This is a genomic window from Marinobacter sp. C2H3 (assembly GCF_037080155.1).
Classification (GTDB): Bacteria; Pseudomonadota; Gammaproteobacteria; order Pseudomonadales; family Oleiphilaceae; genus Marinobacter.
Genome location: NZ_JBBBNZ010000005.1, coordinates 56,780 through 114,450 on the forward strand (window position 1 = coordinate 56,780; position 57,671 = coordinate 114,450).

The 57,671-nt window shown below is 62.2% G+C and carries 49 protein-coding genes and 2 tRNA genes (2 of these 51 running past the window's edge); 34 read left to right on the plus strand and 17 right to left on the minus strand.

Annotated elements, in window-relative coordinates:
* On the minus strand, positions 1 to 329 hold the 5' portion of the coding sequence (locus V3388_RS13965) for a sirohydrochlorin chelatase (RefSeq protein WP_336368190.1). Its footprint begins 43 nt before the window's first position; the window shows 329 of its 372 coding nt (coding positions 1–329); its start codon is at positions 327 to 329; its stop codon lies off the left edge, out of view.
* Positions 330 to 467: 138 nt separating this feature from the next.
* On the opposite strand from V3388_RS13965, the gene V3388_RS13970 reads away from it, so the two are divergent.
* The 6 genes from V3388_RS13970 (at position 468) to V3388_RS13995 (ending at position 5,652) form a co-directional block, all read left to right on the plus strand.
* Positions 468 to 1,073 (plus strand): DUF924 family protein, encoded by a 606-nt coding sequence (locus V3388_RS13970; protein WP_336368191.1) that lies wholly within the window; start codon positions 468 to 470, stop codon positions 1,071 to 1,073.
* Between the two features lie 170 nt (positions 1,074 to 1,243).
* Positions 1,244 to 1,966, plus strand: a complete 723-nt coding sequence (locus tag V3388_RS13975; RefSeq protein WP_336368192.1) for a murein L,D-transpeptidase catalytic domain family protein — start codon at positions 1,244 to 1,246, stop codon at positions 1,964 to 1,966.
* 130 nt (positions 1,967 to 2,096) lie between these two features.
* Positions 2,097 to 2,172 (plus strand) — tRNA-Gly (locus V3388_RS13980).
* Positions 2,173 to 2,231: 59 nt separating this feature from the next.
* Positions 2,232 to 3,032 (plus strand): MOSC domain-containing protein, encoded by an 801-nt coding sequence (locus V3388_RS13985; RefSeq protein WP_336368193.1) that lies wholly within the window; start codon positions 2,232 to 2,234, stop codon positions 3,030 to 3,032.
* A 2-nt stretch (positions 3,033 to 3,034) separates the two neighbouring features.
* Positions 3,035 to 4,993, plus strand: coding sequence for an ATP-binding cassette domain-containing protein (locus V3388_RS13990; protein ID WP_336368194.1), 1,959 nt, complete (start codon positions 3,035 to 3,037; stop codon positions 4,991 to 4,993).
* Positions 4,990 to 5,652: a DUF6901 family protein gene (locus tag V3388_RS13995; RefSeq protein ID WP_336368195.1), complete on the plus strand. Its 663-nt coding sequence runs from the start codon at positions 4,990 to 4,992 to the stop codon at positions 5,650 to 5,652. Before V3388_RS13990 ends, V3388_RS13995 begins: the two co-directional genes overlap by 4 nt.
* A gap of 62 nt (positions 5,653 to 5,714) precedes the next feature.
* Here the strand turns inward: V3388_RS13995 and V3388_RS14000 are convergent, their stop codons facing one another.
* On the minus strand, positions 5,715 to 6,146 hold the full coding sequence (locus tag V3388_RS14000; protein WP_336368196.1) for a universal stress protein: 432 nt from the start codon (positions 6,144 to 6,146) through the stop codon (positions 5,715 to 5,717).
* 134 nt (positions 6,147 to 6,280) lie between these two features.
* Positions 6,281 to 7,105, minus strand: coding sequence for a hypothetical protein (locus tag V3388_RS14005; RefSeq protein WP_336368197.1), 825 nt, complete (start codon positions 7,103 to 7,105; stop codon positions 6,281 to 6,283).
* 461 nt (positions 7,106 to 7,566) lie between these two features.
* On the opposite strand from V3388_RS14005, the gene fadB reads away from it, so the two are divergent.
* From fadB to topA, 3 genes are all read left to right on the plus strand, one after another.
* The gene (fadB, locus tag V3388_RS14010) at positions 7,567 to 9,714 is read left to right on the plus strand and encodes a fatty acid oxidation complex subunit alpha FadB (protein WP_336368198.1); all 2,148 of its coding nucleotides are present in this window, start codon (positions 7,567 to 7,569) and stop codon (positions 9,712 to 9,714) included.
* Between the two features lie 33 nt (positions 9,715 to 9,747).
* Positions 9,748 to 10,923: an acetyl-CoA C-acyltransferase FadA gene (gene fadA / locus V3388_RS14015; protein WP_336368199.1), complete on the plus strand. Its 1,176-nt coding sequence runs from the start codon at positions 9,748 to 9,750 to the stop codon at positions 10,921 to 10,923.
* Between the two features lie 246 nt (positions 10,924 to 11,169).
* A complete protein-coding gene (gene topA / locus V3388_RS14020) occupies positions 11,170 to 13,803 on the plus strand; it encodes a type I DNA topoisomerase (RefSeq protein ID WP_336368200.1) in 2,634 nt (877 codons plus the stop codon).
* An 82-nt stretch (positions 13,804 to 13,885) separates the two neighbouring features.
* Here the strand turns inward: topA and V3388_RS14025 are convergent, their stop codons facing one another.
* Entirely contained in the window at positions 13,886 to 14,761 is an 876-nt protein-coding gene (locus V3388_RS14025) for an NAD(P)-dependent oxidoreductase (protein ID WP_336368201.1), read from the minus strand.
* A gap of 448 nt (positions 14,762 to 15,209) precedes the next feature.
* Here V3388_RS14025 and V3388_RS14030 point away from each other — a divergent pair, with 448 nt between their 5' ends.
* Complete coding sequence (locus V3388_RS14030) at positions 15,210 to 16,421, plus strand: pilin (RefSeq protein WP_336368202.1); 1,212 nt, start codon at positions 15,210 to 15,212, stop codon at positions 16,419 to 16,421.
* Positions 16,422 to 16,482: 61 nt separating this feature from the next.
* On the opposite strand, the gene gltA is transcribed toward V3388_RS14030, so the two are convergent.
* On the minus strand, positions 16,483 to 17,757 hold the full coding sequence (gltA, locus tag V3388_RS14035) for a citrate synthase (protein WP_336368203.1): 1,275 nt from the start codon (positions 17,755 to 17,757) through the stop codon (positions 16,483 to 16,485).
* A gap of 464 nt (positions 17,758 to 18,221) precedes the next feature.
* On the opposite strand from gltA, the gene sdhC reads away from it, so the two are divergent.
* The 13 genes from sdhC to rluB all read left to right on the plus strand — a co-directional run bounded on the left by sdhC (position 18,222) and on the right by rluB (position 33,382).
* Positions 18,222 to 18,596, plus strand: a complete 375-nt coding sequence (gene sdhC / locus V3388_RS14040) for a succinate dehydrogenase, cytochrome b556 subunit (RefSeq protein WP_336368204.1) — start codon at positions 18,222 to 18,224, stop codon at positions 18,594 to 18,596.
* On the plus strand, positions 18,590 to 18,934 hold the full coding sequence (gene sdhD / locus V3388_RS14045; RefSeq protein WP_336368205.1) for a succinate dehydrogenase, hydrophobic membrane anchor protein: 345 nt from the start codon (positions 18,590 to 18,592) through the stop codon (positions 18,932 to 18,934). Before sdhC ends, sdhD begins: the two co-directional genes overlap by 7 nt.
* Positions 18,935 to 18,937: 3 nt before the next feature.
* Positions 18,938 to 20,710 (plus strand): succinate dehydrogenase flavoprotein subunit, encoded by a 1,773-nt coding sequence (sdhA, locus tag V3388_RS14050; RefSeq protein WP_336368206.1) that lies wholly within the window; start codon positions 18,938 to 18,940, stop codon positions 20,708 to 20,710.
* 14 nt (positions 20,711 to 20,724) lie between these two features.
* Entirely contained in the window at positions 20,725 to 21,429 is a 705-nt protein-coding gene (locus tag V3388_RS14055) for a succinate dehydrogenase iron-sulfur subunit (protein ID WP_336368207.1), read from the plus strand.
* Positions 21,430 to 21,741: 312 nt separating this feature from the next.
* Positions 21,742 to 24,579: a 2-oxoglutarate dehydrogenase E1 component gene (locus tag V3388_RS14060; protein WP_336368208.1), complete on the plus strand. Its 2,838-nt coding sequence runs from the start codon at positions 21,742 to 21,744 to the stop codon at positions 24,577 to 24,579.
* A gap of 25 nt (positions 24,580 to 24,604) precedes the next feature.
* Positions 24,605 to 25,846: a 2-oxoglutarate dehydrogenase complex dihydrolipoyllysine-residue succinyltransferase gene (odhB, locus tag V3388_RS14065; protein ID WP_336368209.1), complete on the plus strand. Its 1,242-nt coding sequence runs from the start codon at positions 24,605 to 24,607 to the stop codon at positions 25,844 to 25,846.
* Positions 25,847 to 25,881: 35 nt separating this feature from the next.
* On the plus strand, positions 25,882 to 27,324 hold the full coding sequence (lpdA, locus tag V3388_RS14070; protein WP_336368210.1) for a dihydrolipoyl dehydrogenase: 1,443 nt from the start codon (positions 25,882 to 25,884) through the stop codon (positions 27,322 to 27,324).
* A 36-nt stretch (positions 27,325 to 27,360) separates the two neighbouring features.
* The gene (gene sucC, locus V3388_RS14075; RefSeq protein ID WP_336368211.1) at positions 27,361 to 28,527 is read left to right on the plus strand and encodes an ADP-forming succinate--CoA ligase subunit beta; all 1,167 of its coding nucleotides are present in this window, start codon (positions 27,361 to 27,363) and stop codon (positions 28,525 to 28,527) included.
* On the plus strand, positions 28,527 to 29,399 hold the full coding sequence (gene sucD, locus V3388_RS14080) for a succinate--CoA ligase subunit alpha (protein ID WP_336368212.1): 873 nt from the start codon (positions 28,527 to 28,529) through the stop codon (positions 29,397 to 29,399). Before sucC ends, sucD begins: the two co-directional genes overlap by 1 nt.
* 160 nt (positions 29,400 to 29,559) lie before the next feature.
* Entirely contained in the window at positions 29,560 to 30,774 is a 1,215-nt protein-coding gene (locus V3388_RS14085) for a tryptophan--tRNA ligase (RefSeq protein WP_336368213.1), read from the plus strand.
* A gap of 43 nt (positions 30,775 to 30,817) precedes the next feature.
* Complete coding sequence (locus tag V3388_RS14090; RefSeq protein WP_336368214.1) at positions 30,818 to 31,648, plus strand: segregation and condensation protein A; 831 nt, start codon at positions 30,818 to 30,820, stop codon at positions 31,646 to 31,648.
* A 22-nt stretch (positions 31,649 to 31,670) separates the two neighbouring features.
* On the plus strand, positions 31,671 to 32,306 hold the full coding sequence (scpB, locus tag V3388_RS14095; protein WP_336368215.1) for an SMC-Scp complex subunit ScpB: 636 nt from the start codon (positions 31,671 to 31,673) through the stop codon (positions 32,304 to 32,306).
* 35 nt (positions 32,307 to 32,341) lie between these two features.
* Positions 32,342 to 33,382 carry a 23S rRNA pseudouridine(2605) synthase RluB gene (gene rluB, locus V3388_RS14100; RefSeq protein WP_336368216.1) on the plus strand — a complete coding sequence of 347 codons (1,041 nt, stop codon included), beginning with the start codon at positions 32,342 to 32,344 and terminating at the stop codon, positions 33,380 to 33,382.
* Here rluB and V3388_RS14105 read toward each other — a convergent pair.
* Positions 33,356 to 34,291 (minus strand): GGDEF domain-containing protein, encoded by a 936-nt coding sequence (locus tag V3388_RS14105; protein WP_336368217.1) that lies wholly within the window; start codon positions 34,289 to 34,291, stop codon positions 33,356 to 33,358. The two genes, rluB and V3388_RS14105, sit on opposite strands and share 27 nt — an antisense overlap.
* A gap of 294 nt (positions 34,292 to 34,585) precedes the next feature.
* Between V3388_RS14105 and V3388_RS14110 the strand changes: the two genes are divergently transcribed.
* The 5 genes from V3388_RS14110 (at position 34,586) to V3388_RS14130 (ending at position 45,019) form a co-directional block, all read left to right on the plus strand.
* Positions 34,586 to 35,248 (plus strand): GntR family transcriptional regulator, encoded by a 663-nt coding sequence (locus V3388_RS14110; protein WP_336368218.1) that lies wholly within the window; start codon positions 34,586 to 34,588, stop codon positions 35,246 to 35,248.
* Positions 35,245 to 38,751: a chromosome segregation protein SMC gene (smc, locus tag V3388_RS14115; protein WP_336368219.1), complete on the plus strand. Its 3,507-nt coding sequence runs from the start codon at positions 35,245 to 35,247 to the stop codon at positions 38,749 to 38,751. The genes V3388_RS14110 and smc overlap by 4 nt, the downstream gene beginning before the upstream one ends.
* 121 nt (positions 38,752 to 38,872) lie before the next feature.
* A complete protein-coding gene (gene zipA / locus V3388_RS14120) occupies positions 38,873 to 39,922 on the plus strand; it encodes a cell division protein ZipA (protein WP_336368220.1) in 1,050 nt (349 codons plus the stop codon).
* 39 nt (positions 39,923 to 39,961) lie between these two features.
* Positions 39,962 to 41,998: an NAD-dependent DNA ligase LigA gene (ligA, locus tag V3388_RS14125; protein ID WP_336368221.1), complete on the plus strand. Its 2,037-nt coding sequence runs from the start codon at positions 39,962 to 39,964 to the stop codon at positions 41,996 to 41,998.
* Positions 41,999 to 42,184: 186 nt separating this feature from the next.
* Entirely contained in the window at positions 42,185 to 45,019 is a 2,835-nt protein-coding gene (locus tag V3388_RS14130; protein ID WP_336368222.1) for a hypothetical protein, read from the plus strand.
* Positions 45,020 to 45,056: 37 nt separating this feature from the next.
* Here V3388_RS14130 and V3388_RS14135 read toward each other — a convergent pair whose 3' ends face one another.
* The 3 genes from V3388_RS14135 to V3388_RS14145 are packed head-to-tail and all read right to left on the minus strand — an operon-like array spanning position 45,057 to position 48,302.
* On the minus strand, positions 45,057 to 45,716 hold the full coding sequence (locus V3388_RS14135) for a CBS domain-containing protein (RefSeq protein ID WP_336368223.1): 660 nt from the start codon (positions 45,714 to 45,716) through the stop codon (positions 45,057 to 45,059).
* 33 nt (positions 45,717 to 45,749) lie between these two features.
* On the minus strand, positions 45,750 to 47,681 hold the full coding sequence (gene mnmC / locus V3388_RS14140; RefSeq protein WP_336368224.1) for a bifunctional tRNA (5-methylaminomethyl-2-thiouridine)(34)-methyltransferase MnmD/FAD-dependent 5-carboxymethylaminomethyl-2-thiouridine(34) oxidoreductase MnmC: 1,932 nt from the start codon (positions 47,679 to 47,681) through the stop codon (positions 45,750 to 45,752).
* 3 nt (positions 47,682 to 47,684) lie between these two features.
* The gene (locus V3388_RS14145; RefSeq protein ID WP_336368225.1) at positions 47,685 to 48,302 is read right to left on the minus strand and encodes a peptidylprolyl isomerase; all 618 of its coding nucleotides are present in this window, start codon (positions 48,300 to 48,302) and stop codon (positions 47,685 to 47,687) included.
* Between the two features lie 310 nt (positions 48,303 to 48,612).
* Here V3388_RS14145 and V3388_RS14150 point away from each other — a divergent pair, with 310 nt between their 5' ends.
* Positions 48,613 to 49,368, plus strand: coding sequence for a pilus assembly protein PilB (locus V3388_RS14150; protein WP_336368226.1), 756 nt, complete (start codon positions 48,613 to 48,615; stop codon positions 49,366 to 49,368).
* A gap of 77 nt (positions 49,369 to 49,445) precedes the next feature.
* On the opposite strand, the gene V3388_RS14155 is transcribed toward V3388_RS14150, so the two are convergent.
* From V3388_RS14155 to flgA, 3 genes are all read right to left on the minus strand, one after another.
* Positions 49,446 to 49,916 (minus strand): flagella synthesis protein FlgN, encoded by a 471-nt coding sequence (locus V3388_RS14155; RefSeq protein WP_336368227.1) that lies wholly within the window; start codon positions 49,914 to 49,916, stop codon positions 49,446 to 49,448.
* A 7-nt stretch (positions 49,917 to 49,923) separates the two neighbouring features.
* Positions 49,924 to 50,250 carry a flagellar biosynthesis anti-sigma factor FlgM gene (gene flgM / locus V3388_RS14160; RefSeq protein ID WP_336368228.1) on the minus strand — a complete coding sequence of 109 codons (327 nt, stop codon included), beginning with the start codon at positions 50,248 to 50,250 and terminating at the stop codon, positions 49,924 to 49,926.
* Positions 50,251 to 50,427: 177 nt separating this feature from the next.
* Positions 50,428 to 51,141: a flagellar basal body P-ring formation chaperone FlgA gene (gene flgA / locus V3388_RS14165; RefSeq protein WP_336368229.1), complete on the minus strand. Its 714-nt coding sequence runs from the start codon at positions 51,139 to 51,141 to the stop codon at positions 50,428 to 50,430.
* Positions 51,142 to 51,337: 196 nt separating this feature from the next.
* Here flgA and V3388_RS14170 point away from each other — a divergent pair, with 196 nt between their 5' ends.
* The 3 genes from V3388_RS14170 to V3388_RS14180 are packed head-to-tail and all read left to right on the plus strand — an operon-like array spanning position 51,338 to position 53,786.
* Positions 51,338 to 52,285 (plus strand): chemotaxis protein CheV, encoded by a 948-nt coding sequence (locus tag V3388_RS14170; RefSeq protein ID WP_336368230.1) that lies wholly within the window; start codon positions 51,338 to 51,340, stop codon positions 52,283 to 52,285.
* The gene (locus V3388_RS14175; protein ID WP_336368231.1) at positions 52,282 to 53,109 is read left to right on the plus strand and encodes a CheR family methyltransferase; all 828 of its coding nucleotides are present in this window, start codon (positions 52,282 to 52,284) and stop codon (positions 53,107 to 53,109) included. The genes V3388_RS14170 and V3388_RS14175 overlap by 4 nt, the downstream gene beginning before the upstream one ends.
* Positions 53,110 to 53,168: 59 nt before the next feature.
* Positions 53,169 to 53,786 (plus strand): flavin reductase family protein, encoded by a 618-nt coding sequence (locus V3388_RS14180; RefSeq protein WP_336368232.1) that lies wholly within the window; start codon positions 53,169 to 53,171, stop codon positions 53,784 to 53,786.
* 15 nt (positions 53,787 to 53,801) lie between these two features.
* On the opposite strand, the gene V3388_RS14185 is transcribed toward V3388_RS14180, so the two are convergent.
* Entirely contained in the window at positions 53,802 to 54,482 is a 681-nt protein-coding gene (locus V3388_RS14185; protein ID WP_336368233.1) for a cupin domain-containing protein, read from the minus strand.
* Positions 54,483 to 54,554: 72 nt separating this feature from the next.
* Positions 54,555 to 55,085, minus strand: coding sequence for an isochorismatase family protein (locus tag V3388_RS14190; protein WP_336368234.1), 531 nt, complete (start codon positions 55,083 to 55,085; stop codon positions 54,555 to 54,557).
* A gap of 173 nt (positions 55,086 to 55,258) precedes the next feature.
* Here V3388_RS14190 and V3388_RS14195 point away from each other — a divergent pair.
* Positions 55,259 to 55,349, plus strand: a tRNA-Ser gene (locus V3388_RS14195).
* Between the two features lie 60 nt (positions 55,350 to 55,409).
* Here V3388_RS14195 and V3388_RS14200 read toward each other — a convergent pair.
* The 3 genes from V3388_RS14200 to V3388_RS14210 are packed head-to-tail and all read right to left on the minus strand — an operon-like array spanning position 55,410 to position 57,416.
* Positions 55,410 to 56,357 (minus strand): AEC family transporter, encoded by a 948-nt coding sequence (locus V3388_RS14200; RefSeq protein WP_336368235.1) that lies wholly within the window; start codon positions 56,355 to 56,357, stop codon positions 55,410 to 55,412.
* Positions 56,358 to 56,383: 26 nt separating this feature from the next.
* Positions 56,384 to 56,710: a branched-chain amino acid transporter permease gene (locus V3388_RS14205; protein WP_336368236.1), complete on the minus strand. Its 327-nt coding sequence runs from the start codon at positions 56,708 to 56,710 to the stop codon at positions 56,384 to 56,386.
* A gap of 1 nt (position 56,711) precedes the next feature.
* A complete protein-coding gene (locus tag V3388_RS14210; protein ID WP_336368237.1) occupies positions 56,712 to 57,416 on the minus strand; it encodes an AzlC family ABC transporter permease in 705 nt (234 codons plus the stop codon).
* Positions 57,417 to 57,532: 116 nt separating this feature from the next.
* Here V3388_RS14210 and V3388_RS14215 point away from each other — a divergent pair, with 116 nt between their 5' ends.
* Positions 57,533 to 57,671: the 5' portion of a hypothetical protein gene (locus V3388_RS14215; protein WP_336368238.1), read on the plus strand. It continues 113 nt past the right edge of the window; only the first 139 of its 252 coding nucleotides appear in the window; it begins with the start codon at positions 57,533 to 57,535; the stop codon falls past the right edge of the window.

Genomic DNA, 57,671 nt, shown 5'->3' on the forward strand with positions numbered 1-57,671 from the left:
TTCCCGAGCGCCGGGCTGTCGCCCACCGGCGGTGCCAGGGCGATATCGACCTGGTGCGCGGTTCGCAGCGCCTCGAGCATGGCAGGTACGTCCTTGCGAAGATGACGGCCCGCGGCGAGGAACAGGGGAATCACTTCGAACTGGCGGAGGCCCTGGGCCATGCCGTCCCGGACCACATCTTCGATGCTGGGGGAGGCCAGTTCCATGTAGGCGATCCGGGCTCCGGGCACCGCGTTCACGGTGGGTGCCGCCAGCCGTTCGAAAGTCTCGCACCAGCGCGGATCGCTGCTACCGTGGGCCAGAAGGATGATGCCGGTGGCGATGGTCATGACAGGTTTCTATCCTCACTCAGGGTCGTCGATCAGTGGACAGGGCGCGGCGGGTTGAGGAATCATGCCCGGGTCGTATCGACATCATGCCCGACCCGGGTTTCCGCCGACAACCGTCTGCCGCAGGAGTACTGGGGAATGTTCGATTGGAATGAGATTCTGGATTTCTGGTTTGGCCCGCTCGACGACGACGGACTGCCGGAGACCGCCTATCGGCGCCGGTGGTTTCGTTCGGACCGGCGGTTCGATCAGGAGTTGCGCCGCCGGTTTCTGTCCATGGTGCTGTTTGCGTCGGAACATGGCCTGGAGCACTGGCGCCGGCACGCCGGCGGAGCGCTCGCGGAAATCCTTCTGCTGGATCAGTTCTCCCGCAACATCTTCCGGGGCGTCGCGCTGGCCTTTGATCAGGACCGCCAGGCCCGTCAGCTTTGTCAGCAGGCCATGCGCAAGGGCTTCGACATGGCGCTGCCACCGGTGCAGAGAGCGTTCCTTTATATGCCGCTCCAGCACTCGGAGCGGGAGGACGACCAGGCACTGGCGGTGGAGTGCTATACCCAGCTCGTCGCGTCAACCGAAGGCCCTTTGGCCGAACTCATGAAAGATTTCCAGGCGTCGGCCGAGGCTCACCAGGACCTTATTCGCCGGTTTCGCCGCTTCCCCCACCGAAACAAGGCCTTGGGCCGCCGTTCAACGCCGGAAGAAGAGGCCTATATGGCGTCTGGTGGTGCCCGGTTCGGCCAGTAGCGCCCGTGGCGTTTTGTGAAGCGCGCGTAGCGTTCGTTAAAGTTTTGTATAAAAACTGCACAATATGAACAGGTTGGCGTTTGGCGCTGGTAAACTGGTGCACAGTTTTGTTGTCCGGAAAGATTCCGGAGCCGGTACAACCCAAACCTTCTACCTCCAGGTGATCCTGAATGCGAAGCTTCAGTCCGTGTGCGTGTGCTGGTCTGATTCTCTCTCTGTTCCTTTGTCTCCCGACGAGCGCCACCGCGCAACCGTTCGACCGGGACCTGTTTCAGCGGCTGGCGTCGGCGGCGCCGCAGCTCAACCGGGATGTCCTGAACAAGGCGCTTGAAGCCTCCCGGTGCGCCGTTTCCAGCGGTATTGCCATGCCCAAGCGGCTGGCGGTGATCGACTTTTCCCTGCCGTCTAACCGCAAGCGGATGTGGATTTTTGACCTGTCCTCCGCGTCCCTGCTGATCAAGGATCTGGTGGCCCACGGCCGGGCTTCCGGTTCCACCCGTTCCACCGAGTTCTCCAATCGGGAGGGTAGCCACAAATCGAGCATTGGGCTGTTCCGTGCTTCCGAGACCTACTACGGCAAGCACGGCTATTCCCTGCGGCTGGACGGTCTGGAGCCCGGTATCAACGACCAGGCCCGGGAGCGGGCCATCGTGATCCATGGCGCCGATTACGTCAGCCCGAAATGGGTCAACCGGTATGGGCGCATTGGCCGCAGTCTGGGCTGTCCGGCGGTGGACAACCGGATCATCGAAGAGGTGGTAGACGACCTGAAGGGCGGCCAGTTGGTGTTCAAGTACTACCCGGACCAAAAATGGTTGCAGAGCAGCAGCTTCCTGCACTGCGATGATTCCAGAATGGCTGCTTCCGGCGGTGGGCAGGGTGGTAACAGCTAGACGCTGCCCGGCGTGATCAGGGGACCGTCGCGGCGCCGGTCACCTCACTGAAATTTTTTGAGAAAAGGTGTTGACGGAGACCGCGGTATCCGTAGAATACGCCTCCGTTGACGCAGCAAGGCGTTGATGTGCGGGAATAGCTCAGTTGGTAGAGCACAACCTTGCCAAGGTTGGGGTCGCGAGTTCGAATCTCGTTTCCCGCTCCAGATTCCGAAACCCGGCTTTGCAAAAGGCCGGGTTTTTTTCTTTGGGGAGTTCGCCCGACATGCACGTTCAAGCGCTCTACCTCTACCCGGTCAAGTCCCTGGCCGGTCTTCCCGCTGACCAGATGACCCTCGATGAATTCGGCCCCGCCGGGGACCGCCGGTGGATGATCGTGGATGCCAGCAACCGGTTTGTGACCCAGCGGGAGCGGCCGGAGCTGGCCCTGGTGACCGCCGGACTTGAGGACGGCAGGGTGACCATCACCGTGCCGGACGCTGGCGTGCATTTGCTCGAACCGATTGGCAACGCCGTCACCGTCGAGGTGTGGCGCGATACGGTGATGGCCATTCCCGGCCCGGCGAGCGCCAACCAGGCCCTAAGCGACTACTTGAAGCACCCGGTCCGGCTGGTGTACATGCCCGACAGCAGCTTCCGACAGATTGACCCCAGCCGGGTGCCGGAAAGGCGGCGAGTGGGGTTTGCCGACGGCTTCCCGTTTCTCGTAACCAATCAGGCCTCACTGGAGGACCTCAACCAGCGTCTGGAACAGATCGTGTCCATGCGTCGCTTTCGCCCGAACATTGTGGTCGCAGGGGCTGAGCCGTGGGAGGAAGACCACTGGCGAGCGCTGGCCATTGGCGACCATGAGCTGTCGTTGGTCAAGCCCTGCTCACGCTGTGTGATGACAACGGTGGACCCGTACACCGGGATCAAGCATGCTGGCGCTCAACCTTTGCGCACGCTTGCCGGCTACCGGAAGACCGAGGATGGCGTCATCTTCGGCATGAACGCCGTGCATGACCGTCCCGGTACCCTGCGAATCGGCGATGCGGTGCGCGTGATCACTTCGGAGACCCGCTGACTGTGCCTTTGCTCACCCTGGATGCTGTAACCCTCTCCTACGGAATGCACGCGCTGCTGGACGGCGCCAACCTCTCGGTGGATGCCGGAGAGCGCGTGTGTCTTCTGGGCCGGAACGGGGAAGGGAAATCGACCCTGCTGAAAATCGTCAGCGGTGAAGTCACCCCCGATGGCGGTCTGGTTCGCCTGGACGACGGTGCGGTGCTGGCAGTGCTGCCCCAGAACCTGCCCTCGGACGACGTTCGCACCGCCTATGAAGTGGTGGCCGGTGCGTTTCCGGAGACCGGCGCCCTGTTGGCGGAATTCCACCGCCTGACGCAGCAGGCCGATGACGACAGCCTGGCCCGGATGACCCGGGTACAGGAGCGCCTGGAGGCCCTCGATGGCTGGCGACTGGATCAGAAAGTGACGTCCATTCTTGCCCAGTATGGGGTGGATCCGGACCGCACCCTGAACACCCTGTCCGGTGGCTGGCAGCGCCGAGTGCTGCTGGCTCGGGCACTGGTGGCGGAGCCGGATATCCTGCTGCTGGATGAGCCCACCAACCACCTGGATGTTCCGGCCATTGCCTGGTTGGAGGACGCGCTGTCCCAGTTCCGGGGCGCCATGCTGTTTGTCAGCCACGACCGGGCCTTCATTCGCCGGATGGCGACACGAATTGTGGAACTCGATCGCGGCCAGTTGATCAGTTTTGCTGCCACCTACGACCGTTACCTGGAACTCAAGGAAAAGGCGTTGGAAGAAGAGGAGCGACACAACGCCCTGTTCGACAAACGGCTGAAGCAGGAAGAAGCCTGGATTCGCCAGGGTATCAAGGCGCGGCGCACCCGCAACATGGGGCGGGTGCGGGCCCTCAAGAGCATGCGGGAGGAGCACCGGCAGCGCCGCAATCGGGGCGGCACCGCCAGCTTCGCCGTGGAAGAGGCGGACCGCTCCGGCAAACTCGTGGTGGAGGCCCGGGGCGCCGGCTTCCATTACCCGGGCGCCTCGGACGTGGTGCGCGGCCTTGATTTGACGATCCTTCGGGGCGACAAAATCGGCCTGGTGGGGGAAAACGGCACCGGCAAGACCACCCTGGTTCGGCTGCTGCTGGGTGATCTGGCACCCACCGAGGGCACCATCAAGCTCGGCACCAAGCTGCAGGTGGCGTACTTTGATCAACTTCGGGGCGAGCTGGATCTGGAGCGCAACGCCCTGGACAACCTGGCCGAGGGCCGGGAGTTCATCGATATCAATGGCCAGAGCAAACACGTGCTCGGGTACCTCCAGGACTTCCTGTTCACGCCCGAGCGAGCCCGCTCGCCGGTGAGGGTGTTTTCCGGCGGTGAACGGGCGCGGCTGCTGCTGGCCAAACTGTTCAGCAAGCCGGCCAACGTGCTGGTACTGGACGAGCCCACCAACGACCTGGACGTGGAAACCCTGGAACTGCTGGAAGAGCAGCTCTCGGAATTCCAGGGGACGGTGATGGTGATCAGTCACGACCGGGAATTCCTGGACAACGTGGTCACCGACACCCTGTTCCTGGACGGCACCGGCGCGGTCCGCACGTATGTGGGCGGCTACGCGGACTGGCGTCGGCAGGGCGGGCGCTTCCCCTCCGAGCAATCCGGCCGGCGGCCGGACCAGCAGGCGAGGGCGGATCGCGCCGGGGCAGGTAACGCCGCAGAAGGCGGTCGGGCCGGCGGTGATGCCGGGCAGAAAGCCGCCCCCGCGCCAGCGTCCGGTAACCGCCCGGTCAAGCTCAGCTACAAATTGAAACGGGAGTTGGAGCAACTGCCTCACAAAATTGAGACACTGGAGCAGGAAGTTGCCGACCTGCAGGCTACAATCTCCAAACCGGATTTTTATTCAGGCCCACCGGACGATGTCGCGGCTGTTCTGGAATCGCTGGCGAGCACGGAGGCCCGCCTGGAACAGGTGATGGAACGGTGGATGGAGTTGGAAGAACAGGCGAATCAATGAACGTCCACTACGATTTCCGCTTTGCCGATGGCCGTCACGTGGCCTTCCGCGTGTCGGGTGAGCCCGCCCCCAAACCCCAAAAGCCGCCCGCCTGGACGCGGCTCGATCACTGCAAATGCAGCAACTGCCCCCTCAAGGCCGAGGATTCACCCCACTGCCCGGCGGCACTGGCGATATTGCCGGTGGTTGAGGCGTTTGGCGGGGAGGATGCGTACGCGAAGGTGGACGTGGAGGTCACCGACGACCGCCGAACCTATCGCAAGCAGACCTCGATGGAGGAGGCGTTACGGTCCCTGCTGGGCTTGAACATGGCGGTGAGCGGTTGTCCGATCCTCGGCGAGCTGCGATCCATGGCGATTCATCATTTGCCGTTTGCCAGCAGCGATGAGTTCATCATGCGTAGCGTGTCCCATTATCTTCTGGAGCAGTACTACGCGAAACGGGCGGGAGAGACGCCCGACTGGGACCTGAAGGGGCTGGTCGCCCGAAACCAGAAGCTTCAACTGGTCAACCAGGCCCTGTGGCAGCGCATTCATGCGGTCTGCCAGGGCGACAGCAACCTGAAGGCGCTGCTCAACTTCTTCTCGATGGCATCCAGCGTGAGCGTGTCTCTGGAGAGCCAGTTGCGCAAGCTGGAAGCCCGCCTGCGGGGCGCCTGAGGCCCGCCGTCAGAGTAAGCCCCCGGGCAGGGGCCGGCCGCCGCTGAGGTTGGTGTCGCCGGTCAGTGGATGCGCACCGCCAGCACGTCGCATTCCGTGCCGTGGAGCACACCGTTGGCGGTCGACCCGAGTAACAGCTGAAAGCCCTTGCGGCCGTGACTGCCCACGACCACCAGATCCACACCAAACTCCTGGCTGACCCGGTGAATCTCCGATTCGGGCCTGCCAACCGTCACGACCTGCCGCTCGGCGGCCACGCCGTAACGTGAACCGTAGGTGTGCAACTGCTCCCTGGCGGCCTTGTCTAGCTGATCCTGAAGCTCCGACAAGTCCATCGGAATATCCCCCCCGTACGCGTAGCCCACGGGCTCCACCACATGCATCAGCATCAGTTCGGCGTGATGGGCCTCACAGACCGCCTTGGCCTTGTCCAGTACCTGGGGGGCCTCTTCGGTCAGGTCAATCGCAACGAGCACTCGTTTATAGGCGGGCATGGCCTGTCTCCTTTACCAACGGGACACACTGAAAGCGTAGTTCAAGTCTGCCGTATCGCGAGACATGGGCGAATGACCGGGGTCAATTAATCGGACGGGTGGGGCACACTCCCTGTGCCCGGGTCGTGCGGGGGTCAGCTCTTCTGAGACTGTTGCAGAAGGTCGATGGCGGTGTTCAGGGCGGACAGGATGCCCTTGGAGTAGCGATCAATAACAAAGCTGACGTTGTTCTGGTTGTAATTGATGTACGATCCGCGGATGAATTCCCACTTCGATCGGATCTCGTCAATGGTGTCCTTGAGGGCCGGGATGTCGCGGCCGCGGCCCAACTGCTCGAGGAAACCATCAAACTCCTTCGCCTGCTGGTCAAGGGCCTTCTCGTCGGCAGCGCCCTGAAAGGTCTGGGCGTTCGAGGAGTTGGTGCGAGCAGAGTACTTTGCCATCATCTGGGCCATCTTGACGGCAGCCATACGGGCAGCCTCAACCCGATCGTCGGTCTTGAGCTGGGCGCTGTCCTGGGCCTGCTTGTAAAGTTCGGTGGCCTTGTCGCTCATGGTCAGGGCCTGGTTGGCCATGTCCGACATCAGCCGCAGATCCGGGTAGCCCTGCTTGCGGTTGACGTTGATGTTGTCCCGCATCAGCGCCTTGAACTTGTCGAACTCCTGGTTCAGGTCTTCCACAGCGTCTTTTGAAAGCACGCCGTTGGTGGCTTTGGCCACGGTGTTCATGGCGTCGTTGGCGGCGTTGATCCCATTGACCACATCCTGCAGGATGGCAGGGTCCTGGGTACCGCTGTAACGGTAGAACGCATCCAGCGCGATGTAGTTGCTGATCCGGAAGGTGTGAAGATCGGACAGGAAGGTATCGGCAGCCTCCTGCGCACGGGCGTTGAGCGAGACCAGCGCGAGCGCGATCAGGGCAAAAGTAAGGGAACGAATACGCACGCGTTCATTTGTCATCGGAAGGGATCTCCGTAAGGCTGTTTTATTATTGTCGACGAAAGTCGCAAGCCGAAGGTAATGTAAGACCCCCGGCCAATCAAGGCATTATTCCGGAAACCGGCCGTCTGAATTGCAAACAAGTATGAAATCTCCGTGACTCAAGCATGAAGTTTGCGTGACGCCGATCACATTGTGCTTTTACTCACTTCGCCAGGTTGTTGAAATTTATGTGAAGTGAGCAGGCAACAGGGTGCGATAGCACGTGCCCATTGCGGTCATCGGCCCCTCCGAGAGAACGCGCCGTCAGAAACAAATTGACAAACGGCCGGTTTTTTTTCATCGTGTGCCCTCACGATTCAAACAAGTGTATGAATTCTTGAATCGAACGATCGGGCAGTGATCACATTCTCGCTGCACCGGCGGCCGGGCCCCGGAGGCCGGGCTGTCAGCAGTTCCCATCACAGACTGGAGATCAGTTGATGATTTACGAAGGTAAAGCCATCACGGTTAAAGAGATCGACGGCGGGATCGCTCAGTTGAACTTTGACTTGCAGGGCGAGTCGGTCAACAAGTTCAACCGTCTCACCATCGAAGAACTGGGCGCCGCGGCGGACACCCTCAAATCCCGCAAGGATCTGAAAGGCCTGGTGGTTACCAGTTCCAAGGACAGCTTTATTGTCGGTGCCGATATCACCGAGTTCACCGAGCTGTTCGCCGGTTCCGAAGAAGATCTGGTGGCCAACAACCTGAAGGCCAACGAGGTGTTCAGCACTATCGAAGACCTGCCGTTCCCGACCGTTACCGCCATTAACGGCATCGCGCTCGGCGGCGGTTTCGAGATGTGCCTGGCAACCGACTACCGGGTCATGGCACCGAAGGCGAAGGTGGGCCTGCCGGAAGTGAAGCTGGGCATTTTCCCGGGCTTCGGCGGTACCGTGCGCCTGTCCCGTCTTGTGGGCGTGGATAACGCCGTTGAGTGGATCTGCGGCGGCACCGAAAACCGCGCTGACGCGGCCCTGAAAGTGGGCGCTGTGGACGCTGTCGTTGAGGCCGACAAGCTGGTCGAGGCCGCCGTGGCCATCATCAACCAGTGCAACGAAGGCAAGCTCGACAACAACGCCCGTCGTGAAGAGAAGAAGGGCAAGATCAAGCTCAACGCCATGGAAAGCATGATGGCGTTCGAGATCTCCAAGGCGTTTGTCGGTGGCAAGGCCGGCCGGAACTACCCGGCGCCGGTGGAAGCCATCAAGACCATGCAGAAGCACGCCGGCATGACCCGCGACAAGGCCATTGAAGTTGAGGCCAAGGGCTTTGCCAAGATGGCCAAGACCAACGTGGCGGCCTGCCTGGTGGGCCTGTTCCTGAACGACCAGGCCCTGAAGAAGAAAGCCAGCGCGTGGGAGAAGGAAGCGTCCAAAGTGAACCTGGCGGCCGTTCTGGGTGCCGGTATCATGGGCGGCGGCGTGGCGTTCCAGTCCGCGCTGAAGGGCACGCCCATCATCATGAAGGACATCAACCAGGACGGCATCAAGCTGGGCCTGAACGAGGCCAAGAAGCTGCTGTCCAAGCGCGTGGCCAAGGGCAAGATGGACGCCGGCCAGATGGGTGACGTTCTGAACAACATCACGCCGACCCTGAACTACGGTGATTTCAAGAACGTAGACCTGGTTGTTGAAGCGGTGGTTGAAAATCCGAAAGTCAAAGATGCGGTACTGCGCGAGACCGAAGACGCGGTTCGCGAGGACGCCATCCTGACCTCCAACACCTCCACCATCTCCATCAACCTTCTGGCCAAGAACCTCAAGCGTCCGGAAAACTTCTGCGGCATGCATTTCTTTAACCCGGTACACATGATGCCGCTGGTTGAGGTTATCCGCGGCGAGAAGACCAGTGACCGCGCCATTGCGACCACCGTTGCCTACGCCAAGGCCATGGGTAAGACCCCGGTTGTTGTAAACGACTGCCCGGGCTTCCTGGTCAACCGTGTGTTGTTCCCTTACTTCGGCGGTTTTGCCGCGCTGGTGCGTGACGGCGCCGACTTCCAGCAGATCGACAAGGTCATGGAGAAGTTCGGCTGGCCCATGGGCCCGGCCTACCTGCTCGACGTGGTGGGCATGGACACCGCCAAGCACGCCAATGAGGTGATGGCAGAGGGCTTCCCCGAGCGCATGAAGGCGGACTTTACTTCCGCCATCGACGTGATGTTCGAGAACAAGCGCTACGGCCAGAAGAACGCCAAGGGCTTCTACAAGTACGAGGAAGACAAGAAGGGCAAGCCGAAGAAAGTCGTGGATGAAGAGACCTACAAGCTGATCCAGCCTGTGGTCAGCGACAAGAAGGACTTCGAGGAAGACGACATCATCGCCCGCATGATGATCCCGCTGTGTCTGGAAACCGTGCGCTGCCTGGAAGACGGCATCGTTGAGGCCCCGGCCGACGCGGACATGGGCCTGATCTACGGCATCGGCTTCCCTCCGTTCCGCGGTGGCGCCCTGCGCTACATCGACGACATGGGCGTTGCCGCCTTCGTCGAACTGGCAGACAAGTACGCAGAGCTCGGCCCGCTGTACGCGCCGACCGAGAAGCTGCGTGAGATGGCCAAGACTGGCAAGAAGTTCTTTGGCTAACCCTGAACGAGATTCCCGAACGGAGAAAGATCTATGAGCCTGAATCCGAGAGACGTTGTCGTCGTCGATTGCGTGCGGACTCCGATGGGTCGTGCCAAGAACGGATGTTTCCGTAACGTGCGCGCCGAGACCCTGTCGGCCGCGCTGATCGAGGCACTGTTTGAGCGCAACCCGAAGCTCGACCCGAAAGAAGTGGAAGACGTGGTGTGGGGCTGTGTGAACCAGACCAAGGAGCAGGGCTTCAACGTGGCCCGTCAGATCTCCCTGCTGACTCGCATTCCCCACGAATCCGCGGCCCAGACCGTCAACCGTCTGTGTGGTTCCGCCATGACCGCGATTCACACCGCGGCCCAGGCGATCCAGACTGGCAACGGCGACGTGTTCGTGATCGGTGGCGTTGAGCACATGGGCCACGTGCCCATGACCGAAGGCTTCGACCACAACCCGGCGGCGTCCAAGTACTCCGCCAAGGCCTCCAACATGATGGGCCTGACCGCGGAAATGCTGGCCAAGATGCACGGCATCACCCGCGAGCAGCAGGACGAGTTCGGTGCCCGGTCTCATCGCCTGGCCCACGAAGCGACCCTCGAAGGCCGTTTCAAGAACGAGATCGTACCCATCGAGGGCCACGACGAGAACGGCTTCGTCAAGCTGATCGAGCACGACGAGACCATTCGTCCGGAAACCACCGTGGAGTCCCTGGGCCAGCTGCGTCCGGCGTTCGATCCGAAGAACGGTACGGTCACCGCGGGTACGTCTTCACAGCTGACCGACGGCGCCTCCGCCATGGTGCTGATGTCCGCCGAGCGGGCGCAGGCCCTGGGCCTGAAGCCGATTGCCAAGGTGCGCAGCATGGCCGTGGCCGGTTGTGACCCCGCGATCATGGGCTACGGCCCGGTTCCGGCCACTAAGAAAGCGCTCAAGCGGGCTGGCCTGAAAATCGAAGACATCGATTTCTGGGAGCTCAACGAAGCGTTCGCCGGCCAGTCGCTGCCGGTCCTCAAGGACCTGAAACTGCTGGGCGTGATGGACGAGAAGGTGAACCTGAACGGCGGTGCGATTGCCCTGGGCCATCCGCTGGGCTGCTCCGGTGCCCGGATCTCCACCACCCTGCTGAACGTGATGATGGCCAAAGGCGGCACACTGGGGGTATCCACCATGTGCATCGGCCTGGGCCAGGGCATTGCGACGGTCTGGGAGCGCCTCTGAGTCGGGCAACCGATGTGAAGCGCTAACGCAGGAGGCCCGGCACACCGCCGGGCCTTCCTGTTTCCGGGAGACCCGTTTGGGCCAGCATCATCAGGAATGGGTTGTCTTGCCCGGTATGACCCTGTAAAACAGAGTGCCTATAGACATCGGCGGCGTTTATCGGTTTTATAGCCGCCTGATTTTACTGCGAGTTTACGGTTTGCTGATTATTTGACCGATCTGTCGCCAAGGATATTGATCTCCGTTATGGGTAAAAGTCTCGTTATTGTCGAGTCGCCAGCGAAAGCGAAAACCATCAACAAGTACCTGGGCTCGGACTACATCGTTAAGTCCAGCGTCGGCCACATCCGGGATCTGCCGGTCAGTGGCAGTGGTTCCCAGACCGACCCGAAAGAGCGGGCCCGTCAGGCCGCATTGACCCGCAAAATGAGCCCGGAAGAAAAGGCCGAGCACAAGAAGCGCAAGGCCCGGGAGCAACTGGTGGCCCGCATGGGCGTGGACCCGGATCACGACTGGCAGGCCCGGTATGAGATCCTGCCCGGCAAGGAAAAGGTGGTCAGCGAACTCAAACGCTTGGCGAAATCCGCCGATCACATCTATCTCGCGACGGATTTGGACCGCGAAGGGGAAGCCATCGCCTGGCACCTTCGTGAGACCATTGGCGGCGACGACGGCAAATACCGCCGCGTGGTGTTCAACGAAATTACCAAACGTGCCATCCAGGAAGCGTTCAAGGAGCCGGGCAGCCTCGACGGCAACCGTGTGAACGCCCAGCAGGCCCGCCGGTTCCTGGATCGGGTGGTGGGCTATATGGTGTCTCCGCTGCTGTGGGCCAAACTGGCCCGGGGGCTGTCCGCCGGTCGCGTGCAGTCCGTTGCCGTGCGCCTGATCGTCGAGCGCGAGCGGGAAATCCGCAAGTTCGTACCCGAGGAGTTTTGGCAGTTGCACGCGGACCTGCTGCCTGCCGGCGCCAAGGATCCGGTGCGCTTTGAGGTAACCCGCTACCAGGATCAGGCCTACCGCCCTGTGAACGAAGCCCAGAGCACGGCCCACGTGGACCGTCTGAAGGCTGGTCAGTTCCAGGTGGCCAAACGGGAAGACAAGCCCACCCGGTCCCGGCCGTCGGCGCCGTTCATTACCTCCACGCTTCAGCAGGCGGCGAGCAATCGGATGGGGTTCAGCGTCAAGAAGACCATGATGCTGGCCCAGCGCCTGTATGAGGCTGGCTACATCACCTACATGCGGACGGACTCCACCAACCTGAGCCAGGACGCCATTTCCAGCTGCCGCGAGTTTGTCAGTAAACAGTTTGGCGACCGTTACCTTCCCGAGAAGCCCCGGGTCTACGGCAGCCGTGAAGGCGCCCAGGAGGCCCACGAGGCCATTCGTCCGACCGAGGTGACCCGCAGGCCGTCCGACATCAGCGGCCTGGAGAAGGACGCTGAGAAACTCTATGACCTGATCTGGCGGCAGTTCATCGCCTGCCAGATGGCGGACGCGGAGTTCCTGAGCACCTCCATCGTGGTGGCCAATGATGCCTACGAGCTGCGCACCCGCGGCCGTATTATCCAGTTTGACGGCTTCCTGAAAGCCGCACCCCAGTCCAGTAAGAAGGAAGAGGACGTGGCGCTGCCAGATATCCAGGTGGGCGACGACCTTGGCCTGAAAGCCCTGGACCCGACGCAACACTTTACCAAGCCGGCGCCCCGTTACACGGAAGCCAGCCTGGTCAAGGAACTGGAAAAGCAGGGCATCGGGCGGCCGTCGACGTACGCCTCGATCATCTCCACCATTCAGGATCGTGGCTATGTGCGGCTCCAGAACCGGCGGTTCTACGCCGAGAAGATGGGCGAGATTGTCACTGAGCGCCTGAACGAGTCCTTCCCGAATCTGATGGACTACGATTTTACCGCGCGCATGGAAGACGAGCTGGACGAGATCGCCAGTGGTGACGTGGAGTGGAAGGCGGTTCTCAACGACTTCTACGGGCGTTTCCGGCAGCAGTTGGAGTCGGCGGAGCAGAGCGATGGCGGTATGCGCGCCAACACGCCCACCGAAACCGACATCCCGTGCCCCACCTGCGGCCGGCCCATGCAGGTCCGCGTGGCCAGTACCGGGGTGTTCCTTGGCTGTTCCGGCTACGGGCTGCCACCCAAGGAGCGCTGCAAAACCACCATCAACCTGGTGTCCGGCGACGAAGTGGTCAGCGCCGATGAGGACGTGGAAGGCGAGGGCGAAACCCGCCTGCTGCGCAAGAAGCGCCGCTGCCCGATCTGCAGCACCGCCATGGACAGCTATCTGGTGGATGAGACCCGCAAGCTTCACATCTGCGGCAACAACCCGGACTGTCCAGGCTACGAGGTGGAGAAGGGCACGTTCCGCATCAAGGGCTACGATGGCCCGACCCTGGAGTGCGACAAGTGCGGCTCGGAGATGCAGCTCAAGACCGGCCGCTTCGGCAAGTATTTCGGGTGCACGAACAGCGAATGCAAGAACACCCGTAAGTTGCTGAAAAACGGGGAGCCCGCGCCCCCCAAGATGGATCCGGTGCCCATGCCAGAGTTGAAGTGTCAGAACGTGGACGACACCTACGTGCTCCGGGACGGCGCCTCCGGCCTGTTCCTGGCCGCGAGCAAGTTCCCCAAGAACCGGGAAACCCGTCCGCCGCTGGTGAAAGAGATCAAGCCGCACCGAAAGGAAATTGACCCGAAATACGATTTTCTGATGGACGCGCCAGAGGCCGATCCGGAAGGCAACCCGACGGTCATCCGCTACAGCCGGAAAACCAAGGAGCAGTACGTCATGTCGGAGAAAGACGGCAAGGCCACCGGCTGGTCCGCGTGGTACGACAACGGCAAGTGGCGACCCCGGGAGAAGTGAAAACGGGGTCAGATGAAAAAAAGGGGTCAGATGAGCTTTTCATCTGACCCCTTTTTTTCATCTGACCCCAGGTTTACCAGGCCTACCGAAACTTCCGCAACCGCTGAATCAGCGACGACGTATCCCAGCGTTTCCCGCCCATCGCCTGTACGTCCGCGTAGAACTGGTCGACCATCGCCGTGACCGGCAGGGTCGCGTTGATCTTGCGGGCTTCTTCCAGGCAAATTCTCAGGTCCTTGCGCATCCAGTCCACCGCGAAGCCGTGGTTGAACTCGCCTTTGATCATGGTGGCAGAGCGGTTTTCCATCTGCCAGGACTGGGCCGCGCCCTTGGAGATCACGTCCACCACCCGGCTGACGTCCAGGTTGGCCTGCTCGGCAAAGTGCAGGGCTTCGGAAAGGCCCTGGACCAGGCCAGCGATGGCAATCTGATTGACCATCTTGGTCTTCTGGCCGCTGCCGGCCGGCCCCATCAGGGTCACCGCACGGCCGTATCGCTCCATGATTGGCAGCGCCTTGTTGAAATCTTCCTCCGAGCCGCCGCACATGACCGTCAACTGGCCATTTTCCGCGCCCTGCTGGCCGCCGGATACCGGCGCGTCAATAAAGCCGAGGTTGCGGCGGGAGGCGCGGGACGCCAGCTTTTCGGCCATGCGCGCGGACGCGGTGGTGTGGTCCACCAGGATAGCGCCTTCTTTGGCGTTGGCGATGATGCCGTCATCGCCCTCGTAGACTTCAACCAGGTCCTGATCGGCGCCGACGCAGGTCAGCACCACATCGGCGCCCTGGACGGCTTCAGCAACGGTGCTGCAGGCCGTACCCCGGTAGCAGCTCGCCCATTCGCCTGCGCGGGACAGGGTCCGGTTCCAGACGCGAACGTCCAGGCCGGCTTTTGCGAGGTGGCCTGCCATGGGGTAACCCATAATGCCGAGGCCAATGAATGCTACGGTGACTGTCATGATCATCTCCTGTATGGCTGAGTGCCGTTATTGGTATTTTGGTCGAAAATACAGGCTGGTGGGAAAGCCCGAGAATAGCGCAGATGGAATGACCTCGTCACCCCGATAACGCTGGTTCCGCAGATGGCGAACGGGCGGCTGTTCGAGGTGGGTTCACACCACGGCTGCCAAAGGGTGAGCGAGCAGGGCTTGGCCAACAGATGTGCCCGGCGGCAGCGAGGTTTGATACCGGGGTCACACCTCCGGGTACGGCCCCGCTGAAAGCGGCCAGGCTGACATAGACTTCATCTGACGCGGTTTCTATACTTTCGTCGATCTGCATGGATGCATCACGATGATTCCCCTCCGGCGAATGACCGCCACTCATTGTCTGTGCCTCCATTCCGATGTTGTAACCGGGCTAAGTGAGTGGCCTGTCACGTTGGTTTTATCGTCATAAGGGATTTCCATGGACTTGGTTTATAAAAATGAGAAACCGCTACTGGGTATAGCGGTCGTTTTCTCGGCTATTATCTGGCTGGCGTTGATTGTTGGTACCCTTGGAGGCCTCCTCCTGTACCTGATTCTGGGATACGTTTTTTTCCTGTTCGCGCACTCTGCGTTTATTTCCCATTTGAAAGGCTCCGGGGTTCGAATCAGCCCGGACCAGTATCCGGATTTGTACGATCGGCTGGTTCGGTGCTGTGAGAGAGTGGGCGTGAACGAGGTGCCCGAGGCCTACCTGTTGAGGACGGACTTCTTCAACGCACTGGCAACGAAATTCCTTGGCCGGCATTTCGTTGTGCTTTTCACCGATGTGGTCGATGCGCTCGATGATCAACCGGGTGCGATCGACTTTTACATCGGTCACGAGCTTGGCCACATTCACCGGAAGCATCTCTCATGGCAAACCTTTGTCATGCCGGCCTCCTTGCTTCCGGTCGTCGGGCCGGCCTTGCGGCGAGCGGAGGAATATACCTGCGACCGTTATGGGGTTGCCTGTTGCCAGTCGGAAGCGGACATCAAGGCCGCACTCGCTGCAATCGCGGCGGGGGATACCCGCTGGAGCACCATCAATGTGGACGCGTACATTGCGCAGGTGCAGGCCACGAACGGGTTCTGGATGTCGTTTAATGAGCTGACGGGCGACTACCCTTGGTTGACCAAGCGAATGGCCACGGCGGTCGCACTGGCGCAGGGCCAGGAAATCACCCATCCGAGACGGAGCTTCTGGGCCTGGACGCTGTCCTGTTTCATCCCGAGGCTTGGCGTGGGAGCCGGTGGCGCAGCCTCTCTCCTTATCACCATTGCGTTGATCGGCGTGCTTGCCGCGGTTGCGATTCCCGCCTACCAGCAGTATGTGGAAAGGGCGAGGTTTTCGACGGCCTACTCCGCGGCGCTGGAGGTGCAGGGTCGGGTTGAAGCCTACGCTCAGGAGCACCAGGCCTGGCCGGTATCGATGATTGATCTGGGTTATCCAGAGTCCACGTTAAAAAATGCGGTCGGAGATTACTCCATCGACGTGTATGAAAGCGGCCTGATTGGTGTGGAGGTGGGCACCGATAAGAGCGGCGAATCAGAATATATCGTTCTGGAGCCTTCCGTTGATCAGGGCAACATCAGCTGGACGTGCTATGGGCAAAACGTCGAGGAAAAACTCTTGCCGGCAGATTGTCGTTAGGGCCCATAAAAAAAGCCGCTGAGATCAGCGGCTTTTTTCTGGTTCTCTTGCGGGGATTTGGTTATTTCTTCGGATAGTCCCGCTTGGCAGAGCCGGTGTAAAGCTGGCGCGGACGGCCGATGCGGTAGTCTCCGCTGACCATTTCGTTCCAGTGGGAGAACCAGCCGATGGTCCGTGCCATGGCGAAAATCACCGTGAACATAGACGTGGGGATGCCGATGGCCTTCAGGATGATGCCGGAGTAGAAGTCGACGTTCGGATACAGCTTGCGCTGTACAAAGTACTCGTCTTCCAGGGCAATCTTTTCCAGGCGCTGGGCGATCTTCAGCAGCGGGTCGTTTTCCAGGCCCAGCTCTTTAAGCACTTCGTGAGCGGTTTCCCGCATGACCTTGGCGCGCGGGTCGAAGTTCTTGTAGACCCGATGGCCGAAGCCCATCAGGCGGAACGGGTCGTCCTTGTCCTTGGCTTTGGCAATAAAGGTCTCGATGTTGGCCTCGTCGCCGATCTCCGCCAGCATATCCAGGACCGCCTCGTTAGCACCGCCGTGTGCGGGGCCCCACAGAGCGGCAATGCCGGAGGCAATGCAGGCGTAGGGGTTGGCGCCGGTGGAGCCGGCCAGACGCACCGTGGAAGTAGACGCATTCTGCTCGTGATCCGCGTGCAGGATGAAGATCTTGTCCATCGCCTTGGCCAGCACGGGGTTCGGCTTGTACTCCTCGCAGGGCACACCGAACATCATCTGCAGGAAATTCTCGGAGTAGGAGAGGTCGTTGCGCGGGTACATGAACGGCTGGCCGATGCTGTATTTGTAGCACCAGGCCGCAATGGTCGGCATCTTGGCGATCAGGCGATGGGCGGTAATTTCCCGCTGGGTCTCATCGGTGACGTCCATCTGATCGTGATAGAACGCAGACAGCGCCCCAACCACGCCGCACATGATGGCCATCGGATGCGCGTCACGGCGGAAGCCGTTAAAGAAGTTGCGCATCTGATCGTGCAGCATGGTGTGGTTTTTGATGGTGTCGTGGAACCGCTGATTTTCCTTGGTGGAGGGCAGCTCACCCTTCAGCAGGAGGTAGCAGACTTCCAGGTAATCGGAGTGTTCGGCAAGCTGCTCGATCGGATAACCGCGGTGCAGGAGAACGCCGTTGGCGCCGTCGATGTAGGTGATGGCCGATTCGCAGGCGGCTGTGGATACAAATCCCGGGTCGTAGGTGAAAACGCCTTCCTGGACGAGGCCTCGTACGTCAATAACGTCAGGGCCGACGGTGCCGGAGTATACCGGTAGCTCAATGGATTTGTCCCCCACCGAGAGCGTGGCTTTCCTGTCGGTCATGGTGCTCTCCTATTTCAGCTTTTTTGCAGCTTTTGACTGCTTGTGTAAATACGCCAGAAGGCGCGTATTATCGCAAAACTGGGCGCAAAATATAGGGCGTCCGGTTTTTTTGTCAATGCGCCTGGGCCTGGTTGGACCGAAATGTGCTAACCAGGTCAATCCGGGATAACCCGAACGGTCCGTCCATCGGCCGGTGTGCGGTGCGGCCATCACCGCTGATCCGGGGGCGAAACGGTGGCGGCACCCGGTTCGCCGGTTTGTAATTGCGGGGTGCTCTCCTTATAATCCGTAGCCCGGAAACGGGGATGCACCGGTACTTGCGCGCCTGCGTAGGAAGCTATCGATGTTATCCTGCCTCCTGAACCAATCGCCAATCGGGCCCGTACCGTTTGACGATCGATACATACCAACCACCGCAGCCGATTCGTCGGTATCGCGGAACCAAGAGAGAGTGTGAGAGCGCTGTGAATAGCAAACGACCAGTAAATCTCGATCTCGGCAAGTTCCATTTCCCTCTGCCAGCCATTACGTCCATCCTGCATCGGATCAGCGGCATCATCATCTTTGTTGGTGTGGCGTTCCTGCTGTACGGACTTCAGCTTTCCCTGTCCGGGGAAGAAGGCTTCAACGAGGTGAGTGGGCTGCTGGACAGCTTCCTTGCCAAGCTGATCACCTGGGGCATCCTGTCTGCTCTGTTGTACCACCTGGTTGCCGGCATCAAGCACCTGTTCATGGACATGGGCTTCGGTGAAGAGCTGGAGAGTGGTCGCCTCGCCGCAAAGATCACGATTGTGGTTTCCGTCATCCTCATCATTCTGGCAGGAGTCTGGGTATGGTAAACAGCGTCACGAACCTGGGTCGCAGTGGTGTTTTCGACTGGATGATCCAGCGGGTAACCGCGTATGTGCTGGCTCTCTACACACTGTTCATGCTGGGCTTCACGCTGATGACGGACGTCAGCTATGAGTCCTGGTCTGGTCTGTTCGAGCAGACCTGGTTCCGCATCTTCACTCTGCTGGCGCTGCTCTCCATCGGCGCTCACGCCTGGGTAGGCCTCTGGACCGTGACCACCGACTACATCAAGCCGGCGGCGACGCGTTTTGTGGTTCAGGCAATCTGCGGGCTGGTTATGTTCGTCTATGTAGTTTGGGGCATTCAGATTCTGTGGGGGCTTTAATCGATGGCTAACATCAAAACCATGTCTTACGACGCGATTGTGATCGGTGGCGGCGGCGCCGGTATGCGTGCTGCCCTGCAACTGACTCAATCCGGCATCAACACCGCGTGCATCACCAAGGTCTTCCCGACCCGGTCGCACACCGTATCCGCGCAGGGCGGTATTACCTGTGCCATTGCCAGTGCCGATCCCAACGACGACTGGCGCTGGCACATGTATGACACCGTCAAGGGCTCCGATTACATCGGCGACCAAGACGCCATCGAGTACATGTGCTCCGTGGGTCCCCAGGCCGTGTTCGAGCTGGAGCACATGGGCCTGCCGTTTTCCCGTACCGAGCAGGGCCGCATCTACCAGCGTCCGTTCGGTGGCCAGTCCAAGGGCCCGGATGATCCCACCCAGGCTGCCCGGACCTGCGCCGCGGCGGACCGTACCGGCCACGCCCTGTTGCACACCCTTTACCAAGCCAACCTCAAGGGCGGTACCACCTTCCTGAACGAGTGGTATGCCGTCGATCTGGTCAAGAACAGCAAAGACGAAGTGGTGGGCGTTGTCGCCATCGAAATCGAGACCGGCGAAGTCTGCTACATCAAAGCCAAGGCGACCGTTCTGGCCACCGGTGGCGCGGGCCGTATTTACGCGTCCACCACCAACGCCATGATCAACACCGGTGACGGTATCGGCATGGCGCTGCGCGCCGGCTTCCCGGTGCAGGACATGGAAATGTGGCAGTTCCACCCAACCGGTATCCACGGTGCGGGCACGCTGGTGACCGAAGGCTGTCGGGGTGAGGGCGGTTACCTCATCAACTCCGAGGGCGAGCGTTTCATGGAGCGGTACGCTCCGAACGCCAAAGACCTCGCTGGCCGTGACGTGGTTGCCCGCGCCATGGTTATGGAGATTTTGGAAGGCCGTGGCTGTGGTCCCGAGAAAGATCACGTGCTGCTGAAACTCGACCACCTGGGCGAGGAAACCCTCAACCTGCGCCTGCCGGGCATCTGTGAGCTGTCCCGCACCTTCGCCCACGTGGATCCGGTGAAAGAGCCGATTCCGGTGGTGCCGACCTGTCACTACATGATGGGTGGTATTCCCACCAACGTGGGTGGCCAGGCGCTGACCCAGGACGAGAACGGCAAAGACAAGGCCATTCCGGGCCTGTTCGCCTGCGGTGAGGCAGCCTGTGTCTCCGTGCACGGCGCCAACCGTCTGGGCGGCAACTCGCTGCTGGATCTGGTGGTGTTCGGCCGTGCGGCCGGCCTGCACATCGAAGAGCAACTGCGCGGCGGCTTTGAAGTCGACGGCGCCAGCGAAGAAGACATCAAGCGCGCCATGGCTCGCCTGGATCGTCTGAACAGCGCTTCCGAAGGTGAAGAAGTAGCGAAGGTTCGTAAGGACCTGCAAAACTGCATGCAGCTGTACTTCGGCGTATTCCGGGATGGCGAAAGCATGGAGAAGGGCATCAAGCTGCTGGAAGAGATCGGCGAGCGGGTGAAGAAGACCCGTCTGGCAGACACCAGCGATGCCTTCAACACCGCGCGCGTCGAAGCGCTGGAACTGGACAACCTCTACGAAGTCGCCTACGCCACCGCCAAGTCCGCGATTGAGCGCAAGGAAAGCCGAGGCGCCCACGCGCGCAATGACTTCACCGAGCGGGACGACGAGAACTGGCTGAAGCACTCCGTGTACTTCCCGCTCGACAAGCGCGTTGGCAAGCGTGATGTGAACTTCGCACCGAAGACGGTGCCGACGTTCCAGCCGAAAATCCGGACCTACTAAGGGGGAATCGTCACATGTTGGTTAGTCTGTATCGTTACAACCCGGAGTCCGACAACGCCCCTTATATGCAGGACGTTGAGGTCGAGATTCCGGCCGGCAAGGACCTGATGGTTCTGGACGTGCTGAACCTGGTGAAGGAAAGAGATCCGTCCATGAGTTACCGCCGTTCCTGCCGGGAAGGGGTCTGCGGCTCCGACGGCATGAACATGAACGGCAAGAACGGCCTGGCCTGTATCACCCCGGTGTCCCAGGTGGTGAAGAACAATAAGCTGGTGCTGCGCCCGCTGCCGGGCCTGCCGGTTATTCGTGACCTGGTGGTCGACATGAGCCTGTTCTACAAGCAATACGAGAAGGTCATGCCGTACCTGGTGAACGATAAGCCGGCGCCCGCCATCGAGCGTCTGCAGTCGCCGGAAGAGCGTGAGAAGCTGGACGGCCTGTACGAGTGCATCCTCTGTGCCTGCTGCTCCACCTCCTGCCCGTCCTTCTGGTGGAACCCGGACAAGTTCATCGGCCCGGCGGGTCTGCTTCAGGCCTACCGGTTCCTGGCGGACAGCCGGGATACCGCCCAGGCAGAGCGTTTGTCCAACCTGGATGACCCGTTCAGCGTGTTCCGCTGCCGGGGCATCATGAACTGTGTCAGCGTGTGCCCGAAGGGTCTGAACCCGACCCGCGCCATCGGCCACATTCGGAACCTTCTGCTCCAGCGGGCCACCTGAGCCCGCGCAAAGTTCCGAACACCCGCTATACTGTTCTGACCAGGTTAGCACCCGGAAAGCCCTGCAATTTGCAGGGCTTTCAACCAAAGGCGTATAGGCAAAAGTCTTAGCCGGGTGCACACTACGCGAGCCGTTTCGGTGACTTACGAGGTTTTCCTGCGGCTTTGCCGAGTACAAAAACCACTGGGGAATGGACAACATCCGTGTCGTGAGTGGTGGTCAAAGTCATGCCGTAATTACCCGTATTGACTGAGAATTATCCCTGACCGACCATAGCGGCTCCCCGCACCAGCCCAAGGTGAGCTATTCAAGATGCACGAAAGCACAATGGAGCAATTGTGGCAGACTTCCCACCTTCAGGGGGGAAACCTGGCCTACGTTGAACAGCTTTTCGAAACCTACCTGACAGACCCCAACGCCGTTCCCGAAGAGTGGCGGAGCTACTTTGACAAGCTCCCGCGCGTCGATGGCTACCAAGGCCAGGACACCGTCCTCTCGACCATCCGCGAACAGTTCGAACACATCTCCCGCAATCAGCGCTTTCTTGCCTCCGGCGGCGTTCCCGCCAGCGCCACCTCCGATGCCGATAAAAAGCAGGTCCGCGTTCTCCAGCTGATCAACGCGTTCCGTTTCCGCGGCCACCAGGAAGCCCAGCTCGACCCCCTGGGTGTCTGGCAGCGTCCCACCGTTGAGGACCTGGAGCCCCGTTTTCACGAACTTGGCAGCTCGGATCTGGACCTGGAGTTTCAGACCGGCTCGCTGAATTTTGGTTCCGAAACCATGAAGCTTTCGGACATCGTGAACGGCCTGCGGGAGACCTACTGCAGCAGCGTGGGCGCCGAGTACATGCACGTGGTGGATACCCGCATCAAGCGGTGGTTCCAGCAGCGCATGGAGCCGGTACGCTCCCATCCGGAATTTGAGGCGGAAACCCGCAAAACGGTTCTTGAGCGTCTGACGGCCGCCGAAGGGCTGGAAAAGTATCTCGGTTCCCGCTATCCCGGCGTCAAGCGCTTCGGCCTTGAGGGTGGCGAGAGCCTGATCCCGTGCCTGAACGAGCTGATCCAGCGGGCGGGATCCTACGGTGCCAAGGAAATTGTGCTGGGCATGGCCCACCGTGGCCGCCTGAACGTGCTGGTCAACATCCTCGGCAAGAACCCCAAGGACCTGTTTGACGAATTCGAAGGCAAGAAGCTGGCGGATTCCGGTTCCGGTGACGTGAAATACCACCAGGGCTTCTCCTCGAACATCATGACTCCGGGTGGCGAAGTGCACCTGGCCATGGCGTTCAACCCGTCGCATCTGGAGATCGTGTCCCCGGTGGTTGAAGGCTCCGTGCGAGCCCGCCAGACCCGTCGCGGCGACGACGACGGCACCACCGTGCTGCCGATCGTGATGCACGGTGATGCGGCGTTTGCGGGGCAGGGCGTGGTGATGGAAACCTTCCAGATGTCCCAGACCCGGGGCTTTGGCACCGGTGGCACGATCCACATTGTGATCAATAACCAGGTCGGGTTCACCACCAGCAAGCAGGAAGACGCCCGCTCCACCGAGTACTGCACCGACGTCGCCAAAATGGTCCAGGCGCCGATTCTGCACGTGAACGCGGATGATCCGGACGCGGTGCTGTTTGTCACCCAGATGGCCATGGACTACCGCAACGAATTCAAGCGTGACGTGGTCATCGATCTGGTCTGCTACCGTCGCCGTGGCCACAACGAGGCCGACGAGCCGGCCGCCACCCAGCCGATCATGTACGAGAAGATCCGCAAGCTGAAAACCACGCGGACCCTCTACGCCGAGAAGCTGATCGAGGCAGGCGTGCTGTCCGAGGACGAGGCCAAGCAGATGGAGTCCGATTACCGGGACGCCCTCGACAACGGTGAGCACGTGGTCAAATCCCTGGTCAAGGAGCCCAACAAGGAGCTCTACGTCGACTGGTCTCCGTACCTGGGCCACGAGTGGACCGCCAAGTGCAAGACCAGCGTCAACCTGAAGACGATCCAGAAGCTGGGCAAGACCCTGACCGCCGTGCCGGAGGGTTTCAGCGTTCAGCGTCAGGTGTCCAAGATCATCAGCGATCGGGATAAGATGACCGCCGGCGCGCTGCCCCTGAACTGGGGTTACGGCGAGATGATGGCGTACGCCACACTCATCAACGAAGGTCATCCGATTCGCCTGACCGGCCAGGACGTGGGCCGTGGCACCTTCTCACACCGCCACGCGGTGCTGCACAACCAGAAGGACGGTGCCACGCACATCTCTCTGCAGCAACTGGCGGACGATCAGCCGGCCTTCGAGATCTACGACTCGCTGCTGTCCGAGGAAGCGGTTCTGGCGTTCGAATATGGCTATGCCACCACCACGCCGAACGCGCTGATCGTCTGGGAAGCCCAGTTCGGTGACTTCGCCAACGGCGCCCAGGTGGTGATCGACCAGTTCCTGACCAGCGGTGAGCACAAGTGGGGCCGCCTGTGTGGCCTGACGCTGCTGCTGCCCCATGGCTATGAGGGCCAGGGCCCGGAACACAGCTCCGCGCGTCTGGAGCGGTTCCTGCAGATGTCCGCCGAGCACAACATCCAGGTGTGTGTGCCGACCACGCCGTCGCAGGTGTTCCACATGCTGCGCCGTCAGGTGAAGCGTCCGCTGCGCAAGCCGCTGGTGGCGATCACGCCCAAGAGCCTGTTGCGTCACAAGGAAGCCATTTCCGGCCTGGACGACCTGACCACCGGCACCTTCCAGACCGTTCTGCCGGAGAAGGAGCCGTCCGATCCGAAGAAAGTCACCCGTCTGATTCTGTGCAGCGGCAAGGTGTACTACGACCTGCTCGAAAAGAAGAAGACCGACGAGCGTGACGACACCGCGATCGTTCGCATCGAGCAGCTGTACCCGTTCCCGGGCGATGACCTCGACGAGTTGCTGAGCCAGTACAGCAAGCTCAAGCACGTGGTCTGGTGCCAGGAAGAGCCGATGAACCAGGGAGCCTGGTACTGCAGCCAGCACCACATGCGTGGCGCACTGCACCGCCTGAATCCCAAGCTGTACCTCCAATACGCCGGTCGTGACGCTTCGGCCGCTCCCGCGTGCGGACACATGTCCGTGCACATCGAGGAGCAGAAGAAGCTGGTGAACGACGCGTTTGAAATCTGACGAGCTACCGAACTAAGGATTTGCAATGTCTACTGAGATTAAAGCCCCCGTATTCCCGGAGTCGGTCGCGGAAGGTACCGTTGCGACCTGGCACAAGCAGCCCGGTGAAGCCTGTGCCCGCGACGAGCTGATCGTCGACATCGAAACCGACAAGGTAGTGCTCGAAGTGGTTGCGCCGGCGGACGGTGTGATCGAGGAAATCGTCAAGAACGAAGGCGACACCGTTGAGAGCGGCGAGCTGATCGGCAAGTTCAAGGAAGGTGCAGCGGGCGAGTCCAAGTCCTCCGGCGACTCGAAGGAAAGCAAGTCCGACGCGTCCTCATCCGGGGCGTCCAAGTCCGAAGGCACGTCCGAGGCGGCCTCCGGAGAGGCCATTTTGAGCCCGGCCGCCCGCAAGTTGGCCGAAGAGAATAATGTGGACCCGAGTGCCGTTTCGGGTACCGGCAAAGACGGTCGCGTCACCAAGGAAGACGTGCAGAGCTTCATTGATGGCAACAAGGGCGGCTCCGCTGCCAGCAAGCCGGCGCCGGCCGCGCCCGCTGCAGAGGTGGCTGTGGCCAAGGGCGAGCGCCAGGAGAAGCGGGTACCGATGACCCGTCTGCGCGCGAGCATCGCCAAGCGCCTGGTGGAAGCCCAGCAGACCGCCGCCATGCTGACCACCTTCAACGAAGTGAACATGGCCCCGATCATGGAGCTGCGCAAGCAGTACCAGGAGAGCTTCGTGAAGCGCCACGGCATCAAGCTGGGCTTCATGTCGTTCTTCACCAAGGCCGCCACCGAAGCCCTGAAGCGTTTCCCGGCCGTGAACGCGTCCATCGACGGTAACGACATGGTGTTCCACGGCTACCAGGACATCGGTGTGGCCGTGTCCACCGACCGCGGCCTGGTGGTTCCGGTTCTGCGGGACGCCGATGCCATGGGCCTGGCAGACATCGAGAAGAAGATCGTTGAGTACGGCACCAAGGCGAAAGACGGCAAGCTGGCGATCGAAGACATGACCGGCGGCACCTTCACCATCACCAACGGCGGCATCTTCGGCTCACTGATTTCCACGCCGATCCTGAATCCGCCGCAGACCGCGATCCTGGGCATGCACAAGATCCAGGAACGCCCGATGGCGGTGAACGGCAAGGTTGAGATCCTGCCCATGATGTACCTGGCCCTGTCGTATGACCACCGCATGGTGGACGGCAAGGAAGCGGTGCAGTTCCTGGTGGCGATCAAAGAGATGCTCGAGGACCCGGCGCGCATTCTGCTGGACGTGTGAACTGACATTTAACGAATCGGAAAACGGGATAGATTATGTCTGACAAGTACGACGTCATTGTCATTGGTGCCGGCCCCGGCGGTTATGTTGCTGCCATCAAGGCCGCCCAACTCGGCCTGAAAACCGCTTGCGTGGAATCCTGGACCTCCGCCGATGGCAAGAGCCAGGTGCTCGGCGGTACCTGCCTGAACGTGGGTTGTATCCCCTCCAAGGCGTTGCTTGAAGTCTCCCACAAATTCGAGGAGACCACGCACGACTACGAGGCGCAGGGCATCATCGCCAAGGATGTCAAAATGGACATCGGCAAGATGATGGAGCGCAAGAGCGGCATCGTGAAGCAACTGACCGGTGGTATCGCCGGCCTGTTCAAGTCCAACGGCGTGACCTCCATCCACGGTCACGGCAAGCTGCTGGCCGGTCGCAAGGTGGAAGTCACCGACAAAGACGGCAAGACCAGCACCTACGAAGCCGACAACGTCATCATCGCCACCGGCTCCAAGCCCATCCAGATCCCGCCCGCGCCGTTTGACGGCGAGTACATCGTGGATTCCGAGGGCGCCCTGGAGTTCACCGAGGTGCCCAAGCGCCTGGGCGTGATCGGTGCCGGCGTCATCGGGCTGGAGCTGGGCAGCGTGTGGGCCCGCCTGGGTTCTGAAGTCACCGTGATTGAGGCGCAGGACACTTTCCTGCCGGCGGTAGACCAGCAACTGGCCAAGGACGCGTTCAAGCAGTTCCAGAAGCAGGGTCTGAACATTGCCCTGGGCGCCCGTATGACCGGGGCCGAGGTCAAGCGCAAGCTGGTGAACGTCAGCTACGAAGACAGCAAGGGCAAGCACGAAGCCAAGTTCGACAAGCTGATCGTTGCCGTTGGTCGTCGCCCGTACACCGATGGCCTGCTGGCGGAAGACGCCGGTGTGCAGATGGACGAGCGCGGCTTCATTTTCGTGGACGACAACTGCAAGACCGAGGCGCCGGGCGTCTGGGCCATCGGTGACGTCGTTCGCGGCCCGATGCTGGCGCACAAGGCGTCGGAAGAGGGCGTCATGGTGGCTGAGCGCATCGCTGGCCACAAGCCGCAGGTCAACTACGACTGCATCCCCAACGTGATCTACACCGCGCCGGAAGTGGCCTGGGTCGGCAAGACCGAGGAAGAGCTGAAGGCGGCTGGTGAAGAGTACAACGTGGGTACCTTCCCGTTCGCGGCCAACGGCCGTGCCATGGCGGCCAACGCGGCCAGCGGCATGGTCAAGATCATTGCGGATGCGAAGACGGACCGCATTCTGGGCTTCCACGTGGTCGGCCCCGCCGCCTCCGAGATTGTCGCCCAGGGCGTTATTGCCATGGAGTTCGGGTCCAGCGCAGAAGATCTGGCGCTGACCTGCTTCGCGCACCCGACTCTGTCCGAGTCCGTGCACGAGGCGGCACTGGCCGTTGCCGGCGGCGCGATTCACATCGCTAACCGTCGCAAGAAGAAGTAACGCAAACCAGGAATTCTCTAATTCGGGACATTGACTATGAATTTGCACGAATATCAGGGCAAGCAGCTGTTCGCTGAGTACGGTCTGCCTGTGTCCAAAGGCTTTGCCTGCGATACTCCGGAAGAAGCCGCTGCGGCGGCGGACAAGATTGGCGGTGATGGCTGGGTGGTTAAGGCCCAGGTTCACGCCGGCGGTCGCGGCAAGGCCGGTGGTGTCAAGCTGGTGAAGAGCAAAGATGAGATCCGTGCGTTTGCGGAAAAGTGGCTGGGCAAGAACCTGGTCACCTACCAGACTGACGAGAAAGGCCAGCCGGTCAGCAAGATCCTGGTTGAGAGCCTGACCGATATCGATCAGGAACTGTACCTGGGCGCCGTGGTTGACCGTGGCACCCGTCGCATCGTGTTCATGGCGTCCACCGAGGGCGGCGTGGAAATCGAGAAAGTGGCTGAAGAAACGCCGGAGAAGATCCTGCGGGCCACCATCGATCCGCTGGTCGGCGCGCAGCCTTACCAGGGCCGCGAGCTGGCGTTCAAACTGGGCCTGGAAGGCAAGCAGATCGGCCAGTTCACCAAGATCTTCCTGGGTCTGGCGAAGCTGTTCGAAGAGCGCGACCTGGCGCTGGTTGAGATCAACCCGCTGGTGATCACCCCGGCCGGTGATCTGCACTGCCTGGATGCCAAGATCGGCATCGATGGCAACGCACTGTACCGCCAGAAAGAAATCCAGGCCATGCGCGATCCGTCCCAGGAAGACTCCCGGGAAGCCGAAGCGGCGGCGTGGGAGCTCAACTACGTGGCGCTGGAAGGCAACATCGGCTGTATGGTCAACGGCGCTGGCCTGGCCATGGGCACCATGGACATCATCAAGCTCGCGGGCGGCCAGCCGGCCAACTTCCTGGACGTGGGCGGCGGTGCCACCAAAGAGCGCGTGACCGAAGCGTTCAAGATCATCCTGTCTGACGACGCCGTGCAGGCCGTTCTGGTCAACATCTTTGGCGGTATCGTTCGCTGCGACATGATCGCAGAAGGCATCATCGGTGCCGTTAAAGAAGTGGGTGTGAAAGTCCCCGTTGTGGTCCGTCTTGAGGGCAACAACGCCGAGCTGGGCGCGAAAGTCCTGGCTGACAGTGGCCTGAACATCATTGCCGCCAAGAGCCTGGCGGATGCCGCAGAGCAAGTCGTTAAAGCCGCAGGGGGTAAGTAATGAGCATCCTGATTAACAAAGACACCAAAGTCATCTGCCAGGGCTTTACCGGCTCACAGGGGACCTTCCACTCCGAGCAGGCGATTGCCTACGGCACCAAGATGGTTGGCGGTGTCAGCCCCGGTAAGGGCGGCACCGAGCACCTCGGCCTGCCGGTGTTCAACACCGTACGGGACGCCGTTGAGAAGACCGGTGCGGAAGCAACCGTGATCTACGTGCCGGCTCCGTTCTGCAAGGACGCCATCATTGAAGCGGCTGACGCCGGCATCCAACTGATCGTCTGCATCACCGAAGGCATCCCGACCATCGACATGCTTTACGCCAAAGAGTACGTCGATCGCAAGGGCGTGCGCATGATCGGGCCGAACTGCCCGGGCGTGATCACCCCGGACGAGTGCAAGATCGGCATCATGCCGGGCCACATTCACAAGAAGGGCAAGGTCGGCATTGTGTCCCGTTCCGGCACCCTGACGTACGAAGCGGTCAAGCAGACCACCGATTTCGGCTTTGGCCAGTCCACCTGCGTGGGCATCGGTGGTGACCCGATTCCGGGCTCCAACTTCATCGACATCCTCAAGTTGCTCCAGGAAGATCCGGAGACCGAGGCGATTGTCATGATCGGTGAGATCGGTGGCACCGCAGAAGAAGAAGCGGCGGCCTTCATCAAGGACAACGTGACCAAGCCGGTGGTGTCCTACATCGCTGGTGTGACCGCGCCTCCGGGCAAGCGGATGGGCCACGCGGGCGCGATCATCTCCGGTGGCAAAGGCACCGCCGACGAGAAGTTTGCGGCCCTGAACGACGCCGGTGTCAAAACCGTGCGCAGCCTGGCCGATATCGGCAAGGCCCTGAAAGAGGTCACCGGCTGGTAAGCACCCGCTGGCACACCCACAGAGCCCCCGGCCTGCACCTCGCACGCCGGGGGTTCTGTTTTTTGGGCATTCGCCTTAACCCGGAGCCGGGGTTCAGACTATAATGCGCGGTCAGCCTGCGTCCTGCGGGTCTTGTTTGGCAACAGAAGGAGTTCGTGCTTTGAGTTCTGTCGATTCCCAGCAGCGGGTGTTATCGGGCATGCGTCCGACCGGAAAGCTTCACCTGGGTCACTACCACGGTGTGCTGAAGAACTGGGTGAAACTCCAGCACGAGTATGAGTGCTTCTTCTTCGTTGCCGACTGGCACGCCCTGACTACACAGTACGACGATCCCTCGGGCATCTCGCAGAGCGCCTGGGATATGGTCATCGACTGGCTCGCCGCCGGGGTGAATCCTGGGTCCTCCACCATGTTCATTCAGTCCCAGGTGCCCGAGCACGCCGAACTGCACCTGCTGCTCTCTATGATCACGCCCCTGGGCTGGCTTGAGCGCATTCCCACCTACAAGGATCAGCAGGAGAAGTTGCGGGAGAAAGACCTGGCGACCTACGGGTTCCTGGGTTATCCGCTGCTGCAGACCGCGGACATTCTCGTGTATCGGGCCGGCAAGGTGCCGGTGGGTGCCGATCAGGTGTCCCACGTGGAGATCACCCGGGAGATTGCCCGCCGCTTCAACCACCTGTACGGACGAGAGCCGGGGTTCGAGGAACAGGCGGAAGCCGCCATCGTCAAGATGGGTAAGAAGAACGCCAAGCTGTACCGCACCCTGAAGAAGCGTTACCAGGAGGAGGGCGATCTGGAGGCTCTGGAAACCGCCCGGGCGCTGCTGAAAGAGCAGCAGAACATTTCCCTTGGCGATCGGGAACGCCTGTATGGCTTCATCGAGGGCGGCGGAAAAGTGATCCTGCCGGAGCCCCAGCCGCTGCTGACCCCGGAATCCAAGATGCCGGGTCTGGACGGGCAGAAGATGTCCAAATCCTACAACAATTACATCGGCCTTCGGGAAGAGCCGGACAGCGTGGCCCAGAAGGTGCGGACCATGCAGACGGATCCCCAGCGGGTACGTCGCACCGATCCGGGCGATCCGGAGAAGTGCCCGGTGTGGGGGTTGCACAAGATTTATTCCACCTCGGACACCCAGGAATGGGTGCAGCAGGGCTGCCGGAGCGCGGGCATCGGTTGCCTCGATTGCAAGAAGCCGTTGATCGACGCCATCGTTGAGGAGCAGCGGCCCTTGCACGCCCGGGCGCAGGAATACGAGGGTAATCCGGATCTGGTGCACTCGATTCTGCAGGAAGGTCGTGAACAGGCCCGGGACGCCGCCCGGGAGACCCTGGAGGAAGTTCGCGCCGCCATGGGTCTCAGCTACCGCTGAGCGGCCCTCTGACCGGCGCGGCCAGCGCACGCGGGAGAGACGGATGACCGAAGACACCCACATCGTCACACCGGAGGCTTCGGACGCTACGGATACGGCCTCGCCGCTGGCCAGGGTGGCTGGCAAGCCCTTGGTGGATATCCCCAAGGATCTCTACATACCGCCCGACGCGCTGGCCGTCTTTCTTGAAGCCTTCGAGGGCCCTCTGGATTTGCTGCTGTACCTGATCCGGCGGCAGAACATGAACATTCTGGACATCGACGTCAGCGAAATTACTCGCCAGTACATGGAGTACATCGGGGCCGTGGAGGCCATGCGCTTTGAGCTGGCGGCAGAATACCTGGTGATGGCGGCGACTCTGGCAGAAATCAAATCCCGCATGTTGCTGCCCCGGCAGGAGAGCGAGGATGAAGAGGACCTTGACCCCCGAGCCGAGCTGATCCGGCGCCTCCAGCAGTATGAGCGCTTCAAGAAAGCGGCCGAGGATATGGACGGGCTGCCCCGCATGGACCGGGACAGCTACACCACATCGGCGGCCTTGCCGCCCCTGCCATCCAGCCAGCCGCACCCGGATGTGGACTTGCGGGAACTGCTGCTGGCGATGCAGTCGGTGCTCCGGCGGGCGGACCTGTTTACCAGCCATCAGGTCGAGCGGGAAATCCTGTCCACCCGGGAACGGATGTCCCACATCCTCGCGGCGCTTCAGGACGACCGGTTCGTCACCTTCGAGAGCCTGTTTACCCTCGAAGAAGGGCGGCTTGGGGTCGTGGTGACCTTCCTGGCCACCCTGGAACTGGTCAAGGAACAACTGATTGAAATTGTACAGGCGGAAACCCTGGGGCCCATTCATGTCCGGGCCCGGGCGGTCCGTTGATGTTGGTAAACGGTGGGTATTCATGAGCGACGAACATCTGCGGCACCTGCAGGCTATCGCCGAGGCGGCACTGTTGGCGGCTGGCAAACCTCTGTCCCTGGATCAGCTCCGTGACCTGTTCCCGGACGACGAGCGGCCCGCCCGCCAGGTCATGGAGCATGTGATGGTCCAGCTCTCGGCGGCCTGCGAGGGGCGTGGTTTCGAGCTTCGGGAGGTGGCCAGCGGGTACCGTTTGCAGATCCGGGAGGCTTACGCGCCCTGGGTCGGCCGGCTGTTTGAGGACAAGCCCCAGCGGTATTCCCGGGCGCTGCTGGAAACCCTGGCCCTGATTGCCTATCGCCAGCCGATTACCCGGGGGGAAATCGAGGATATCCGGGGCGTCACGGTCAGCAGCAACATCATCCGGACGCTGCTCGAGCGCGAGTGGGTCAGGGTGGTGGGCCACCGGGACGTGCCTGGTCGCCCGGCCATGTACGCCACCACGCGCCAGTTCCTGGACTACTTTAATCTCAAGGGGCTGGACCAGCTGCCTCCGCTGTCTGAAATCCGCGACCTCGAGGAAATCGGCCGGGAAATAGAAAAGAACATGCAGGCGGAAATCGAGTTTGAAACACCCGATGACGCCCGCGACGACGCCGATTCGCAAACGCTTCATTGACGCCTCGCGTCATCCAATACCCTCAGGAATTCTTTATGCGCTCAGATTCGCCCTCTTCACGCCGCCCCCGGCAAGGTGCGGCGGCATCAACGCCCCGCAAGGCCGCGTCGCCGGAACCCGAACGCCTGCAGAAGCTGCTGGCCCGTGCCGGCCTGGGCTCCCGGCGGGAAATCGAAGGCTGGATGGAGGCCGGCCGGGTCACGGTGAACGGCGATCCCGTTCAGCCGGGGCACAAGGCGTCCCCCGGTGACCGGGTTGAGCTGGACGGCAAGGTGCTGGACCTTTCCGGCGCCGCAGACACCCATCGCCGGGTGCTGATCTACAACAAGCCAGAGGGCGAGGTGACCACCCGCAAGGACCCGGAAGGCCGGCCAACGGTGTTCGACCGGCTCCCGCGCCTGGCGGACCATCGCTGGATCTCCATCGGTCGCCTGGACATCAACACCACCGGGTTGGTGCTCTTTACCACCGACGGCGAGTTGGCCAACCGGCTCATGCACCCGTCCGGCGGCATTGACCGGGAATACGCGGTCCGTATTTTCGGTGAGGTGGATGAGGCCATGATCCAGCGCCTGCTGGACGGCGTTCTGCTGGACGACGGCATGGCGAAGTTTACCGACGTCAGCGCCGGCGGCGGCTCAGGAATGAACCAGTGGTTCCACGTGACCCTGGTGGAGGGCCGTAACCGGGAAGTGCGCCGCCTCTGGGAATCCCAGGGCGTGAAGGTAAGCCGCCTGAAGCGGGTTCGCTATGGGCCTATTTTCCTGCCCAGCCGGCTGGTGATGGGCAAGTGGGAAGAGCTGGATCAGAAAGCCGTGGATACGCTCAGCCGGGCCGTTGGCCTGGAGCCGGTGGCGATTCCGGCGAAGACTCCGGACCAAAAGGCCTCTCAGGAGCGCCAGCGCCGGAAGAGTCCAGGCCCGGTGCGCGCCGGCAGTGGCAAGGGCGCAGCCGGCATCGGTAACGCCGGAGCGGGCAAGAGCGGCGGCGGCAAAGGCCGCTCCGGTTCGAAGAAGGGCTCCTGGCAGGTGGCGGATGCCAAGCCGCCGTCAGCCCGCGCTCCCAAGCGTCGCTGATACACGAATGCGGTCCCGGCCGTCGCGCTTGGCCCGGTAGAGCGCTTCGTCCGCCCGCGCCAGCCATTGGGCAGCCGATTCCCCCCCAAGATGGGCGGCGATGCCGCAACTGGCGGTGACGGAAATCTGCTGGCTGCCAATCTCAACGCCCGCTCCTGCGACGGCGGCCCGCAGCCGGGTCGCCACTTCCGCCGCCTGATCCGCATTGGCGTGTGGCAGCAGGGCGGCGAATTCCTCGCCCCCAAACCGGTACAGGGTGTCCGAAACCCGCAGTGCTTCGGTCATTCGCTCCGCCGCCAACCGCAGCACGTGGTCGCCAGCGGGGTGGCCGTGTTTGTCGTTCACCGCCTTGAAGTGGTCCAGGTCAATTAGCACCAGCGAGTAGGTGTCTTCGTGCCGGTCAGACAAGTGCTGCGTGCGAGCGAGGTCTTCGTCCAGGGCGCGTTTGTTGGCAATGCCGGTCAGCGCGTCGGTACGGGCGGTGCGCTCCAGCACGGCGTACTGGCAGGCGTTCCGCAGCGGGCAGATCAACACACTGACGAGGCATTCGATCGCTTCAAGTTCCTCATCCAGAAACCGCTTCCTCCGGGTGATGGTCAGCGAGCCCAGGCGCTCGCCCTCCAGATTCAGCGTGTACTCGGCCCGGTGCGGGCCACCCAGTCCGGTGGCGAACACGAAGTCCCGACGGGCCAGCGTGTGGCGGTAATTCAGGGCGTCGAACGGGACCACGGCCGACAGCTCCTCCGCGAAGATCCCGAGTTGGGCCTCCAGCGACAGGCTGGTGGACAGCCGCCGGCTAAGGCGAACCAGGGGGCCAGGCGCGCCGGTCCAGTCACCCCAGGCCTGGCGGAGGGTGGCCAGTTGGTGGCGTTGCTGGCTCAGGGGGAGCGGGGTTGGGTCGTGTTTCACGGATGCACGTTCCTGAAAGCGGGTTTGCGCCTATCAAAGCAGAGATCGTGCCTAAACCAATTAATCTATATGTAACAGCAAGATACCTTTGATTTCTCTGGCAGGGTTTAGGTCAATCCCTGGGGGCGTCAAAAAAACGGCAGGGCGTTGCCGGCCGATTCTGGCCGGGTTCAAAAACCCGGGTGCCAGGGGGTGGGGCCGGCAGCGCACTGTGATAAACTCCAGCGCTTGAACGACCCAATGGCCAGAAGGAAGCGAGCGTCGGTGTCCATGAGGTTTCAGGCCCCTGAAAGTTTGTCCGAACAGATCGCCCAGCACCTGGGGCAGCGGATTGTCACCCGGGATCTCAAGCCGGGCGAACGCATCCAGGAACTTAAGGTTGCCGGCGCGCTCAACGTCAGCCGGGGATCCGTCCGGGAGGCGTTGCTGATCATGGAGCGCCGGCACCTGGTGCAGATCTTTCCCCGGCGCGGCGCGGTGGTCTCGGCGCTGACCCCTGACAGCGTGAACCACCTGTACGACATTTACATCGAACTGCTGTGCGTGCTGGGTAATAAACTCCTCGAGCGCTGGTCCGGTCAGGAGCTGCAAGGCATTCTCGGGCAAGTCCGGGAGCTGCAGCAGGTAGTGGATGCGCTGGGTGCCGGCAGCCCGGATGTCGCCGAGCAGGTCATCGACGCGGGCTTTGCGGTGATGCAGGAGGCTTACAGCCTGGTGGGCAATCCGTTCCTCGAAGAAACCCTCGAAAACTTCCGCCCGGCCATCAGCCGAACCTATTTCGTCGCGCTGGACCACTTCCGCGGCGATATCCGGGAAACGGCCCGGTTCTTCCGAGCCCTCGGGCAGGCCGCGGCAGCCGGCGATGCCGATGCGCTCGCCAGCGCCATCCGGGCATTTGGCGAGCACCAGCGTGGCCGGGTGCTGAGCATCCTCGAGCGTGAAGGCGAGCCGGCATGAGGCTCAAGTCCATCAAGCTGGCCGGCTTCAAGTCGTTTGTTGATCCGACGACGGTTCCGTTTCCCTCGAACATGACCGCCGTCGTTGGCCCCAATGGTTGCGGCAAATCCAACATCATCGATGCCGTCCGCTGGGTCATGGGGGAAAGCTCCGCCAAGTACCTGCGGGGTGAATCCATGTCCGACGTCATCTTCGCTGGCTCCAGTGCCCGCAAGCCGGTGGGCCAAGCCTCGATCGAGCTGATTTTTGACAACAGCGATGGCTCTGCGCCGGGAGAGTTCGTCCGCTTCAATGAGATTTCGGTCCGCCGCCGGGTTACCCGGGATGGCCAGTCCGAGTATTTCCTCAATGGCGCCAAATGCCGCCGTCGGGACATCACCGATCTCTTTCTGGGCACCGGCCTTGGGCCGCGCAGCTACGCCATCATCGAGCAGGGCATGATTTCCCGCCTGATCGAGGCCAAGCCGGAAGAGCTGCGGATTTATATTGAGGAAGCGGCGGGAATCTCCAAGTACAAGGAGCGCCGCCGGGAGACGGAGAACCGCATCCGCCGTACCCAGGAAAACCTGGAGCGACTGACCGACCTGCGGGAAGAGCTGGGCCGTCAGCTTCAGCACCTGGAACGGCAGGCCGCCGCGGCGGAAAAGTACAAGGCGTACAAGCAGGAGGAACGCACCCGCAAGGCGGAGCTGACGGTGCTCCGCTGGCAGTCCCTCGATAACGACCTGCAGACGTGGCGTGACCGCATCCGGGACACCGAGCTGGAGCTTGAGAAGCACCTGACTGGCCGGGTCAGCCTGGAAACCGCCCTGGAAAACCTGCGCAGCAGCCACCAGGAACGGACCGAACACTTCAACCGGGCGCAGGCGCGCTATTACGAGGCCGGTGCCGACATTGCCCGCATCGAGCAGAGCCTGGAGCACCAGCGCGAGCGCAGTCGCCAGACCGCCGCCGAGCTGGATCAGGCGCTGGCCAGCCAGCGGGAACTGAGCCGGGAACTGGAGCAGGATCAGGCCCGCCTGAGCGCCATGCAGGAAGAGCTGGACCTGCTCGAACCCGAGCAGGAGGCGCTGGCCATGCGGGCGGAGAGCTCCGGCGAGCAGCTTCAGCAGGCGGAAGACGAAATGGGCGAATGGCAGCAGCGCTGGGAGCAGTTCAGCGCCCGGGCATCAGACGCTCGCCGCCAGGCGGAGCTTGCCCAGTCCCGCATCCGCTCGCTGGAGGATGCCATTGAACAGCTTCGCGGACGGCACCGGCGCCTGGAAGACGAGCGGGCGCTGCTGGAGGGTCAGGTAGACCGGGCCGAGCTGGACGAGCTGCTGGAATCCCAGGAAGCCCTGCAGCTTCAGCGTGAGGGCGCTGCTGAGCGCATCGCGGACCTCCAGGAAGCGCTTCAGGAGGCCCGCTCCGGCCAGCGGGAAGCGGAGCAGACGGTGGCTGATCAACGCCAGCAGGTACAGACACTCCGTGCCTCGCTGGCGTCTCAACAGGCCCTGCTGGATGAGCAACTGGGCAGCCAGGATAACCAGCTTCAGGACTGGCTGGCCCGTCAGGGGCTGGACAACGCGCCGCGGGTGGTCTCGCAGTTGCGCATCGCTGATGGCTGGGAGTTTGCGGTCGAGCAGGTGATCGGCCGGTTTGTTCAGGGGCTGTTCCTGCCGTCCGTGGACGATCTCGGCAATGCGTTGTCGCAGGCGCCCCGAGGTCTGGCCCTGGTGACCGAGAGTCATCAGGCGGAGTCCCCGGCAACACCCGCCGGCAATAGCCTGGGGAGCAAGGTGTCCGGTGTACCGGCGATCCAGTCTCTGGTCGCTTCCATCGAAACGGCGGAATCGCTCACCGCCGCGCTGGCGCGCCGGGAACAGTTGCCGCCGGGTGCCAGCATGATCACCCCGGAGGGCGTCTGGCTGGCCCGGAACTGGCTGCTCATGCCGGATTCCGACGCGGGCCAGGTGGGCGTGGTCGAGCGCCAGAAGAAAGTGGAAGCGCTGGAGGCCGAACTGGCGCTGGCGGAGGAATCCCTGGTGGCGGCCAATGATCGGCTGGACGAGCACCGGGAGCGAGCCGAGCAAGCCGAGACCGCCCGGGACGACGCCCAGGCCGCTCTGAACGACGCCGAGCGCGAGCTGAGCCAGCTGTCATCCCGTATCAGCGGGCTTCGCGCCCGGGCGGATCAGATCGACTCCCGGCTTCGGTCCATCGGGGAAGACCTCGAGGACGTGACCGGCAACCTGGCCGACCAGGAGGAACAGCTGCAGGTCACCCGGGAAGACTGGCAGATGGCGCTGGCGGAAAGCGAAGACAGCGACGAGGAGCGGGAGCGGCTGCTGGAGCAGCGGGACCAGATTCGGGAGCGGCTGGACCGGCTGCGCCAGGATGCCCGCCACGACCGGGACCACGCCCACCAGCTCCAGTTGCAACTGCAGTCCCTGACCAGCCAGAGGGACGGGCTGCGCCAGACCCTGGAACGCATGCAACTGCAAAAGGAGCGCACCGAAGAGCGCCTGGAGATCCTGAGGGACGCCCGGGAAAGCGCCGAGGAGCCCATGGAAGACCTCCAGCTTCAGTTGGAAGGATTGCTGGAGCGGCGCCTCGCGGAAGAGGAGAAGTTGTCCGCGGCCCGGGACGCGCTGGAGGACATTGACCGCGAAGTCCGGGAGAAAGAGCAGGGCCGCAGCCGGACCGAGCACGAGGTTCAGGACGTGCGCGCGCGCCTGGAGAAACTGAAAATGGAATCTCAGGCCCTGGAAATCCGCTCCGGCAACCACCTTGAACAGTTGCAAGAGCTGAACGTGTCCCTCAAGGACGTGCTCGAGACGTTACCGGAAGAGGCCACCGAGTCGGCCTGGGCCGAAGAGCTGGAGAAAATCGGTAACCGCATCCAGCGGCTGGGCGCCATCAACCTGGCGGCCATTGAAGAGTATCAGGTGCAGAGCGAGCGCAAGACCTATCTGGACAGCCAGCATGAGGACCTGATGGAAGCCCTGGAGACCCTGGACACCGCGATCCGCAAGATCGACCGGGAAACCCGTCAGCGCTTCAAGGAAACCTTTGACCAGGTGAACGGCGGCCTGCAGGCGCTGTTTCCCAAGGTGTTTGGCGGCGGTACCGCCTATCTGGAGCTTACCGGTGAAGACCTTCTGGAAACCGGGGTAACCATCATGGCCCGGCCGCCGGGCAAGAAGAACAGCACCATCCACCTGCTGTCCGGGGGTGAGAAGGCGCTGACCGCCATCGCCCTCGTGTTCTCGATCTTCCAGCTCAACCCGGCGCCGTTCTGCATGCTGGACGAGGTGGACGCGCCGCTGGACGATGCCAACGTGGGCCGGTACGCCAACATGGTGAAAGAAATGTCGTCCCAGGTGCAGTTCATCTACATTACCCACAACAAGATCGCTATGGAGCTGGCCGATCAGCTGATGGGCGTGACCATGCATGAGCCGGGTTGTTCGCGGTTGGTGTCCGTGGATGTGGAAGAGGCGGCGGCTCTGGCTGAAGCCTGACGGTTGCCGGAAAAACCGGCAACCATGACAATAGCGCCATCTGGCCCGGGGCGCGTTGTATTCATTACGGGCTTTTCTTAGAGTAGCAACGTTACGTTACTGCACACAGGATCGCAGGCTTATGTCTCTTAGGGAATGGTTAATCGCCATAGGTACCCTGGTTATCCTCGCCATCGTCATTGATGGCTTACGCCGCATGCGTCGGGCCCGCAAGGAATCCATGGCCATTTCCTCCGGCATGGGCGCGGACGATCTGGCGGATTCCCCGCTGGACGACGACTACAACCCGGAGCTGCCGAACGGCGGTGCACGAACCGTCTCCCGGGATGTGCTCGAAGAACGCGGCTACGTGAGATCCGAAAAGCCCGCTCCCCGGCGGGAACCCAAACCCACGCGACCGGTCGTGCAGCCGGCCCGCGAGCCGGCACCCGATGAGATGCTTGATGAAGACGCCGTTGACGATTGGGCGGTGGATGAGCCAGTCGTTGACGAACCGGCGCCGGCCAAGGCATCGCCACGCCGCCCGCAGCAGCCAGCCGCGTTCAGTGCCCGCGAGGAAGAGGACATCGCCCCGGATTCCGGCTGGGGCGCCGCGGAGCCCGATGAGCCCGCAAGCGTGCCGGAGCCCGATCCTGAGCCGCCCGTGGTGACCACGGACGTGGAGGAAGACACCGCCCGTCGTGGCAAGACGGCGCCACGCCGGACCAATCAACCGCTGGCGGGGGCGAATCGCCCTGAAGCGCGGGAAGTCATCGTGATCAACGTCCTCGCCCGTTCCGGCAGTGAGTTCAAAGGTGAGCTGCTGCGCGCCCTGTTTGACGCCTGTGGCCTGGAACACGGGGATATGGGCATCTACCATCGTCACGAGCAGACCGACACCACCAGCCCGGTCCAGTTCAGCGTGGCCAATGCGGTGGAGCCCGGCACCTTTAATCCCGAAGACCTGGACGGCATGAAATCCCCCGGTATCAGCTTCTTTATGAGCCTGCCCGGCCCCTCGAAACCGCTTCAAGCGTTCGATTTCATGCTGGAAACGGCGCAGACGGTGGTGCGTAATCTCGGCGGTGAACTCAAGGATGAACGGCGCAGTGTGATGACGCCCCAGACCATTGAGCACTGCCGCCAACGCATCCGGGAGTTTGAACGCAAGCAGCGATTCCAGAAAGCCTGACGCATAACCCCCCCTTGCCCGGTGACGAGACGACCGTTCATGAGCCACGCCACTGACGAGATCCGCCGGCGCGTTGAAACCCTCCGCGCCGATCTGGACGACCATAACTACCGCTATTACGTCCTCGACGACCCCCGCGTCACCGATTCGGAATACGACCGCCAGTTCCGAGAGCTCCAGCAGCTCGAGCAGGATTACCCCGAGCTGGCCAGCCCCGATTCGCCGACCCAGCGCGTGGGCAGCCCGGTGGAAACCAGCTTTGAAACTGTGACCCATCGGCTGCCCATGCTGTCTCTGGACAACGCTTTCAGCGACGAGGAAATGCGGGATTTCGACCGCCGGGTGCGGGAGCGTCTCGGAACCGACGATGACGTGGAATATGTGTGCGAGCCAAAGCTGGACGGGCTGGCAGTCAGCCTGCATTACGAGAACGGATCGCTGACCCTGGCGGCAACCCGGGGTGACGGCTATAGCGGTGAGGACATCACCGCCAACATCCGCACGATTCGTTCGGTGCCGCTGACCCTCCGGGGCGAGCGGGTGCCCGCCATGGTGGAAGTGCGCGGCGAGGTTTACATGCCCAAAGATGGCTTTGAGCAACTGAACCGACGGCTGGCCGAGCAGGGCGAGAAGACGTTCGTGAACCCCCGCAACGCCGCCGCCGGCAGCCTTCGCCAGAAACAGTCCCGGGTGACGGCCCGTCGGCCGCTGGAAATGTGCGCCTACAGCCTGGCGGTCACCGACGAGCGCCTGCTGCCGGAGACCCAATGGGATGCCCTTCAATTGGCCAGGGAGTGGGGATTTCGCATCAATCCGGAAATGCGCCGGGCCACCGGCGTCGACGCCTGCCTGGAGGCATACTCGGACCTGATGAACAAGCGGGCGGACCTGCCCTACGAAATTGACGGCATCGTGTTCAAGGTCAACCGGCTGGACCAGCAGCAAGCGTTGGGATTTGTGTCCCGGGCGCCGCGCTGGGCCATTGCCCACAAGTTTCCGGCCCAGGAGGAAATGACCGTCATCGAAGACGTCGAGTTCCAGGTGGGCCGTACCGGTGCGGTAACCCCGGTGGCTCGTTTGAAGCCCGTGTTTGTCGGTGGCGTAACGGTGAGCAACGCCACGCTGCACAACATGGACGAGATTCGTCGCCTGGATGTTCACATCGGCGACACGGTGTTCGTGCGCCGGGCCGGGGATGTGATTCCCCAGGTGGTCAAAGTGGTGCCGGAAAGACGCCCTGACGGCGCGCCGTCAGTGACCCTGCCGACCACCTGCCCGGTGTGCGATTCCGACGTTATCCAGATTGAAGGCGAAGCGGTTGCCCGGTGCTCCGGCGGGCTTTACTGCCCGGCCCAGCGCAAAGAGGCAATCCGCCACTACGCCTCACGCAAAGCCATGGACATCGAGGGCCTTGGCGACAAGCTGATCGAAGTTCTGGTGGACCAGGATCTGGTTCAAACCGTCGCGGATCTGTACCGCCTGGACGCCTCGACCCTGGCCCGCCTTGACCGGATGGGGCCAAAGTCCGCGGCGAACCTGGTGGAGGCCATTGACCGTTCCCGTACACCCGCTCTGTGGCGCTTCCTGTACGCCCTGGGCATTCGTGAGGTGGGCGAGGCTACTGCCAAAGGCCTGGCCAGCTATTTTGGTAGCCTGGACGCCATCGCAGAGGCGGACGATGAGGCCCTGCAAGCGGTGCCGGACGTTGGGCCCATTGTTGCCGGCCATGTGCGCAGCTTTTTCGATCAGAGCCACAACCGGGATACGCTTGCTGCCCTGGCCGAGGCCGGTGTGCACTGGCAACCGGAGACCATCGTCCGGCCCGAGAAACAGCCTTTATCCGGACAGACCTGGGTGCTGACCGGCACGTTGTCGACGCTGACCCGGGACGAGGCCAAGGAACGCTTGGAACGGCTGGGCGCCAAGGTGGCCGGCAGCGTCTCCAAAAAGACCGCCTGTGTGGTGGCGGGCGAGGCCGCGGGTTCCAAACTGACCAAGGCCGAGCAACTGGGGGTATCGGTACTGGCTGAAGACGGCCTGCTGTCGTTGTTCCGAGAGCACGGCGTCGACGAATAGCCCCGTCCTCTGCGGATCTATCGACCTTCCTTTGGCGCGCCCGCCCGGGCGCGCCATCAATCTGAGAACTCGCGCAGATCCTGCCCGGGGCAAATTGGCTACCATGGCGTTGCTGTGTAACGGTGTGTAAATGGGCAGTGAGGCCGCACGCCGCTCCGACAACAACGTTTCAAAACGGATTTTTGCATGCGCGCCGACGGTCGTACCTCCGCTCCGGAACTCCGGAGTCTGATGGCTTGCCTGAGCCTGTTCACCCTGGTTCTCCTTGCTGGCTGCAAGACCGAGAAGTCCCCGGACCAGCCAACCCTGTTGGGTGAGCCCGGGACCACGGCCTACCTGGGCGTGAAGTACTTTTACAACTGGGGTGCCTACGGCGGTGAAAGCATCCTTGACTACACCCTCACCAACGCGCCTTCCTGGCTGGCCCTGGAAGACACCAACAACAAGGCCCGCCAGGGCATCATCATGACCGGGGTGCCAGGGCTGACCGGCGGCGCTCGCGGCGATGCGGATATTGGTAAGGTGCGTAACATCAACCTGGTGACCACGGACGGCCGCATGGCCGGCGCACAGCCCTTCGATATTGACGTCAAATACAATGCCCTGGCGTTGGAATCGGAAACGTTTACCGAGGGTGAGCCTTCCGAGGCCCCGCCCGATACCGCCCGGGAGCGGTGTGCGGTTCCGGATCTGTCCGCCCGGGGCAAGCACACCTTCACCATCAACACCTATGATGACAGCGGCGCTGTGACCGGCACTCAGGACATCACGGAGGAAACCCGGCAGGTGGCGGTGAAGCTGACGCTGGATCAGCCGTCCGTCACCCAGGTTCAGGTGGCGTTCCAGCTGGAATCCGACTACAACCCGGAACGCTGCGACCCCAGCTACACCGGGACGCCCCCCCATCAGCGCTGTGATCAGAGCGCCGCCAATGCCAGCGACGCCATTATCGGCCAGGACATCGTCGGCCTTGGCAGCGGTTCCCCCGAACCGGAAGACATCGATGGCAAGCCCCTTGGTTATCTCCGCTACACTGCGGACGACAATGGTAACAAGACCGGTGGACTGATCACCCTCGAGCCCGGGGTTCAGGAATGCTACATCCGGCTGGAAGTGGTGGACGATACCTTCGCCGAATTGTCCGAGGCTGCGACACTGGTGCTGACCGAAGTCCGCTCCGGCCTGGCCGGCCTGGGGCCAAACAACGGCGGCGCCGAAACCCGCCTGGTAATCGACGATAACGAGCCGACCGTCTCCCTCAGCACGAAAAAAGGTGGGCATCGCGATACCCTCAACGTGGGGGATGTGCGGGAATACACCGCGACGCTCAGTGCAGCGTCTGATCGGGTGATTCACGCGAGACTGACCAACTCTGAGGATTCCAGTGCCCGCATCGATACCGATTTTGTGGTTCAGCAAAAGAACGCGTCCGATGTTTGGGTGACCGACCCCGAGCTGGTGTTTGACAAGGGACAAACCCAGAAGACCTTCCGCATTGCGATCCCGGACGCCGGCACTTACAACAATCCGGACCTGCCGGACCGGTTTATCGACCTGACCCTCGACAGCAGCTATCAGGCGGGCCGGACGGGCTACGCGCGGCCGGCGATGGACAGCCTGCTTCGGGTAAGCATTAACGAACTGACCACGCCGCTGGCGCTCGGCAGTGACACGGGCTTTGTACCGACCGACGTGACCTTGGGCCAGGGGAGCCGGGTGTTTGTGGCCGGTTATGACGTGACCGACGGGAACCGGGTCGGGGTGCGTATTTATGATCAGAAGGGTGGATTGCTGCAGACGATCAACGTCACCCCCTCGACGGATACCATCACCACAGCCGATATCACGGCAGCGCCGCCGGTGATCCGGACCGTTACCCGGGAAGTGTCTGAGGGAACGTCCACGGTTAATCGCTATGAGTTTGTTGTGGCCTATGGCACCTCCGGCCCGCTGACCTGTGCAATCACCGACAATGGCAGCGGTCCGCTGCTCGCCATCATTCCGCCGGGTTGTGACCATAACTTTCGAAGTAATCCCATCGGCGGCATTGATGTGCTGACATCTGTGTACTGGTACGACAGCGCCGCTGGTGTTGAGGAGTACAAACCACTTTGGACGCTGCGCACCGGCAGCACGGGCGATGACCTGGTGCGGGCCGCGGCAATCAGCGAGAACAGTGGTTACGTGTTTGTCGCGGGTGAAACCAACGGCGTCTTCCCAGGCGAGTCCTCAGCCGGAGGCGTGGACTCTTTTGCCCAGCGGGTCGACCGGACGCAGGACGGCGCCAGCGAAACGCCGGTGCTGACCTGGACACAGCAGGTTGGCTCAGTTGGTAAGGACACCGTCGCCGGCGGCGACGTCAGCGGCCTGTCACCGACAGTGTTCGGCCAGGGAAAGGGCTCTGTCGGTGGCGGTGCGGTTGTTGGCGGTATCGACGGTTACTTCTACCAGCCCAGCGCCAGCGGGGCGCCCACGGTCCGCCAGGTCGGCTCCGGCGAGGATGATCTTATCAGTGCCGGTCTGGTTCTCGGCGGCAACGTCTGGCTGCTGGGCAACGCCAACGCCGTATACGCCAAGGTGGTCGCCAGCGACGACACGGTGTCTCTTGATCGAACGTCGTTGAGCAGCCAGGCCGGCTTCCTCCTGCTGTACGGCAATGATGGCACCCTTCAGAACGCGATTACGCTCAATGATGGCTCCGATAACAGCACAGAGACGTTTGGCTCGGTGATCCGGTTTGACGGGGATCTGGTGGTCGCCGGGGACACCACCGGCAGTTTTGACGGCACCCTGAGCGGTAACAACGCCATTGCCAGCCGGGTCTCCCTGGTGCCGGACGCGAAGGACGGTGAAACGGTGTTCCAGAACAACTGGCGCTGGCAGTCGGATATCGCGGGCTCCCAGATTACCGCCCTGGCCAATTACCGGGATGACGAGATCGTGGCACTGAGCCATGAGAATACCGTGTGGAAACTCCGGCTGCTGAGCCCGGAAGGGCTGCTGCTGACGCCCGGTTCCTGACCCCGGGCTGGTCGTTCGCTGAGCGCGGGGCGCCGGGTCAGGCCGTGTCCGGGGCCTGGCTGGCGCTGGCGGCGTAGAGGCGAAGGTAATCGGTGCTGGTCACGACGCCGACGGGGTCGCCGCCCGGATTGACCACCAGCGCTGCGGTCAACTGGTGAGCCAGCATCAGCCGGGCGAGTTGGTGCGCATCGGTTTCCTCAAACGCAGTCAGGAAGGCGGGCAGTTCAATCTGTGTGAGCAACTGGTTCAACGGCGGGCTGGCGGCGCTTTCCGGTTCCCGTATCTGGCGCTGCACCCAGGCAAGAAGCCAGCGCAGATCAATCAGGCCCGCCACATTGGTATCGGACATCACCACAAGATGGTGCACGGCGTTGTCGTCCATGGCGGTCAGCGCGTCAGTGACGGTCGCTGTGGCGGGCACTGTGTACAGCGTGCGAGAGCACAGGTCACGGACGGGCAGGTAAGGGCGTTGTTCCCTCGCGTCCGCCGCGCCGGCCATGCTGTACTCTTCCAGGGCACGGCGGCGATCGGGCAGTTGGCCTCCACCGGCGCCCACGGCCTCCCGCTCCCGGGCGTCCCCCGGCACCACCGGATGGCTGTCGCTCAGTCCCGTCACATCGCCAACCCGGCGGGCGCGAAAGGCCTCCGGCAAGCGCGTACCTACCGGCCGGCCCGGTTCGCTGACAAATATGGACATGAGAGGGTGCTCCTGAATACCGCCATTACCTGCTTATCGGCCATCAGTGACGAGAGTTGAATCGCTGGACGGGCCAACCGGCGCCCGGGACAGCCGTGCCGGGTCCACGCGTTTCAATAGCGGCAGTGGTAGCGCTACGGGTTGGTTGGTCATCATGTCCGCCAGGGCTTCGGCCAAAAGGGGCGCGTAGCTGAGCCCTTTACTGCCAAGGCCAGTCAGCAGGAAAACGCCGTCAACGGTCTGGCCGCCGGCGTCTTTCAGGGGGCCAGCCACGGGCTGGTAATCGTGGGTGGTGCATCGGAAACTGACGCGGCCGCCGGGCAGCGCGCCGTCTTGTTCCGGAAACGCGCCCGGCAGCATGGCGGCGAGGCCGTCCAGGTTCTCCCGGGTGGATTCCGGCGTCACCTCGGGATTGTCGCTGTGCAGATCAAACGTTGCACCCGTAACGGCGATGCCGTCGGCCGCAGGGTTCAGGTACCTTTCGCCGCAGAGCACCACGGCCGGCGCCCGGTTTCGCTCCGTTGGCAGATAGGTGACCTGGCCCCGGATGGCCTTCAGGCGCACGCCAGAGGCCAGTGGCACGACGGACGGCGTCCGGTGCCCGGCGGCCACCACCAGCTTGTCCACCACCACATCCGCTTGCGCCGTCGATGAAAGGTGCCATTTACCGTTGCAGGGCATGGTCCGGGAGACGGAAAAACCAAAGCGGGTGCGGATGTTGGGATGGTCAATCAGTTCCAGGCACAGGGCGGGCGGGTTGACCCATCCGCTGCGGGGAAACCACAGGCCGCCGGAGGGACAGGGCAGGCCGGACAGTGCCGAGGCGCGTTCCGCGCCGACCGGTGACAGCAAGGCCAGCGGGTAATGGTTGCGCTCCAGAAAGCGCCGTTGTCGATCCGCCTCGCCCTGGCTCGACGCCAGCTGGATCAGCCCGGTCGGGTGCCAGTGACGTCCCGCGTATGGCGCATACGCCCGGTAGGCGTGCTGAAGCGCTGCCAGTGCCAGTGCGGTCTGGGCGTTGTAGTCGACCCCGAGTTTCACATAGGTCGCCCCCTGCCGGTTGCCCGAAGCGCCGGCACCGGGACCGTCACCGGCATCCAGCAGGTGCACCTTTATCCCTCGCTCCGCCAGATTCCGGGCCAACAAGCACCCGGCAATGCCGGCACCCACGATGGCGACAGCATGGCCGGCGACGCGGGTGTCAATTGAAGCGGGATCCGTGTTGGCGACGTTGCCGTCGTTTGGCCATTCACCGGCGATCATCTCCCGCTTGCGCCCGTATCCCGGTACCTTCTGCGCGGCGAAGCCCTGTTCGATCAGTGCCCGGCGAACCCGGCCGGCGGCGGTGAACGTGGCGAGCGTGGTGCCGGGGCGGCTGTGAGCCCGGAGGTGGGCCATTGCTTCGTCCAGCCACATGTCCGGATTGCAGGCGGGTGCGAAACCGTCGAGAAACCAGGCGTCCGCCTGGAACACCAGTTGCTCCCAAGCCTCAATCACGTCGCCAAAATGCAGCGTCAGCCTTACCCGGCCGTGGTCGAACACCAGCCGGTGAGTGCCGCGCACGGGCAGCGGGTACTGGGCCAGCAGGGCGTCCGCCAGGGGGCTGAGTTCAGGCCAGAGCATCAACGCTCTCTCGAGGTCGTCCCGGTTCAGCGGATAGCGTTCCACGGATACAAAATGCAGCACGGAGCCGTTTGTCGGCCGATGCGCCTGCCACGCCGCCCAGGCAGCCAAAAAGTTCAGCCCGGTGCCAAAGCCGGTCTCCGCAATCACGAAGGTGCCGCCGTCCGGTACCCGGGCAAAGCGTTCCGGCAGCCGGTTGTGCTGAATAAACACGTACCGGGCTTCTGCCAGCCCGTCGTCCCGGCTGAAATAGACATCGCCGAAACGAACGGATTCGGGCACGCCGTCCCGCCACTGGATTTCAGCGGTTTCTATGGCAGGTGGGTAAAACGGGGCGTTCATGGTTCAGTCGCTGGCCTTCAGCACGGTCGCCTTTTCAATCACCACGGGCGTCTTCGGCACATCCGACATGCCGCTGGTAACGCCGGTTTCAACCTTGGCAATGGCATCAACCACGCCCATGCCGTCAACGACCTTGCCAAATACGGCGTAGCCTGCGCCTCGGACGCCGGCGTTCAGAAAATCGTTGTTCACCAGGTTGATGAAGAATTGCGACGTGGCGGAATCCGGATCGTTGGTGCGCGCCATGGCGATGGTGCCCCGCAGGTTGGGTAGCGTGCGCGTGGCTTCATTGCGGATCGGTGCGTTGGTGGATTTCCGGCCGAGGTCAGCGGTAAAGCCGCCGCCCTGAATCATGAATCCTGGAATCACCCGGTGAAACACGGTGCCATCGTAGAAGCCCGCTTGTACGTAGTCGAGAAAGTTTTGAACCGTTTCCGGCGCCACGTCCGGCCGAAGCTGAAGCACAAACGCGCCTTCGCTAGTGACCACCCGCACCCGTGGCATCGGATCAGAGGCGCTTGCCTGGCCGTTGTCAGCGGCACTGGCGGGCATGGCCAGCAGCGTGAACACGGCGAGGAGAAGGGTGGTCAGGAGGGTACGGGGCAGGCGAGCGTGAGGCATCCGGTTTGTCTCCAGATCAGTTAAATTGGCCAGATCAGCTGAATGGACGAAACTCGCGAGATTGGCTTTAAAACGGCGAAAGCCCCGATCGGCCGGAAAACCCTGTTGGGCTTGCGTTCGGGCCGGGTAACCGCGAAACGTCTGGTCACCGATGTTATCAGATTGATACATAAAAACGGCCAAATTCCCGCAGACGTTCCATGACACTTCGTTTAGTCTGACAATCGGTTGCATTACCGAGCAGGGTGATGCAACAAACCAACCACACCGGGCCGGGCTGTACGGTAAATGCGCGTGTAGGAGGGTTGTGGTGAGCATCCGTCAGGGTATCGAAGAGAAATCCAGGCTCGGGAAACTGCTGGTCAACCGGGGTTACCTGTCCGAACAGCAGGTGGAAGAAGGCCTCAGCCGCCAGCGGGAGACCGGCCAGCGGTTGGGGGAAATCCTGATCCAGGCGGGCTGGCTGACGGAGCGGGAACTGCACCGGGTGCTGCGCCATCAGAGCCGCTATCGCCACGCGGCGGCCCTGGTCACCGTGGTGACCTTGCCGTTTCAGCCGCTGGTGTCATTCGCGGCCACGAACACCGCCCAGGCATCTCAGCAGGCAACGACCAGCGGGGAAGTCTACGCGGGTAACCCGGGGCAACTGGCGGAACTCACCGACAGCGAGATGGCCGGCGTGACCGGTCAGTCTGATGCGTCCCTGGTCGAGCGCGCCCAGTTGCTGGCGGCGATGGCCTCAAATCCGGCCGGAGAGCAGGGCGATGTGGATGGTACGCCAGTGGATGCCGTCGAAGGCCTCAAGTTTGCCGCCAACGTTTTTGTGCCGGTGCTGAACTTCCTGGATTCGGACCTGACCATCGCCGGCGTGCACTACCGGGAGGGAGAGCCGCGGTATCAGATGAGCACCGATGGCCATCTCACGCTCGCGCTGCCGGAGCGGATTGAACAGGTGCGCATGGAGAATATTCGTGTGGCAGGCTCTGCGACCGCGCCGCTGGGCACGATCACACTGCAGGATATCCGGTTTGATCCCCGGTCAAGCATGACCATTTATACCCGCTGAATCGCCGCGGCAGCGGCCCCGGCATTGACAACGCCGTGCCCTGCTGCCCGGCGCAAACGGAGATGTCGAGGCGGCCGTCAGGCGCTGGCGAGGATGCTGGAACCGCCCAGACCGGTCTGTTGGCCTTTGGCACCGTAGAGTTTGGGCTGCTCGGACGTGCCCCGGAAGATATCCGTAAGGCGCCCGAGGCGCTTCTGCAGATGCCCGATCACTTTGCCATTGCCGGCATTGAGATCCTGGCAACGTTCGAGGCCCGCCTTGGCGGCGATCCACAAACTGAAGGTGTCGTTCAGGCCCGCCCCGCGCAGAAAGCGGGAGGGTTCCCCAAGGTCAGGGCGGTAGCCGATGGCCACCAGCAGGCGGATTTTCTGGCGGGCCCGCTCACGGATGTCGCCGAGCAGGGCGTCTTTCTCGGTCGTCAGCGCCTGAAGTGCCTTGATATCGGCGCTGCCCAGAACCGCTTTCTCTTGCTCTAACAGCTGAACCAGCCGGTCAAGTTGCTGTAGATCCTGCTCGAGAAGGTGGTTCAGATCGTTAATGGCAGCCATGGTTTACTCACCCGAAAATGCTTTTATCCATCTCAAGCATTTTCTGGGCCAGCTTCTCGGCATCCACTTTGTAGGTGCCGTTCTCCAGGGCAGCGCGGATCTGCGCGACCTTGTCGTCATCTACCTCGGGGTAATCACCAAGCTTGGTCTCAAGCTGCTTCAGGCTCTTCGCCTGGTTGCTGAGGTTGACGTTTTCGCCCTTTGGCTGGCTGGCCTGGGCGCGGCTGGCGTCGCTCTCTGCGGCCTTACCGTTGTCCCTGGCCTGAGCCTTGTCGGTCGGTGACTGCTGGATGTTGACCTGACCGCGTCCGATTCCGTTGAAGTCAACTGACATATTCGTACCTGCTAGCGTTGCGCGCACTGTGCGCTGTCTCGAGTTTCTGACGTGGGTATCGGCCACGCCCAGGAATACTTTAGCCTTGCCGCCAAAAAAAATGACGGATCGGTGACGGTGCGCCCGGCAGTTCGCTGCCGCCGTGCGGCAAGGCGTTGCCGCTCGACGACACGGCCGCTACATGGTCACCTGAACCTTGCCGGGGGCGATGACGTTCGCCCGGATAGTCCGGGATGATTTAAGGTTTTCCACCATCACCTGCTCGCCCACGCTGGCGTCGGCCAGGGCCTTGCCACGGGACGTGACGGAAAAGACGCCGTTGGTGGCGATGATCATAACATGGTCGCCTCGGGACACGGCGTTTGGCGCGTCCAGCAGGTCGGGGGTGATCGCCACGCCGCTGTTGATAGGCCGGCGGGCGGTCATGCCGTCAACCGCATCCAGGCTGGAGACGTACCCTCGATGGCTGTCGTTCACGGTGACCGTCTCGGTTTTCACCAGATCGGCCGAGAGCTGTTCGCCCCGGGCAATGGCCCGGGCGGCCACCAGGGCCTGGCCTTCAATGACGACCTCCGGCGTTGTGTACATCCGCCAGGGCCGCTGGCCGTCACAGCGGATCTCGAGGGACGGACGGCGGCTTTGCAAGGGGTCTCCGCTGAAACGGACGCCGAGCGCGTCGGAGCAGGGTGCCAGGGTAAGCCTCGAATCGACGCTGGCGGTTTCATAGGTTACCCGGTAGCCGTTATTCGCCTGTTCGGCGGCAAACGCCTGCAGAAACTCCCGGGTTGCCGTTTGAATCTGTTCGGCGGTAGTCATCGGTGTGCTGTTCGCACCAGCCGCCTGGCTCAGGGCCGGTAGACACAGCAGGATGGCCAAAATCAGGATGCGCATGGGTGTGGGTTTGTCCTATCCTGTAATTAGTGCGGATGTTTCGGTGACGACGCCCTAAATTTCCCGGGCTTCAAGCCGTTACTCGAAACAGGGACGGGGAGTGCGCCAACGTTTTGTCACTCACCGGGCCCGGCGTCTGAATAGTCAATGTGCAGCAATTACCGTGCCGAGCGGCCGGATACCCAGGAGAACCTCAATGGCGGGAGTATTGGACAGCGTCAACCAGCGCACCCAACTGGTGGGCCAGAACCGACTGGAGCTTCTGCTGTTCCGGCTCCGGGGTCGGCAGATCTTTGGTATCAACGTGTTCAAGGTCAAAGAAGTCATCCAGTGCCCGCGGCTGTCGTCCATCCCCAAGAGCCGCAGCGTGGTTCGGGGTGTGGCCAGCATCCGCGGCGAGACGATTCCCATCATTGACCTGAGCCTGGCGATCGGCATGGCGCCGATTCCGGCAGAGGACCTGGCCACCAGTTTCGTCATCATCACCGAGTACAACCGCCGTACCCAGGGTTTCCTGGTGACCGCGGTGGACCGGATCATGAACATGAACTGGGAAGATATCCTGCCGCCGCCCAAAGGCAGCGGGAAGGATGTTTACCTTACCGCGGTTACAAAAATTGACGACAAGTTGATTGAAATCATCGATGTAGAGAAGATACTTGCAGAGTTTTCTCCGCTCGGGGAAACCGTTGCCGAATCGGTCATCCAGAAAAGCGCGGCAAAAAGTGCGGAGCGGGGCGCGGCGTATCTGCCGGTTCTTGTGGTCGACGATTCCTCCGTGGCCCGCCGCCAGATCGAACGCTGCCTGAGCGCCATTGGTCTGGAGGTAGTTCTGAAGAACGACGGCAAGCAAGCGCTGGACTACCTGAAATCCCTGACCGCGGACGGCTCAAAGGCGACGGATCATTTGGCGATGGTCATTTCCGATGTGGAGATGCCTGAAATGGACGGATACACGCTGGTGACCCGGGTCAAGGCGGACCCGAACATGAGCGGCAGTTTCATTATGCTGCACACGTCCCTGAGCGGCATCTTCAACCAGGCGATGGTCAAAAAAGTGGGTGCAGACGATTTTATGGCGAAATTCAGCCCGGATGAGCTGGCCGAGCGGGTCATGGATATCCTGTCGACCGAGCGCTCATGAAAGCAGAGATTACCCCAAAAGAGTACGACGCCTTCAAAACCTTCCTGCAGGACGCTTGCGGCATTCTGCTGGGGGAAAACAAGCAGTACCTCGTCAAAAGCCGGCTTCGGCGCATCCTGGAAGAGAACAGCCTGGACAGCCTCGGGCAACTGCTGGACAGGTTGCAGCGACCCGGTCGGGGCGGTCTCCGGGAAACGGTCATTGATGCCATGACCACTAACGAAACCCTGTGGTTCCGGGACAACCATCCGTTCCGGATACTGCAGGAGCGGCTGTTGCCGGAGTTTTCTGAGAGCCGGACCACGCAGCCGCTGCGGATCTGGTCCGCCGCCTGCTCCACCGGGCAGGAACCCTACTCGGTGGCGATGATTGTCGAGGAGTTCCGGCGGCTCAAACCGGGGCGGCTGCGGGACGTGCGGATTACCGCCACGGACATATCCCGCAGCGTGCTGGATGTGGCCCGCCGGGGCGAATACGAAATGCTCGCCATTGGTCGGGGGTTGTCTCCGGAACGTCAGAAGCAGTTCTTCACGCCGTCGGCCAACGGTGGCTGGCAGGTTCGCCCAACCCTGAAATCCATGGTGGAATTCAAGGAACTGAACCTGCTCGAACGGTATATGCTCGGCAAGTTCGATGTGGTCTTGTGCCGCAACGTGCTGATCTACTTTTCCGCCGAGCTCAAGCGGGACATCCTGACCCGCATTCACGCCACGCTGAATCCTGGCGGCTACCTCATCCTCGGGGCGTCCGAGTCTCTTAATGGCCTACCGGATCTCTACGAGATGGTGCAGTGCCACCCGGGCATCATCTACCGCAAGAAGTAGGTCGTATCCTAACGGGTAACGCCTTGCGCACCTCATACACTCACCCAACGGGAGAGCCCATGCAGATTGATTTCGAGGGAATGGCACCCCAGGACATTTACCACATCCTGACCCAGACCGTGATTCCGCGCCCCATTGCCTGGGTGCTGACGGAAAACCCGGACGGCGACTACAACCTCGCCCCGTATTCGTTTTTTACCGTGGTCACCAGCAACCCGCCCCTGCTGATGATTTCCATCGGCCGTAAGCCCACCGACGGCGCCTTCAAGGATACCCGGGTCAACATCGAGCGGGGCAAGGAGTTTGTGGTGCATATTGGCCACCGTGAAATGGCCGCGGCGATGACGGAGACCGCCCGCACCCTTCCGCACGGTGAATCGGAGCTGAAAAACGTGGATCTGCCGCTGACGGCGTGGGAGGCGTCACGGCTGCCACGCCTCGCAGATTGCCGCATCGCACTGGCGTGCGAGCTTTATGAGATCAAGGAGATCGGCGAGGGGCCCCAGACGCTGGTGTTCGGCAAAATCAACGGCATCTACGCCGCCGACGAGGTCACCACCGAAGACGACAAGGGCCGGCTGCGTTTCGACGGTGCGGCCATTGATCCACTGGGTCGCCTCGGTGGCAGCGAATACGTCACTTTCGGTGATGTGGTGAAAATTCCCCGCCCGGCCTGACCGGGCAGGGCTCCGTTAGCCGGCGTTCCAGGCGGTTGCGGTCGCTGGAAGGGGCAGGTGGCCGGTTTTTACCCAGATCACCGTCTCCTGCTCCACAAACGGATGGTGCTGGCTCAGGTGAGGGCTGCGCATCCAGGTACCGGCCGGATAGCGGCCGTGCTCGTCGCAGAACTCCCCGGACAGCACAAATATTTCCTCGCCGCCGAAATGGCGGTGGGGCTGAAACACCTCATTCGCCGGCCACTTCACCAGCGCCACATGCTCGTGCTCAAATTCGTGCAGAGGCATCACCTGCAGGCCCCCAATGCCCGGGAGCCATGGCTGGCGGTGGGTATCCACCCGCACGGTCCGGGTGTCCCTCGGATCGAACTGGTGCAGTTTTACCAGCAGCGTGCAGCCTTCCTTACTGAACGGCGCGTGGCCGCTGCCTGGCGGATTGCGGAGGTAGGTGCCGGCCGGGTAGTGGCCAGTTTCGTCTGAAAAAACCCCTTCCAATACCAGGATCTCTTCGCCGAGCGGGTGCTCGTGGCGGTTAAAGGAGGCCCCCGGCTTGTACCGCACCACGCTGGTGGCGTGGCCCCGCTCGGCTTCCTCGCGAGCCAGCGGCTTGCGGTCAACCCCGCCAGCCGGGCTGGGCACCCAATCCATGGTCTGTGTGTTGATCACCACCCGTTGGGTGAAGTCCATGTTGAGCATACAAGCCTCCCGGTTACGGCCTCACAATGGTGTGCGCAGAGTACGATAGGGTGCTGCAAAGCGATCACGATCTCAGCGGATCAGCGCCTGTACGTCCCGAAACGCCGGATGCTGGCTATCGCGCATCCACTCAAAGGCCACCATTTCCACCGTGACCAGCCGCGCGCCGCTCTCGCTCAGGCGATCCAGGGCCACGTCCCGGTCAAATTCGCTGCGCGAGCCGGTGGCGTCGGCCACCACCCAGACCTTATAGCCCGCGTCCAGCAGGCTCAGGGCCGTCTGCAGCATGCACACATGGGTTTCGCAGCCACCGATCACAATGTGCTGCCGCCCCTCCGGTAGTTGCTCGATCAGACCGTCCGGGCAGGCATCAAAGTGGGTCTTGGCTACGGTGTGCACCACCAGCTCAGCCACGGACTCCACCGTCGCGCCGAGCTTCTCCGGCACTTGTTCCGTGCCCACCAAAGGCACTCCCAGCAAGCCCGCCACCGTTGCCAGCGTTGTACAGCGCTCAATTACCACCTCGCCGTCCGCAATCGCCGGCATCAGCCGCTCCTGAACGTCCACCAGAACCAGCACCGACTGCTCCGCCTTCATCAACATACTGTCCTCCCGTCACGGTCCACGATCCCAACGCAGAGAATAGCCCATCGCCCGCTCGGTATGACGTAAAATTTCGCGCTATTTTGGGGGAGGGTGTTGCCAATCACCTGAAAACGAAGTAAAGTTTGCGCCCTCAAATGAGCGGCAATATCGCTGATTTGACACAGTTTATTGGAGAGGTGGCCGAGTGGCTGAAGGCGCACGCCTGGAAAGTGTGTATACGTTAATAGCGTATCGAGGGTTCGAATCCCTCCCTCTCCGCCAATACAAAACCCCAGCACTGCTGGGGTTTTTTATTGGCTGAATGGGAGGGTAGAAGGACCCCTACACCCACCCCAACAACCGCAACACAAACACCCCCACGGTCACCGTCACACTGGCCAGCAAGGTCGTCAGCGCCACGATGTTCGCCGCCAGCCGGTCGTTGCCCCCCAGCGCCTTGACCATCACAAAGCTGGCCGCCGCCGTGGGGCTCGCAAAGAACAGGAACATCAGCCCTAACTCCATGCCCCGGAAGCCGATCAACCAGCCGCCCAGGGTGCCCAGGGCCGGCAGGATGATCATCTTGAACGCGCTGGCGCCCAGGGCTGTACGGCTGTCTCGGCGGATCGCGCTGAGGGACAGGGTGGCGCCGATGCAGAGCAGCGCCAGGGGCAGGGTGAGCCTGGCAAAATAGTCCCCGCTGGTGAGCACCCATCGGGGCAACTGGATGTGAAACGCCGCAAAGGGAATGGCCAGAAGCACTGCGAGAATCAGCGGATTTCGGGTGATGTCCCGGACGATGCGGCGCCAGCTGGCGGACTGGCCGTCCTGGTAGGCGAGCAGCACCGTCACCGACAGGGCGTTGTAGGAAACGATGACAAGCCCAAGCAGGATCCCCCCGGCGGAAAGCCCAAGATCACCGTACAGATTCGCCGCCAGGGCCAGCCCGACAATGCCGCAGTTGCCGCGAAACGCCCCCTGAACGTACACCCCCCGGTCCGCCGCCGGCACCCGCCAGCGGGCCCAGAACCAGGCGATGCCGAAGCCGACCAGGGTTGCCACCAGGTAGTACGCGAGCAGGGCGGGGTTGAAGGCGGTGTCCAGATCCGCGCGGATAATGCTCAGGAACACCAGAGTGGGCAGGGTGGCCTTGAACACCAGGGCCGATGCGGTGTGAACGAAGGCGTCGTCAATCCAGCCGATTCGCCGCAGGCCGAGGCCGATGAACACCATGGCAAACACCGGCAAGGTGATCTCCAGGGTCTGCAGAAATATCGCGACAAAACTCATCCCTATATCCCCTCAGAGGTGCGGGTTCAGGCAAGCACGCCGGTCTGGCGAATCACCATGTAGGCGGCGGTCCCCGCCGCAATCGACAGCAGGGCATTGTGCCGCCAGAGGTGCACAAACACGACCAGCAAGCCGGGAATCAGCGCGTCGGCGCCGGGAACGGTGGCGGACCAGTCCGCTGACCGTTGCAGGAAAACGGTGGCCAGAAGTGCCATGACGGCGGCCGGCAGATAGCGCCCGAGATGCTGAATCAACGGGTGGTCCGTGTGCCGGGTCAGGAACAGGAAGGGAATCACCCGGGTGGCAAAGGTGGCCAGGGCCGCCACGGCAATGAACGACAACAGATAGGCCATCTCAGCGCACCTCGCCGGACGCGTCGGCGGTGGGCGCCCGGCCGAGGCGGTATTGGGCCAGAAGCGCAACCGTGACCAGGGCAATGGCGCCGATCAATTGGTGGGCCGGAGGCAGGAGGAGTAGGGCGAGGCCGGCGGCGCCGATGCCGAGCCACACCGGGCCGCCGCTGGGCAGGCCGCGGAGTTGCTCGATGGCCAGCACAAGAAACAGAGCCACCAGCGCAAAATCAATGCCCGTACTGTCAAACGCCAGATTGCGGCCGAGCAGGGCGCCAAGGGCGCAGCCAACGACCCAGTAGGCCTGGTTGCAGGCGGTGATGCGAAAATCCCGGCGTTGCTCGTCTTCGACGCTGCCGGTGCGGGGCCGGCTGGTGAGCAGGGAATAGGTTTCGTCCGTCAGGCCGAAGATCAGATAGGGTTTGCGCCAACCGGCGCCCCGGAACCGCCCGAGAAGGGACAGCCCGTAAAATAGATGCCGGGCGTTGAGCACGAACATGGCAATGGCCACCTCCACCAGGCCGGCACCGGCCGCCAGCAGGCTGACCGAGAGGATCTGGCCGGCGCCGGCGTAGATCAGAATGCCCATGAGCGGCGCCGCCCAGCCGGGGTAGTCCAGCTGGGTGGTAAACAAAACCCCAAAGGCGGTGCCCAACGGCAAATAACCGAACAGAATCGGAAGCGTGAGGCGAAAGACAGACTGATTCATTAGCATCCAAACCTTGTTGACCGGAGGATAATAGAGAATCGCGTCACGGTTTTAAAGAAGGGCTTCTACCCGGGCGGTTTAATCCTTACCATAGGTGTTTTGAACCGCGAGGCGTCATGTCCGACGACACGAGCAAACAGCCCGAGGCCGACCCGAGACAGGAAAAATTTGTGGTTCCGGCCGACCTTCTTGCGGAAGATCAGCTGTTGGGCCTGGTCGAGGAGTACTGCACCCGTTATCACGGCCTGAACGAGA

Coding starts and splice junctions, on each gene's coding strand:
- V3388_RS13970 (WP_336368191.1), top strand. CDS start 468: ATGTTCGATTGGAATGAGATTCTGGATTTCTGGTTTGGCCCGCTCGAC.
- V3388_RS13975 (WP_336368192.1), top strand. CDS start 1,244: ATGCGAAGCTTCAGTCCGTGTGCGTGTGCTGGTCTGATTCTCTCTCTG.
- V3388_RS13985 (WP_336368193.1), top strand. CDS start 2,232: ATGCACGTTCAAGCGCTCTACCTCTACCCGGTCAAGTCCCTGGCCGGT.
- V3388_RS13995 (WP_336368195.1), top strand. CDS start 4,990: ATGAACGTCCACTACGATTTCCGCTTTGCCGATGGCCGTCACGTGGCC.
- V3388_RS14000 (WP_336368196.1), bottom strand. CDS start 6,146: ATGCCCGCCTATAAACGAGTGCTCGTTGCGATTGACCTGACCGAAGAG.
- V3388_RS14005 (WP_336368197.1), bottom strand. CDS start 7,105: ATGACAAATGAACGCGTGCGTATTCGTTCCCTTACTTTTGCCCTGATC.
- fadB (WP_336368198.1), top strand. CDS start 7,567: ATGATTTACGAAGGTAAAGCCATCACGGTTAAAGAGATCGACGGCGGG.
- fadA (WP_336368199.1), top strand. CDS start 9,748: ATGAGCCTGAATCCGAGAGACGTTGTCGTCGTCGATTGCGTGCGGACT.
- topA (WP_336368200.1), top strand. CDS start 11,170: ATGGGTAAAAGTCTCGTTATTGTCGAGTCGCCAGCGAAAGCGAAAACC.
- V3388_RS14025 (WP_336368201.1), bottom strand. CDS start 14,761: ATGACAGTCACCGTAGCATTCATTGGCCTCGGCATTATGGGTTACCCC.
- V3388_RS14030 (WP_336368202.1), top strand. CDS start 15,210: ATGGACTTGGTTTATAAAAATGAGAAACCGCTACTGGGTATAGCGGTC.
- gltA (WP_336368203.1), bottom strand. CDS start 17,757: ATGACCGACAGGAAAGCCACGCTCTCGGTGGGGGACAAATCCATTGAG.
- sdhD (WP_336368205.1), top strand. CDS start 18,590: ATGGTAAACAGCGTCACGAACCTGGGTCGCAGTGGTGTTTTCGACTGG.
- sdhA (WP_336368206.1), top strand. CDS start 18,938: ATGGCTAACATCAAAACCATGTCTTACGACGCGATTGTGATCGGTGGC.
- V3388_RS14055 (WP_336368207.1), top strand. CDS start 20,725: ATGTTGGTTAGTCTGTATCGTTACAACCCGGAGTCCGACAACGCCCCT.
- V3388_RS14060 (WP_336368208.1), top strand. CDS start 21,742: ATGCACGAAAGCACAATGGAGCAATTGTGGCAGACTTCCCACCTTCAG.
- odhB (WP_336368209.1), top strand. CDS start 24,605: ATGTCTACTGAGATTAAAGCCCCCGTATTCCCGGAGTCGGTCGCGGAA.
- lpdA (WP_336368210.1), top strand. CDS start 25,882: ATGTCTGACAAGTACGACGTCATTGTCATTGGTGCCGGCCCCGGCGGT.
- sucC (WP_336368211.1), top strand. CDS start 27,361: ATGAATTTGCACGAATATCAGGGCAAGCAGCTGTTCGCTGAGTACGGT.
- sucD (WP_336368212.1), top strand. CDS start 28,527: ATGAGCATCCTGATTAACAAAGACACCAAAGTCATCTGCCAGGGCTTT.
- V3388_RS14090 (WP_336368214.1), top strand. CDS start 30,818: ATGACCGAAGACACCCACATCGTCACACCGGAGGCTTCGGACGCTACG.
- scpB (WP_336368215.1), top strand. CDS start 31,671: ATGAGCGACGAACATCTGCGGCACCTGCAGGCTATCGCCGAGGCGGCA.
- rluB (WP_336368216.1), top strand. CDS start 32,342: ATGCGCTCAGATTCGCCCTCTTCACGCCGCCCCCGGCAAGGTGCGGCG.
- smc (WP_336368219.1), top strand. CDS start 35,245: ATGAGGCTCAAGTCCATCAAGCTGGCCGGCTTCAAGTCGTTTGTTGAT.
- zipA (WP_336368220.1), top strand. CDS start 38,873: ATGTCTCTTAGGGAATGGTTAATCGCCATAGGTACCCTGGTTATCCTC.
- ligA (WP_336368221.1), top strand. CDS start 39,962: ATGAGCCACGCCACTGACGAGATCCGCCGGCGCGTTGAAACCCTCCGC.
- V3388_RS14130 (WP_336368222.1), top strand. CDS start 42,185: ATGCGCGCCGACGGTCGTACCTCCGCTCCGGAACTCCGGAGTCTGATG.
- V3388_RS14135 (WP_336368223.1), bottom strand. CDS start 45,716: ATGTCCATATTTGTCAGCGAACCGGGCCGGCCGGTAGGTACGCGCTTG.
- mnmC (WP_336368224.1), bottom strand. CDS start 47,681: ATGAACGCCCCGTTTTACCCACCTGCCATAGAAACCGCTGAAATCCAG.
- V3388_RS14145 (WP_336368225.1), bottom strand. CDS start 48,302: ATGCCTCACGCTCGCCTGCCCCGTACCCTCCTGACCACCCTTCTCCTC.
- V3388_RS14155 (WP_336368227.1), bottom strand. CDS start 49,916: ATGGCTGCCATTAACGATCTGAACCACCTTCTCGAGCAGGATCTACAG.
- flgM (WP_336368228.1), bottom strand. CDS start 50,250: ATGTCAGTTGACTTCAACGGAATCGGACGCGGTCAGGTCAACATCCAG.
- flgA (WP_336368229.1), bottom strand. CDS start 51,141: ATGCGCATCCTGATTTTGGCCATCCTGCTGTGTCTACCGGCCCTGAGC.
- V3388_RS14170 (WP_336368230.1), top strand. CDS start 51,338: ATGGCGGGAGTATTGGACAGCGTCAACCAGCGCACCCAACTGGTGGGC.
- V3388_RS14175 (WP_336368231.1), top strand. CDS start 52,282: ATGAAAGCAGAGATTACCCCAAAAGAGTACGACGCCTTCAAAACCTTC.
- V3388_RS14180 (WP_336368232.1), top strand. CDS start 53,169: ATGCAGATTGATTTCGAGGGAATGGCACCCCAGGACATTTACCACATC.
- V3388_RS14185 (WP_336368233.1), bottom strand. CDS start 54,482: ATGCTCAACATGGACTTCACCCAACGGGTGGTGATCAACACACAGACC.
- V3388_RS14190 (WP_336368234.1), bottom strand. CDS start 55,085: ATGTTGATGAAGGCGGAGCAGTCGGTGCTGGTTCTGGTGGACGTTCAG.
- V3388_RS14200 (WP_336368235.1), bottom strand. CDS start 56,357: ATGAGTTTTGTCGCGATATTTCTGCAGACCCTGGAGATCACCTTGCCG.
- V3388_RS14205 (WP_336368236.1), bottom strand. CDS start 56,710: ATGGCCTATCTGTTGTCGTTCATTGCCGTGGCGGCCCTGGCCACCTTT.
- V3388_RS14210 (WP_336368237.1), bottom strand. CDS start 57,416: ATGAATCAGTCTGTCTTTCGCCTCACGCTTCCGATTCTGTTCGGTTAT.